Genomic DNA, 54,702 nt, shown 5'->3' with positions numbered 1-54,702 from the left:
GCGGCCACAGCGTCAGTCGCGACCAACTGCACCACGCCATCCTTGATAAACACCTTTTTGCCGGCCGGGATTACATCAGCCGCCAATTTAGGCAGTTGAAATACCCCTGAGACAAAGCCATCACCGGTGCGACCGCTGGCGATATCCGTGATCGCCACAGCGACCAGGTCCCCCACAATGACCGGGGATCCACTGGTGATATCCGTTGTGGCCGTGATAGCGATGGTGTTGCCGTCTTGCACGAAGTTCTTAGCCATTTGAAACTCTCCATACGGCCCCTCACAGGGACCGAATTTCAGGTATAAAAAAAGCCCGTCAGGGCCGTCATGTTTGCGCTGCTGGCTTATTTGCCGGAGGAGTAAGTCATGCCGCGGTGATCGATCGGGGCAACACCCGCATCAATGCGAACCTTGGTCGCGATACCGTCAGTATTGAAACCCTCTTGCTGATCGATATATGGCAAGTCAACGCCGTTGAGATATGCGACCTCGATAGTGTCGCTGCCCTTGGCTGATGCCAGATACCAGGCGGCCGGATCAGCGTCGTCAAGACGCGCTTCACCAATCACCGAAGCAAAATTTCGGATCGGGTTGATAATGCCGGCATTGATATCAGCCCCTTTCACGCTGGCCGACTTGATTGTCTGGCTAGCAATCGTTTCCAGAGCGGTTGGTACCAGCAGGAAGGCCGGGCGAATGTTCAACGAGCGGCCGGTGGTCGGTTCTTTCTGCGTACGCATCAGCTGACGGGCTTTATCCAGGTTACCGACGTCAATGGCGCCGGTGGTCATGTTTTTGTGGTCAGCGCTAAACAGCTTTTTACCGTCCGACATGACTTTGTTATCCACCAATACGGCGTAAACCAGATCGCCGATCGTCGCTTTTGCCGCGCGGCCCATCTTCATCGGCACATCCGTCAGTTGGTTGAGATCGTCGTTGATAATGGCCTGGCGGGTGATAGAGAAAATTTCCCCATAAGTGGCCAGTGCAATTTTTTCACCGCGATCGCCGGTGGTAACGTACTTGTACTCGGCCCCCTCACGTACCTGCCGCAGTGACGGGAACCCACCCAGGCCGACGCGGGTCGCGGTTTTAAAGTCTGAAAGTTGGCCTTTTTTGGTCCACTGTTCAAACGTTTCGGCAGCTTCTTCCCACCCCTGCAGAATCGACTTATTCGCCACATCCAGCAGAATGTTGCCAAAATCTGAGGTGCTGTGTGTCAGCGCCAAACCGACCATTTGAACCGGGTTTAACGTCGAAACGCTAATCCCGCGCTCGGTCAGCGACATACGCGCCAACTCGCGCAGCGTCATACCGTTATAGGCATTACTATTGTCACGCTCTTCATAGCCGGCGCGGGCCATCAACATCTGGCGGACACCATCGCCAACAATGTTCCCGTTACTGATATGCGCTTGGACGCCGATCGCGATTTTGTCTGACGGGGTTGTCCCTTTACCCAGCATTTCAAGCAATTTGTCTTTTGCCGCGGAGACTGTGCAATCAATATCAGCGATGCAGCTAGCCTGCAGCTCCTGATGCTTGCCGCCAAACATGGCAAACAGGTTATTGATATCGGTCACACGGGCCTTTTGTTCAGCCACCACCTGCGCACGGATCGCAGCAGCATCCACGCTATTTTCAGGTGCGGACGGTGCTGGTTGTGGCATAGGCTGCGGAGCTGGAATCGTGCTGTTACGCGGCGGGGTGATCAGGTTACGGATAGAATTTGGCATTTTTTCAAAATCCTCAATGCGTTTGGAATGAATACAGGCCATGGCCTGCAGAGAGGGAGTGACCTGATCAGCAAAACCTAGAGCGAGGCATTCTTTGCCATCCATCCAGGTTTCATCGTCAAGCATGGCGGCGACTTCATCTGCCGACTTTCCTGTTTTAGCGACATAGGCCGGGATCAACACGTTCTCGACTTTATCCAGCAAGTCGGCGTAATTTCTCATGTCGTTAGCATCGCCGCCGGCGAAGCCCCAGGGTTTGTGGATCATCATCATGGTGTTTTCCGGCATGATGACGGGGTTGCCGACCATCGCGATCACTGACGCCATGGAAGCCGCCAGGCCGTCAATATGTACAGTGATCGCGGCACCATGATTTTTCAGAGCATTAAAAATGGCGATGCCGTCAAAAACATCGCCACCCGGGGAGTTGATATGCAGGTTAATTTGGGTAATGTCGCCCAGTGCCTGCAAATCTTTAACAAACTGCTTGGCCGTGATCCCCCAGTAGCCGATCTCGTCATAGATGTAGATATCGGCGGAGCTGTTGGCCTTGGCCTGCATGCGAAACCAGGAGTTATTTTTTCCGGCGTTCGCTTTCGGACGATGACTCGCCCTGTTTCGTTGCTTCGGCACTGGTGCCTCCTTTGTCGTTGGCGGGATCGGTATCAAACACCAGCCCCAGCTTGTTGTTTTCGTCTATTTCTGCTTTTCGCCGGCGCTTAACTTCAGATGGATTTGCACCGCGAGAACGGATCCAGTCGCTTTCTGTTGCTGCGCCACCGCGCACCTGCACTTTCCAGCCATTGGCCTCTTTCAGCGGGTCAATCCACGGCATCACCGGACCGCTATACACGGCGTTAAACAGTGATTTCATGTCGAGATCGGCCGGTGTTTTTATCACGCCAGAGGTGATTGCCATCTGTAGCCAGTTTCGGTAATTCGGCCGAGATATCGCGGCAACGAATGAGTCCTGCAGAATGTTGTAACCTTCGAATGACTCCACCAGCTCTTGCCGTTGGGAGGAATAGGTGCCGTTATAATCCCGCGCAATGCTGGAGTAGCTGCCGCGACTACCGGCAGATACGGCCCGCAGCTGCCCATTACGGAAGTTTTCAAGGTTGGGATTGGGGCGATCCGACTTGATCATGCCGATTTCTTCACCCGGCTGAAGCCCATCAAAGAGCATGCCTGGGACGATATCCATTTCTCGATCATCATCAGGTGTGTTATCCCCATCGTACGACTGGCCATCGCCTTTTTTCACGTACATACCAAGCGCGGCGGCAATACGTGCCGCGGTCAATTCGGCATCTTCGTAATCCTTCAGCGCACTGAGACGAACAAGGATCCCGGAGAGCAAACTGTTACCCCTGATCTGATGCAGGCGACGCACAAATTTCAGGTGCAGCATGTTTTCGGCGCTGATCTCCTTGGGATCGCCTAATGCTACCCCTGATGTGGTCAGAGATTTATGGACCTGGTACTTGGTTGGTCGGCCCCAGGCATTCAGGATAATCCCCTGGCATAGCCCTTTCCCGCTGTCATTACTGTCCAAAGGCACAAAATCAGGCTCCAGGGCTTCAAGCCAAAATGGCACGCCGGCCTGCGGGGTCAAGCCCGGGACTTTTCCCTGAACCATCTGACAAAACACTTCGCCGTCCCGCAGCCAGGTGCGTGCCAACAACCGCTCCATTACCGGGCGGGTATATTGCCCGGTGACCTCGGGCGCAATAGACCACTCCGCCCATGCGGCTCGAATTTCCTTGGCCAGATCATCTGCCACCGCCCCCGTTAGCAATAATGGCTGGGGCTCAACGATGATGCCGCGCGCACCGACAATACGTTCCTCCATCTTGTCCAGTAAGCCGATCACCAGATCGTGGTTGTTATCCAGCCATCGGGCCTGTTCACGCAAGGAGCGCCCACCAAACTGCGTCAACTGATTGGCGTTGCGGTTTTCCTTGCGCGCCTTATGGGTTCGCGTCGGCATTACCGCCTCATAGGCAGCAATCTTATAGCGGGCTTGCAGCCGACCGGCTTTCCATGCCGGTGAGAGAATGCCGATCACATCATCGATAAAACTCATGGAAACCTCGCCACTTTGTACATCGGCCGCCCGCGACGCGCCGCGATCATATCGCTGAGCCTTCGCTCCCAGCTCGCCCGCCCCTTACGGATTTCAGATAGGCTTTCCATCGTCATCGATTGGCCGTTAAACGTGATCGACTTCCCCTCCAGAACCGCCTTTTCCGCAGCCACGTAGCTCTGGATCATGTTTTCGATATCGGCCTGATTCATAGCCACCCTCCTGAAGAATTAATGGGTGCCCACGCCGAAGTTTTACCTTCAGCGTCGGCGGGGTCTTTTTGTTCGGTTTCACGTATTGTTTTTTGGCGGGATACTGGTTTTGTTGCAGGTAACGGGGAGGCTGAATATTCAAATGGTTCTGCCCATGGTGGTGGCTTCTCCCATTTAATCTTCTCGTAACCTCGCAAGATCACCAGTGCCTGGGCGTAGACCATCAAGTCGAATGCTTCGTTGGCGCCGCGGCCCGGCTTTTTCCACTTTCCATCTGGACCGCGCTCTTCATACGTCAGTTCGTCATAAAACCATTCACCGATCCAGTCGGGGAAATGCACATAGTTAGCCCCCGGCGTACCACGAAGCAGCGCGTTATTAATCCGATCTTTCAACGCGTTGGTTTGCAGAAGGTAAAGCGGTACATCCCCACGCGCTTGCGCGCGCCGGTTTGAACGTTCTGTATTATCGGGGAATGTTTTACTGATCAACTTGCTGCGGGCTTGGCTGTCGCCCTTGAAGAGATAAACGCGCTTCTGCACTCCATCCCGGCGGCACTTGCGCCAGAATTCGTACGCATTGCCCGTTACACCGTCCTCACCGCCGGAGTCAACGGCCATGGCCAGTACAGGCATTTTTACGCTGGGGTCTTTATCCAGTGGCCAGCATTTATCCAGCACATCCGTGCGCAATAAGTCCCAGTCTTCAAGGTAAGCGGCCGGATCAACAGGCAAGCTTTCGCCGTTCTTATCGAACCGCATCGATTGCCTGATGTTGTAGCGATCCACCAGCCAGCGCTCGCCATGTGCGCCGTATCCCATGACCTGCACGACAAACCGACGATTTTTCCCGCCCTGAACATCCACCGTAGCCACCAGGAAGCGAACCCCTTCGGGAACCGCGCGCTTCGTGACAGCCTCCGCCCGCGCCATCAGTGCATCCGATTTTCGCTGTTCGGTTGCCGACTGCGGCAGATAAGGCAAGCCCCAGTCGGTGTTGATGATAGCTTTCAGCGTTTCTTCGCTGCCATTGGCTTCAAAGTCCTGCTCAGCCGTCAACAGCTTGTAAACCAGCTGTGCCCAAGTTTGGTACGCCGCCGCCGGCCCTTCCATCCAGAACGAAGCGATGCGTGATCGCCGTGGCTCACCATAACGTTCACGGTTTGCCCTGATTTTCTCCCCATCTTTCAGCCACACGCCGAGGCCGTTCAGTTCACGCTTTTGGTTTGCGGTGATCCGCCCGGCACAGTGAGGGCATTCCATATAGGCTGCCTCGCTGGCCACGACCGGATCGGTATGTTCGCGGAACCCCGTCATGTTCGCTTTAACAGGCTGGAAGAATTCACCACAATGTGGGCATGGCCAATACCAGCGGCGGCGATCGCCACGATTAAACAGCGACAAGATACCGGTTGTCGGCGGCGCTTCATGCAGCGAACTCGGCCGCCACTTACCATTGGTGATCTCTCGACCAGGGGAACTTTCCACCAGAGTCATGCCTGATGACATAAACGTGGTGGTTCGCTTCGATGCCAGTGAGAAGCCATCCCCTTCTCCATCAATATCATCCGGCCAGCGGTCATAGTCCGTCAGGGCTACAAACCGATAATCCGAGGATGACATGATGTTGACCGATGGCCACCCGATCTTCAGATAGTTGCCTGCACGAAATGTTTTATCGTGGACGTTGTTGTCGTTGGTTCGGGGGCTAAGACGCTGTGCGACTTCCTTGCTGACACGAAACGTCCTGTCGAGGCGCTTTTTGGAGTGCTCACGGGCTTTTTCTTCGGTCATCTGAATGAGCAGAAAATCAGCCGGATCGCAGACGATGGTATAAACGATCCAACCGTCAATAAGTCCTAACGTTTTCCCTGTCCGCGCGGGGCCGACAAAGACCACAGCATCATACTCGCGCGATGCCAGGCAGTTCATCGGCTCAATAATATACGGGGTGAGCGTCGCATCCCATGGAAGTGAAATTCCGGCGCCCATTGGAACCTTCATATATTTAGCAACAGCCTGCGCCACCGGCATGCGCCGCGGCGGTTTTAGTAATGTGGCCACTTCACGACGCAGGGCGCTGGCCGATGCGTAACAGTTAGCTATCATCGTTTCCCCCCTCCACTGTCACAACTTCCGCAGCCAACATTTCCCGCATTTCGTCTATTGCAGCCTGAGCTTCAGCTATCTGATCCGGGCGCCAGCCCCGGTCACGCTCCAGCTTATCTGGCCAGGTATCCAGCACCTGCGAAATGGCCTTAACCAATAACGCCATTTCCCGGTGTGCCTCTGATGCCGGGAGCAGCTGTTTAAGCGACTCCTCAAGCTTGATTCGTTCATTTTCCGACTGGTACCAGTCCTTGCGGTCTTTCGGCCCCATCTTGTTCGGATTCTGAAGATCTTCAATATCGGCGGGCTCGGGCGCGCCAAACAACACTGGCCCCACGTCTTTAAGGGCATAAACGGGGTTGCCTTTCACCGTGCCGGCGATCGGCGTATTAGCCTCAAGCAGCCGCTTTCGCACCGTGCCGCGGTTCAGCCCAAAAGCTTCAGCAATCTTCGCTACGCTCCAGTTGTAGGCGTCCCCCAGATTGCTGATGTTGGACATTGACACCTCACGTTGTCAGGTGAAGTCACGATTTATTTCGTTAACTCAAAGGGTTGCAAGCTGGTCAGATGACAGTGTTATTATGATTTTGTCACCTAAAATACGTTTTTATCTCTATATATCAATTAGTTGTTTCACCTGCTGCTGACAGCATGAAAATTCAAAAACTAGCCGTTTTCCGCGAGGTCGCCGCCCCGTGGCTGGGGTGCCCCCTCGGGAGTACCTTTTGAAATATAGGCAGATTGGATGTGGTGCATTATCGATGGTTCTCACAAGAGCCATCTGTATTGCTGCCTATGAGGAAGGCTCAGGCATCGATGCAACTGGGGTTAACTCGTCCTCTTTGAACCAGATCTCCGCCGTTGAACCGTTATCCGAAGGCCAGCTCATCAGGTACATGTTCGGCTCGGTGGTGTACTCGGCTCGCCCCAGAATAGTGCACGTCTCGCCAGTGGTCGTTATGGCTGTCTGCCCTAATTCATATTTGAACATCAGCTCTCCTTTTTGGGCGGTGGTGATACAAGTTGATGATTAGCACATAAAAAAACCCGCCGTAGCGGGTCGAGGTTAAATGTCCTTTGATTTTTTCTGTTCCGTCAACCTCTAGGTCCGAGCCGTAATGAAGGAGCTTGCTTACCTTTCATAAATTACGCTTTAGAAATTATCGTTAACATCACATACCTTCATAGCTAATAACTTGATATAAACGACATAATCAATGATAGCGAGCATAAAAAAACAATACAGGACGACTTTACATTAATAAACATAATTCCTTTGTTAATATTACATATTGCAATTACACAAAGCATACCAACAACTTGGTAAAAGAACTGCATAAAAATTCCGAAATGACTTAAAAAGTAATCTGTTTTGTTGGTTAAGATGCAAAAAAACACAAACCTAAATATCACATACGCCATTGCTATGTATATATTTTTATACACCACCCCAACAAATAGAAACAAACCAGAAATTAAGTAAAAAATCAACTCATACTTATTAAGGTAATGATGCGGAAAGAAAAACAAATAAAAAAATGAAACAAAGTCAATCAACACCTGAGCAACCATAACATACAGGCATATATTAAATAACAATTCGGATTTTAACTTAACTGTTTTATTCACACTTAACATAATATAATCCAGTATCAATTAAGTTCATCAATAAATATAACAAGGCCAATAGAAATACCTCACTAAACCTAATAATAACATAATGACTTAAATGACAACTATACACATCTTAACTTCCATCTCTCGACGCATATACATACAAAAAACATGGTTTATCTTAATGTGTAATGATTATTTTCTTAAAAACCAAATAACCTTGCAATTTTTGCACCTACAATCCCTTCCTCCAATCCTTGAGCGTTGCCACCTGTCCAGCGCAGATTGATAAAGCTGTTTGTAATGCCAGCGCGTAGCTCAGTGCATCGCCCCAGGTGGTGCCCTGTAGCTGCGGTTTCTCACATGGGATGAATACGGACTCAGGGGGTAACAGCACCACCTGATACGGAGCCGGATTTTGTGTCCGGGAGCAGGAGCTTAAGAGCAGCGTTAGGCATAGCGCGATTAGCGCATTCATCGTTTTTAAGCGCATCGCGTAATTTCCTTTGATTGATGTCAGCCTGATGGCGTAATTGCTGCTCTCTGCGTTGCTGTTCTGCCATCAATGCGCGATTACGGGCGTCATCCGCGCGCAATGTGGTAATCACCCCGGTTTGCTGCGCCAGAGTCTTTTTCTGTTCATCCACCAGCTGCTGTGCCGCCTTGTATTTGCCATGGTAGTGGTTGGCACTCCAGATAAGGCCGCCAGCGAGACAGGCAACAAAGATGCTGGTCAATATCCAGTAGCGGTTCATTTATCCAATCCCCAACAAGAAAGCTCAGATTCTTGATCTCGCCGTAGCACTTGACCGAAGCAGTTATTTGCACGGGTCCGGCAATCGCGGCCGCCGTCGTAGATCCAACGTCGGATTTCCCGGCATGCACCGAAGCGGTCACCAGCGTTCAGTTTTTTGTAGAACGTAGATGTGAAGCATTTGCCGGGGCCAATATTCCACGGGCAAAATGATGCAATTCCGACCTTCTGCGGTTCGGTCAGCGGCACCTTGACGTTGCGGTCTACCCAGTCGAGCGCCTTTTTCTGCTCAATCGCATCAATCCGTTTGCACTGTTCAGCAGTCAACCGCATCCCTTTAGTGACCTTTTTACCTTCGACAGCGGTCACGCCACCACAGATCGTCCAGATACCTACACCATCTTGATAGGCCACCAGCCGTTGCCCTTCCTTTTCGGCCTGGAACTGAGCCATCATTACCGGCGCTGTTGCTCCGGCAGCGATTAATGCCAGCATAGCAGCGCTGAGTTTTGATTTAGTACCCATCATTCACTCATCGCTCTGTATGCGGCCTTGGCTCGCTCTTTGTCGTATCCAACAGCTGTCAATTTGTTAACGAGCTTGCGCTTGTAATACCAATTAACGCCTGCTGTGAATATAGCGACCAGAATACCTACTAACACCGCCCAGTCCTGTAGTGTCATGGCGCCCGCAGCTGTCAAAATTGATGCAACCCAATACGATAATTGGGAGCTGTACTTATCCATTCTCATACCTCCCCCTTCCGGGGTTTTGTCCCGGTACCGGGTGATCGAAATGGCTTAGCCTCCCGCCGTAGTCACTCAGAGACAGGATGTATGGTAGTGGTTGACTGTTTGGGCAAGGAGGCTAATACGAAAAAGCCCCAGCTGTAGGCCGGGACTTTGTTGGGATTGTGCTGGACGATGGTTCATCACAGAGCACTTTCCGTGATGTACTTTTACTTTAAAAGTAACTTCATATCGAAGGACGCACTCATAAAATCCGGGGGGATTTGATAATTAATATCAAAACAAGTACGCCCTTCGGTATGTTTTTTATCTTTCTTATCACCACGCTATTCAACCACGTATTGCATACCTAAGTCACCCCATGACATTGACCAAAAAAACAACAAAACTTCGAATTTTACTCGGATTTTTCTTAGGTGGGAGAATATTCTAACATTCCTCATCGATCATATTGCCCAACCTCAGCGGATACGCTACTGTCGCCATTCAATGAGAGAAAAAGCCTCGAATCGTTAATATAGAACGGACTCATGTAGCATCATTCATCCCGCCTTGAGCGGGATTTTTTTATGAAGTTTATCCCAAATAAAGCCCTCTCCCCCCTCAATGACTTGCCCATCCTTAAGAATAGTCCTAAGTTGAAATTGTCACTGAGGGTTCGTGTCCCTTAGAAGATCCCCTTTAACATCCTTGGAGGCGCGATGAGTATCACTAGCCTCACAGATGAAGAGGCGCAGCAACTCGAAAGCATTAAGAGTGCTATAGGGCACTGTGTTATCACGTTGCTCAGCAAGCAAAAGGCTATTAACACAGCAAATATCCTATCTCAGATAGTAAACGAGATGGAAAAAGCAACAGATGAAACCGAGTTTAGGCGTTTTCGGGCTTCATTGGAGATTGTCGGTACCAGTTCATTTTTTCAGCAGGGGAAGTCAGTATGAAGCATGAGTTAGCAACAAGTATTGCGTTAGGTACCGTCGTTTTGTACGTGCTCCTTATTGGTTCGCCTTTGACTATCCACTCCCTCCTCCCATAGAAAAGTAGCCCCCTTTGGGGCTTTTTTTACTACTGCGATAAAATTCATCCACCAGCCGTAAACGAGTCGGCGATACGGGGTGTGCCAGGTGTGTGTCGGATGTTGGCTGGGGCTGAAAACGAAAAAACCCCGCCGGAGCGAGGTTCTTTAAGCTGATAAGCTACGTGACTGCGTAACCACTCTTATCACAATAGACAGTACAATTCGTAACGAAAAGCAGAATTTTACGCTACGGCTGAAATTTTTACTCTGTGTGTCCAGGCATCCATTTCCAATGTTGCTCCCGTCATAGCCAAACATCCTTCAATGAAGCTTTCAGCCATCATGAGCTTTTGCCTCACACTACCCTCGGAAACCTTCCAGCGGCGTGCTATTGCCGACTTGGACACACCATATCGGTAATGCAACATAATCACTCCCAGTTCTTTTTCGTCTCGTACCTTTTTCAATCTTCCTACAGCCCCATCTACAATCAGTCCATCGTTATCGCAGCAAGAGGGCTTGCCTCTGCTCGTGTCGGGTAGAAGCCCCTTAAACCCCGCTGCGATGGGAGAGTAGTCCACGCCGCTATTGTCCTTTGCCCACTGTCCCCAACGCTCTAAAATTAACTGGATATCTCTCATGCTTTAATCTCCAAGCGTCTGGCCCGCATGCCAGCTCGCCTACTTTCCACACGTTATTTAATTGAACCGACCGACAGCGACCAGTCCATAAACTTGAACCACAAATCAACTTGGCTTCCGTATTCCTCTTCAAATCGTGACATGTCACGATGCAAATCATCGTGATGCTTTCTGCACAGCGGGATAGTTAGCAGGTCATGAGCCTTGGTCGCCATACCGCCCTGCCCATGCCCTATGATGTGATGGGGATCGTCAGCTGTTCCACCGCATGCCGCGCACGGCTGCGACTTAACCCACTTCAGATATGATTTACTTTCCCAACGCTCACGCTTGGGCAATTTAAAAAATGACTTTGGCGGCGCTGGGTCGATAACCAACGTCTTTGCCGCTTTCCTCACCTTTTCCGCAACAACCTGGTGCGCCGCTGGCGTGTGCGTTATCTCCGCCTCTTTCCGGCCGCCAGTGTGGATCGTCGCTGGTGGCAGCCGAAGAGACGCTGAGCAAACGTCATCAGGCAGAACGTCGGCAACGCCATGCATCACGGACCACCAGCACAGCTCAGGCAAGGTCACTTGATGCCCACCGTCAAACATGAAGTACGAGCGCACTGTTTCGAGAATGTATGCCGCCCTGTTGGCGTCAGCCACAATCTGCATTTTCTCGATAGCTTGCCCGCGCAGCCGGTTGTCGCATCCCTCACATAGCCTGATTGCGCTGTTGTCATAGCGTAGCGTCGTCATGTGTCGGGTATGATCACCATCGACCTGACACCCGCGCTTAAGCGATACCCAGTATTCCAATGAACTGATACCACCAGCGGCGTTGAGCACACGCTTATTCTGATAGAACGGTGTAAACCGTGGATCATTCGCCAGTTCTTGCCCCAGCGCCGGTAGTACACCAGATGGCAACGCTGCAAACTCGCTCGGCTCACGACAAACTAGCAGCCGTCCAGTCAGGTGAGGCAGCAGTTCTTTGCCAGGGCGCAGGATGATCTGGCCTAGCTCCGGAACAGTGAATGATTTGAGCAATGCCCTCATGCCCCCACCTCACGGATCATCAGTTCAACCTTGCCACCCTTGGTGACTGGCCCCCACTCTGCAGCCAACTTTTTTATCTGGCTGTCATCGAGCCAAACTCCCGCCCGGGTCATCGCATCAAACAACGCCTTGAAGTAGTTATCCAGATCTCTACGAGCCCGCGTCGGTGGATAAAACACCACTGAAACGGCTAGATCTCCAGTTAACGATCGCGGCCTGCGGTTTAGCTGATCCAGAATGCTCGCCAGCGCCTCGCTGTTGAATTTTCTCCCCCTATCGCTAACCAAGTGCCGGCCTTTGAGAGATCCCTTGTTAGGCGCTCTCCAGTAGCCGTTAACGCTTGGCGGGAATGGCAATGTTAATTTCATGACGCCACCTCGGCTTTTCCCGGTACCAATACCACCGACTGATCGCACTGATTACCCCAGCTATCCCAACCTTCTGACTGCTGACGGGCGAATAGCTCGATACGTGGCACATCACCAAGCAATTGCACCAACTTATCGCGGAACGCTTCAGGCTTGGCGCTATGTTCCATACGTGGTGCCGTGACGTGCTGGCAGATCGATGCATCCAGGCGCGGCGGTAGCTTACCCTTAACCGCAAACAGGCAATCTTCGCTGTTGGCGCGGGTCATCCAACCCATGCCCAGCGCGTTGTTACCCTTGTGCTTGTTCGTCTTGTGCCAGGTGAAGCCCTTCATAGTCATCAAACGGAAACCCCACGCTTCCATGACTTTCAGCGCTTCGACCGGTTGCGTCGGTACCCACCACATTGCCAGCAAGCAAGAATCAGCGGCTAAATCCCACACTGGTAAACGGCAGATGTCGGCAACAGTCATCGTTGGATATTTAAAACCGGCTCCGCGCTTTCCGTCTGCGCATTTGTCTTTGTACGTCCACGGCGGATCTGCATAAATCAGTGAATACGTCATGCAGCCTGCTCCTCTACAGCCACCAGCCGATAAAAATAAACCCATTTCCCTGACTCGCTTTTCTCCATACGACGTTCTTTTACGAGTCCTTGATATGGCTTGCTGAACTCTCGCAGCCTGGCACTAATAGCCGCCTGCGTGTCGTAAATGCCGTACATTTGCAGCACCAGCAATTCAAGGTCGCGCAGGGTATGCCACTTAGCACCGGCAGCAGCATTCCGGACACGGCACATCTGACTTTCTGGGTTATCCTTGAGTACGCCCGCAAGAGTTAGCCGGCGAATACCGCTGTTGATTCGCTCGCTCTCGAATACATCCACCGGGATCGATAACTTTTTCATAGCCAGCCCTCTTTCTTGCGACGCTCGTACTCTGCCAGCAGCAACTGTGCCGGGGTTGGCCCCGTTGGCGTTTTTGGTGCGGCGATTTGTGCTGCCGGCGTCGGTACCGGTTCACCTTTCGCTAAACGCTTAGCCCAGCCGTTCAGCTGGTTCTGAATAGCGCGCCGGGTTTCGGCCTCGGTGTGGTTGTAGCGATGCATCGCCCGGCGGACGTCAATCACGATCCAGTACATCGCCGGATGCGACCACGGGAATTCCTCGGCAGACGGGTACTGCGAGCGCGTAGCGGCATACTTGTCGAACTCGGTCACCGCTTCATCCAGCGACGGCAGACCTGCGAATTCAGCAGCGCCGGCTTTGCACCAGCCGATAAACTTGCCGCAGCTCGGCCAAAAGTCACTCTCCTGCTGGCGAGCCATGCGCATGCCTGCACGCAGCTGGTCGGCGGTTGTTATTCCGTTTTCAGCGAAAGCCAAGATCCATTGCCGCTTTGCTGCCGCGATATCCTCCGGAGTGCTCAGCGCGGTGTTACGTGCCGCCGGGAAGATCTGCATCAGGTTTTTGAAGAGCAGATCTACAAGCTTCTCAGCGTTGTTGTTCACTACGCGCTGTGCCGGTTCACTTGGCATCATCCGCGCCAATGTGCCGGCGTCGCGGCTCTGGACTGCTTGCATGAGTTTGTTCATAGCGTTTCACTCCAAGCTTCTGCGGTGTTCCACTCTTCCGACGCCGCTGCCACGGCTGGCGCCAGCTTGATTACCAGGTCATCCCAACGCTCACGAAGTTTTGACGGGCTGAGCACGTTCCGGCACCAGAACTTGTCTCGGTTTGCGCGGCCAAACAGCTGGCAGATTTGTTTATGGCTCTTGCCGTCTTGAGCGCACATCAGGCGAACCTCGTTTGACCACACCACCCAATTAGGCTCCTTAGGACGGCTTACCTCGCCGTCGTATTCAGCGGCCTGCTCGTACATGCCGATAATCCGCCCCCAAATCCATTCAGCGCATTTAAGATCGTCCTCGCTACCCCACTGCCGTTTTTTGGCATCCCACACAACAGCCTCTGGGTGAGCAGCGAGAAACTTCTCCTCAGGCGACAAAGTCTTTTCGTCAGGTTGCGAAGCGTCCTGACAAGAAGGTTTTTTGTCTTTAGGTTCTAATGACTGGTTCTGGGGGCAGGAGGTGGCACAGGGGGTGCCAGCAGGTGACACAGGGGCTGTGCTTTCTGATGCCCCACCTGTGTTTTTTGACGGCACAGGGGGTGTGTTTTTTGACGCCCTAGGGGCTATGCTTTTTGATGGCACAGGGGTGCCAAGCGTTATCCGGTAAATATTGGACGTATTGCCCTTACCATTATTTGATCCAAGACGGTTCTCTTTGGAGAGTAACCCCATGTTTATCAATGCAGTGATGTGCGCCTTCACAGCGCTTCTGCTGCACTCGCAGTGGTCAGCAATGTGTTGATATGACGGCCAGCATTCGCCTTCGTCATTAGCGTTATCTGCCATCTTAATCAGCACCAGCTTACGCAGGGGATTGCCAACCTTAATGCTCATTGCTTGAGCCATCAGGTTCATACTCATGCCTGCACCTTCTTGAACTTTGTGCCGAAATCACGGCGCGGGTATGCGCAGTCATGCGGGTAGCCAGGACGACGGAAAATGACACGATGATTTACTGTATCGATGCCAGTAACTCGAACTACTACGCCGTGACTGTCACGGCATGCCATTTCAAATGGCACGATGATCTCGTTATCCATGATGGCCACCCGCAAGAAACCGGCCGTTACCCACAACCCATGCCGCATAGCTGTGGTTGATAGCAAACCAACGGCCCTGTACATTGAGCTCATACGAAAACGCTGCCGGCGAACGCCCACCAGCTACAGCACGGCAACGAAGTTGCGGGATACCCGCTAAATTGCGTACACTGTTCATGCGTTAATTACTCCACACGTTTAATTGATGCACTCGACGCCCGGGACCGCATATCCTGGGCGTCACCCTCTCCAAACATCATCACCGTCACGGCGTATATCTCCGCCACCAGCGATTGGATCCGGTAACCCTTAGCTTTCAGTTTTTTGCTCTCGTGGTTGTCGAGTACCCCATCAGCTGTGAACTCGTTATGTGCCTTGGCGAACAGGCCTAGCGCTGACATCAGTTCGTTGAACTTGATCAGCAACTCTTCGTTGTCCACCTGTTCAATTTCCGGAAGCTTCACGAACACTCCACCAGCACGCTTGCACATGGCCTCGGTGATGTCGCTTCGTCCTGAGATCGACTCCATTTCAGCAGCCATGCCCAGCGGAACCACCTGCCCCGATACCTGGCGGACACGGTTACGCAGTGCGTTTTCTGTTCCTGCTACCGGATCCAACTCTTTGGCCATCGCCGTGTATTTGCCAGGGAACAACGTGATCAGCTTGTGAATCGCTTCGCTGATGTCGTCCTGTGTAGGAAAGTCTTTGTTGTCCACAAGGTTTCTCCGCTTCTGTGGTTTTGGTTAACCGGCGATATGGTTAGTATTTGCTTGCTCAGACCTAATGGAGTCAGTGGTTTTGTTACTTGGGAACGGCCGGTTCTCTTCCGCTTTAACCGTCCCGTCGTCGTAAACCAATACAGTTATGGTTCGGTTTGATTTCAGAGCCTTACTGACAGCGCTCTGATACATGCCAAGATCAGTTGCTGTTTTGGTCTGCCCATGCTCTGAAACGTAATCTGAAAGTGGGATACGCTTCATCGTGCTCTCCTTTGATAATGGATTCATAAAGTATCACCGCTAGTGATTGCACTGTCAACTCCGCAGGTGTTAGGTTGATATTCCTTGCGGTGATAAATTTGGGATATGAAAAAGAAACCGCTATCTGAAGAACAGCTTGAAGATGCACGCCGGTTGAAGGCTATCTTTGAGGCAAAGAAAAAGGCTCTGGGCTATTCACAAGAGTCCCTTGGTCATGCCCTGGGGATGGGACAATCTGCAGTGAACGCATTTTTTAAGGGTGTAAATCCATTAAATGTGAGTAATGCAGCTGCTTTTGCTAAAGCTTTACAGGTGAACGTTCAGGATTTCAGCCCATCCCTTGCAATTGAGATCTCTGAACTAGCCCAGGCTATTGGGCCGAACGAATTGGAATATGCGGGGAACGTCCGTGATGGATTGGTCCCTGTTGTTGGTGAAGCTGTTCTTGGAGTAGATGGCTCAGTGGACATGATAGAGTTCCGGGCTGGATGGCTCCGTATATATAGCGCAGATAGAGATGCGTATGGATTGAAGGTGAAAGGCGACAGTATGTGGCCGCGCATCCAATCTGGTGAGTATGTTGTGATCGAACCAAATACCTTAATTCACCCTGGTGATGAAGTGTTTGTACGAACAAAAGATGGGCATAACATGATTAAAATCATGAACAAAACGAGGGATGGTGACTATCAGTTTACAAGTGTGAACAGCGAACACCGCCCGATTACGCTGTCTGCAACAGAAGTAGAAAAAATGCATTTTGTCTCAGCGATTGTGAAAGCAACACGATATATTGATAACGACGACCTCCCTCGACACACCCCCACAGCTTAAATCCCTATGCCCAAGGTTCACTTGGGCAAATTTAAAATCATTTATAAATCAATAAAATCACCGTTCGTGATAAAATATTATCACCTGCGGAGTTGACATTAAAATCACTTGCGGTGATAGTTAACCCATCAGCAGCGAACAGGCAGGATGCCCACGAAGTAGCCGCCCGAGGCACACGAAGATCGGGATGATTCGCTTACCAGGGTCACAGCAGAGGGTTAAACGGTGTCAAAGACAATCTTCGGGAAGGTGATTTCAGGAGCGACCAATAAGGCAGAGTGCTACGGACGATTCCATATAGGTCGCCCGGTATCAAGTACCGACATCAACTGCTCAAACCGCTACAACTTGAGCGCCCTGTCAACCAATGACATTAAATATGGATGTTACCAAGTCGTCGCGTTCGGTTGAATTTACCAAGCGCCCTACGGGGCGCACAACGGTAAGAGCATTGCACCGGATATATGGCCAGCACCTGTGTAACTTCCCCTGGCGGCAAGGTAGTTAGGTCGCAAAGGCAACGTTACGGGCAACGCGGCGTAAGGTGGTCAAATGCAGTGCTCTTCCCGTTGTGGTATCCGGTGATGGGCGGGCTACCTCCCCGCTCTTGGGTTCAACTCCCAACACCACACATCATTGCGCCGCGCCGGCGGCACCGTAGCGAAAGCGAGCGCGGATATCCGGCTGTAATGCTGTGTGTAGTCTTTGCGGCTGTTCCATGGGTTGGTGTCAGCCGCACTTTTTCACACATGAGGTGGCGTACTGTTTCGGGTTCCCCTTATCCCTTTACACAGTATAAAGCCCCGGCGCGGTGCGCCACCTGATGTGTGAGTAATTAACCGGGAGCCAGCGCTATGCGGGTGTCTGGCCTCCATTTTTAAAACCCGATTTTCTATCTGCGAAAAGTTGCCAATTCTGGCAGGGCTTCGCTTTGCCGAAAATCAGTGTGGGGTAATTAACGATGATCAACACTATCACGATCGACACGGAAACAATGGACGTTCAAGCGTCAGCGGTGATCTTATCTATCGGTGGTTTTGCATTTGATATCGAAGATGTCGATGACGTGCAGGACTCAATCATGGAGGTGGTTCGGAATCCTGAGCTGGCCGACTATTCCAAGGCTGCATTTTATGGGTTGGTTGATACCTTTGGTCAGTTAATGCAGGGCCGAACTGTCAGCGCCGAAACGCAACAGTGGTGGCTGAAACAAAATGAAGATGCCCATGAGGCACTTGCCGGCCATCGCGAACCTTTGAGCCAAACTCTGGTTAACCTTACTGCATGGATACAGCAGCACCCTGGCGCCCGTGTATTCTTTCGCGGTACCGATTTTGACGGTTCGATACTCGAAAATGCCTATCGTATCTGTGGCCTAACCTGCCCATGGCATTTTGCCGGTAAGCGCGATGTTCGTACATACATCGATGCGATGGTCAAAGGCACCAAGGGTTATCTGCCTAAAACCCATCAACCATGTTTTGCTACTGTTAAACACCATTCTCTGCATGATGCCATGAATGATGCAGAACAGATGGCCATTGCCTACCGTCTGAATAGCCAACAGGTAGGTGCCTAATGCTGCAGATGCTGACGTTAGAAGAATGGGCTGCGGAGCGATACCGCAGCAAACCGCCCTCTCTTAATACCTTGCGGCGTTGCGCAAAAGAGGGCCACTTCGCCCCTCCCGCTCGTAAAGAAGGCAAGTTATGGCGTGTGCGAGAAGATGCTGAGCTAGTTGGCTCACTCACTACTCCGGTCATTAAGCACAATGACAATCCGAAGCTCCAAAGGATATTGAACGATGGCAGCTAGACCACGTAAGAACAATGTTGATATTCCTAATCTGTATCCGCTATTTAGCCGTAAGGCCAATAAGGTCTACTGGCGATACCGGCATCCGGTTACAGGGAAGTACCATGCTCTTGGTGACAATGAGCAGGAAGCTCGTGAGATTGCGATCGAAGCCAATAGCCGACTAGCGGAGCAACGTAGCCGGCAGATCTTGGCACTTAGCGATCGTGTGGCGCAAATTAAGGGTAAAGATATAACTGTCAGTACCTGGCTCGACCGATATTGGAAAATACAGGAGGAACGACTGAGTACCGGTGATATCAAGCCAAACACGTTTAAACAAAAACGTAAGCCTGTGGAGCTTCTACGCCAAAAATTTGCAATGAAAGCCTTGCCCGCGGTTGATGCCAGAGATATCGCTTCGTTGTTGGATGAGTACACAGATGCCGGACAGCCACGTATGGGCCAGGTTGTTCGCTCAGTGCTGATCGATGTATTTAAAGAGGCTCAGCATGTTGGTGAGGTTCCGCCTGGCTACAATCCCGCACTCGCAACAAAGCAACCGCGCAGGAAGGTTACCAGGCAGCGTTTGAATTTAGAGGAATGGCAGAAGATCTTCGACATTGCTGATAAACAACATCGATACATGGGCAATGCGATGCTATTGGCCGTAGTTACAGGACAGCGACTGGGTGATATTTCAGCAATGAAATTCAGCGATATCTGGGATGATCACTTACATGTTTTGCAGGAGAAAACGGGTGCAAAGTTAGCATTACCTCTTTCTCTTCGATGCGATGCTTTAAACACGTCCCTACGTGAGGTTATTTCGCGCTGCCGAGATTACGCCATCAGTCAGTATCTTGTACATTACTTCCGTTCGACATCAATGGCCCAACGTGGAGCCAAAGTGCCAGGAAATACGCTCACAACCAACTTTAGCAAAGCCAGAGATAAAACTGATATTGATTGGGGGGACGGAACACCAGCAACGTTTCATGAACAACGCTCGCTTGCTGAAAGGCTATATAAGTCCCAAGGAGTAAACACACAGATACTTTTAGGACACAAAACGCAGTCTCAGACTGACCATTATCACGATGACAGAGGAAAGGAGTGGATAAAAGTCAGTTGCTAGTCTGATGGGATATCCTCAATAATTTGTTTGCGTTAGTTATTTTAGATTCTACTTAATTTGATATCCTTTACGCTCTAGGCTCGATCTGACCGTCAGCTTAGTGCCAAGAGCGGACGCTGAACCTGTGAAGATTATCTGTCGCTATGGCCTTATAAACTTATCTTCCGTTTTAGCCCTACTGGGAAAGACCAGCCCAGTTTTACACCAAGTGTGCATAGTGCGATCAGTATCATTCCTGTCATCTGAATGACCCCAGGTTGATGGCCATAAAACACCCAGTCTACAATGATAGCAACCAGTGGGTAGATAAAAGTCAGCACTCCAATTACCGGGGTGGTTAACTTTGGATAAGCCGAGTACATCAGGACGTAGGCGACACCGGTGTGCAGTATACCTATGCCAATTAACCACCCCCACGACTCAGGAGGAACTGAACGAAACGAATCGGTAAAAGGGGCTAGCAGAATAATTCCAACTATCGTCTGGCATAATGTGGTAATTTCGGGCCGTTGCTGTCCCAGTCCTTTCCCCACTACTGTTGATATCGCGTACAGCAAGGCGGCAACCAGAGTAAGCGCGACTCCCAGAACCCAGCGAATATTAATGACACTGAAGGGAGCGATAAGCCCACTAGCCAAAATGACACCTGTAAATGCTCCTGCTATCCATAGGACCTGGTTAAGTGAGATCTGCTCCCTAAGAAACACCGCGCTAATCAGTACAACAAAGAAAGGTTGTATGTGGTAGACAATAGTTGTTGTGGCTATTGAGGTAAGTGTGAATCCGGCAAAAAAAGCTATCCAGCTAAGCACCATACAGAGCCCTGCGAGTGAGGCATAAGTAAGACGTTTAAGGGAAAGAGACCTGTCCGGCAGGTAACCCCTGATGATGCACCATAAACCAAGAAAGAGAGTGCCAAAAACGCAGCGCCAGAACACTACCGATACTGGCGAAAGTCCGGACTCCACGGCAAAAGCACCAACCGTTCCTAACATCGCCATTCCGACAGCAAGTTTAACCGCAGGTAGCTGTTTGTCAGACATTTTTCTATCCCTTCCCAGGCTCTAAAACGAACAATGAAGCAACTATATTTTTTGTGGTTAAATTAAGCCAGTGAATAGATTTGATGGCTTCTATTTGTTATGTTAATAGCACTATGGCTAACCTTTTAGATATTGATTTGCTGCGTGCCTTTGTTGCTGTTGTCGAAACGGGCAGTTTTTCCCGTGCGGGCGAACGTATCGGGAGAAGCCAGTCTGCTGTGAGTATGCAGATCAAACGTCTTGAGCAGTCCATCGGTAAGCGCCTTTTACATCGAGGGACAAAGGCTGTTGCCCTCAACTCCGTTGGTGCTGATTTCTTGGTTCATGCCAGGCAAATTTTAAAACTGTCAGATGAGGCCTGGACAAGTGTGACACGCCCAGAAGAAACTGGCTGTGTTCGCCTGGGGGTACCTGATGACTATGCCGCTTTTTTATTACCTCCGGCGCTTGAACAATTCTCGGCGGAACATCCCCTGGTGACAGTAGAACTGATATGTGAGCCCTCTCTTTCCCTTACAAAAGCTATTGCGGATGGAAAAATTGACCTGGCCATTGTTACCCGGGTGGAGGAGCAACCGGTTGAAGTGATACGAAAAGAGCCTTTTGTCTGGGTTGCATCACCAACACATGTCGCCTGGAAAAGTGATCCTGTCCCGGTAGCACTATTTGCTCCCGGGAGTGCTGCACGTACCAATGTCATTCGTGCTCTATCTGAAAACGGCTATACATACCGGAATGCTTATTCGAGTGCCAGCTTGCTTGGTCTTGTAGCTGTTGTTCAGGCGGGGCTTGCAGTGGCCGGTCTGGCTAAGTGCAGTGTACCGCCATCCCTGTGCATTATTGGCGTCAATGAAGGTCTGCCTCCACTGAACGATCTGGAAGTGAGTATCTTACGGAAGTCAGGAGAAAGTGGTTCTGCAACAGATTGTCTGTACAACTTTCTCTATCGTTCCTTAACGGACTGCCGTTGATACAAGCTACGGTTGTTAAGTTCCCTGGTTTCGCTGAAATAACTGAAGAATATCCCCCTAAGTGTCAGCAGCAAGATAAGGCCCCGTAAAGCCCTCTCCCCGGGGGTAAAAGAGATTACCTGCTGACAGCTGGTTCAGGGAAATAATCACCTGTCCGTCAGTAGGTCTGGTTTGTGCCAAAAGCGGACATCAGAATGATTATATAGATATCAAAATCTATTGAAGTGGCCCTGATGGTGTCATTAACCTGGAATATGAAACATCCTTCTTATCTTTTAACGATGGATGAATTAATGCTCCTTCATCCACCATTGTTTTAAGATAAGGCACATACAATATAGAGTTCAGTACATTTGCATATCTCAGAAATTCTGGTTATCCAATGTTCTGGTAAACCTTACACTCCTGCCAGCACTGTCGGGTCACCAGTCCTCCAGACATTATCAACTGTGACCCGGCATATGAACCAGCCGTCTTGTTGCTTTAAAAGTTCAACGTCATAACGATTTTTCATCAGATAGTGGCGTGAGGGATCGGATTCAGGCAGGTGCTGTGCTTCCACAATCGCCTCCAGATATGCTTTATCTCCATCGATAGTTACACGTGGGTTCGTCACTGAATGAGTGGTGACAATCGGCTTAAGCGAATTCAGCAATGCATCAGCTATCGTTTCTTTACCCTCCAGGACAGGATATTCAAAACCCGCTTTAGCTCCCGCAGGGCGGAAGTCAGACACCGCATCTTCAGTAAAGACCCCTTTAATTAACTCCGGGTCTTTGAGATCAATTCCTGCCGCATATCGGTAAAGCGAATCGACGATAGCAAGATTGTTTGCAACATTTTCACTGAGTGATACTGACATAATTTGCTCCTTATGATTGGTAATTCAAATGGTATACTGTAGATACTTGGTGTCAATTAGGCACCTTTTTTCACCCAGGTATACGGAGGTAAACTGTATGTCAGCAGACAACAGGCAGGCGCACAGTCCGGAGTATTCCTCCGGTCATTCATGCGAGGACAAGGCTTCAGGTCGGTTATTACTGGATCAAATAACTGACAAGTGGTCTGTCTCAATCCTTTTTGCTCTGTGCAGCAAGCCATTGCGGTTTAACGAGATAAAGCGGTGCATGGATGGAATTACCCAGAAGTCACTGACTCAATGCTTACGCCGTCTTGAACGAAACGGCATAATTGCCCGTCGCGTCATTCCATCGTCTCAGATTGCAGTTGAATACAGCATTACCCCCCTGGGACGCACTCTGGAAGCGCCCTTTCAGGCGCTATTTAACTGGACCATTGAGTACAGTTCTGACGTGACACTTGCTCAGGCTGCGTTTGATGCCAGGACAACCGAATAAAATTCTGGCAGGCAATCTTCACATTTCGCTAATTGCGGGCATGGCAGAGGGAGATTTTTTTCAAATCAGCTGAGGGCGGTAATCCAAATTGTCTTGCGTATTCCCGACTAAACTGAGTGTGGCTTTGATAGCCCACCGATAGCGCGACATTCATAATATTTTCGCCCGATGTGGCGAGCTTAAGCCGGGCATGCATTAGGCGAATTTGTTTCTGGTATTGCACGGGACTTAGGGCAGTTATGGCTCGGAAGTGGCGGTGAAAAGCGGACACGCTAAGCGCTGCCATTTCAGCCAGATCCTCTACACGTATGGCTTGTGTGTAGTTTGTCTTAATCCAGCTGATCACCTTGTAAATCCTTGCAAGGTGGGTTTCAGGCGTTGCGATCTCCCTTAGCATCCATCCAAGAGGGCCCTGTAGTACACGAAAAAGAATTTCCCGTTCATACGCCGGAGCCAGAGCGGAAATTTCATCAGGCTTTCTGATAAGGGTAAGCATTCTAATCCATGCATCCAGTAATTCCCGGGTGACTGGCGCTACTGAAAATCCTGAATGATAGAGATAAGCGTCACCAGTGCTGGGAATCTTGTCCAGCAGATCGGCAATAATTTCAGGCTTGGGCGTCAGGCTGACAGCCAGATAAGGTGCATTGGTAACGTTATCAGGGAACACATTTCCTACTGCGGGTAAGTCTACTGACATGACAAAATAAGTAGCTGGATTGTAGTTTAATGTCCTTCCGCCGACAGTCATGCTTTTTGAACCTGTCAGGATCAGATTAATCATAGGCTCATAAACAGCAGAAAGTCTGTGCTCAGGAATTTCTCCCTGCACCATTGCTACCCGGGGAATTCCCGTCTCTGTCCGCTGATTTACGGCCCCGGATGCCAGTTCTCGTAGTTCGCGTAATTTATTTTCCATCAGCGATTGATAACACGTCCCCGTTACCGACAACAACATAAAAGCAGAATCGGGCAACAATCAAAGAGGATCGCATAAGCCAGCGATAATCCCGGTGCGTAACCTGTGTAGCGTATTCTTTCACTTACAGGAGCAATCATGAAACACGTTCTGATTACCGGGGGCAGCAGGGGAATTGGTGCCAGCACAGCGATCGAGTGTGCAAGGCGTGGATTTGGCGTCATTCTGACGTGGAACAACCAGGCTGAATCAGCGCAATCTGTTGTCAAGAGCATCCAAGCCTCCGGTGGTAAAGCCATTGCTATGAAGCTGAATGTTGGCGACGTCGGTAGTTTTGATGAGTTCCGAGCTACACTTGAGCGGGTGATGAAAGCACAATGGAATACAACAGGTCTTGATGGCCTCGTTAATAACGCCGGCTACGGACTCTTTAACCCCATTGAAGCCGTAACTGAGGAGCAATTTAATGGCTTGATGAATGTGCATCTCAAGGGGCCATTCTTTCTGACACAGAAGCTGCTGCCTCTTCTGCGCAGAGACTCATGCATTGTCAATATCACAAGCGCTACCACGCGTGTCGCCACCGCTGGTGTCGCCCCTTACGCAGCATTTAAGGGGGGGCTTGAAGTCCTGAGTCGCTATATGGCGAAGGAATTTGGCGAACGCGGGATTAGAGTGAATGCAATATCACCTGGCCCCATCCGCACTGAACTTGGCGGTGGGCTTAATGACGAATTTGAATCTCTGCTCGCTTCACAAACTGCGCTGGGGCGCGTTGGTGAGCCTCATGAAGTCGCTCGGGTGATTGCCTCTTTGCTGACGGACGATGGGGGCTGGATCAATGCGCAGTCAATCGAGGTTGCGGGTGGTTATAACGTCTGATAAAGGAAATTATTTTGCTTGATCATATTTTTATCTCAGTCAGTGACCCTGTACGTTCAATCGCATTTTATGAGCGCGTACTGCCTGTTCTTGGCATCGTAAACCGCCATGACTATGACGGTGCGCAGGGGCCTCACAGACACCCTAACCTCAAAGGATTCGGTGCAAATGGCCGGATATTTTTCTGGCTCAGGCAGGGGACTGTTTGCGCTGATGCTGTCCATGTAGGTTTCATCGCAGAATCGGAGTCCATGGTTAACGCGGCGCATGCTGAAGCTCTTGCTGCTGGTGCAACCGAAATTCACCCACCGGGAGCACAGAAGCATTATGACCCCCGTTATTACGCAGCCCAAGTCAGAGACCCAGACGGATATAGCATTGAGTTTGTCTATAAAAGCTGGCAACACAATCCATAAGCCGTACACGCTTACTATATGAACTCAGATGCTAAACCAGCATAACGGGTGCACTGTTACACAGGATGAATATGAAAACTATGATGATCTATGGCGCTACCGGGTATACAGGAAGCATGATTGTTCAACACGCATTAGATTCGGGCATACCGGTGACTATTGCAGGCCGCAGTGAAGATAAACTTGTCGCTATGGCCAGTGAGCTGAACTTACCATACAAAGTCTTCTCTCTTGAAAATCCGTCTGAAATAGATGAGGCGCTGGCAAATGTTACGGTATTGCTCAACTGCGCAGGGCCTTTTGCGTACACTGCTGATGCCCTGATAAACGCAGCGGTACGCAATAAGATTCACTATCTCGATATTGCCGCAGAACAGGACAGTTACAGGCTGGCTGAAGCCTATGATGAGGATGCGAGCGCTGCAGGCGTTATGCTGCTACCGGGATGTGGAGGATCGGTAGCAATGCTGGGGTGCCTCGCATTACATGCCGCAGAACGGGTAAAGTATCCTGTAAGCATTTCTCTGGCACTGAACGTGGCCGGATCAATGTCACGGGGCTCAGCTGTGAGCGCGATGGAGAATGTATCGCCTGAATGTCTCATAAGACTCAATGGACAGCTGGTGCCAAAGGATCCCGGCGAACTGAGATCTTTTGATTTTGGCTGTGGTGCACGAGAATGTTTTCCAGTAACCCTGCCGGACCTGGTCACTGTCTGGAAAACAACGGGCATCCCTGACATCTCTACATTTGTACACGTTAGTGGGATTGGGTTTCCACAAGGGGATTTATCTACATTACCCGAAGGCCCTTCAGCAAGAGAGCGTGAAAGCAGTCGTTACCAGGCTGTTGCCGAAATAGTAGACGCTGAAGGAAAGACAGTACAAATGCTGCTAGACACGGTTAATGGATATAGTTTTACTGCGATAGCCGCAGCGGAGGCAGCGCGAAGAGTGCTGGCGGGAGATGCAAAGCCTGGTTTCCAGACGCCTGCAGACTTATTTGGGAAACATTTCGCGGAAACCATCGCAGATACGCGTATCACTCAGCTGTAAGCCTTGTGTCCTAAATGATTTGAGAGGCCAATGAATGTTGGCCTGTTGAAAATGTCCTGTCTTCATATCCTAAACATTTTTGATGTATTTCTTATTCCTGAGCTTTAGCACTTCCAGGAACATTCATTGTTAAACGACAGCCTCATAAGATTTTCAGCGTCCGCTGATCGCTCAAAACTGCCCTTCAAACTTGACTTGTGAAGTTACTGGTTTTGTTTAAGCAAACAAGTAATTTGCGAACGGGACTAACCGATTCTTATGGTTTAGACTGAAATCATCCTTTAAATTGATACTCTCAAAAATGCCAAAATAGCCAAGTTTTGATAACTTATTTTGATAATGTTTTGATAACCGTTGCAGTTTGAATAATAAAAATCGGGAACCATCAGGTTCCCGTTATCATTTAACGCTTAAACACCATTACATGTGTTTAACGATAGCGTCGCCAAACTCTGAACATTTCAGCAGCTTAGCGCCTTCCATCAGGCGCTCGAAGTCATAGGTCACGGTCTTGGCAGCGATGGCGCCTTCCATGCCCTTAACAATCAGGTCAGCCGCTTCGAACCAGCCCAGGTGACGCAGCATCATTTCAGCAGACAGGATCACTGAACCTGGGTTCACTTTATCCTGACCGGCATATTTAGGCGCCGTGCCGTGGGTTGCTTCAAACAGTGCGCATTCGTCGCCAATGTTGGCGCCAGGGGCAATACCGATACCGCCAACCTGTGCCGCCAGAGCATCGGAAATGTAGTCACCGTTCAGGTTCATACAGGCGATCACGTCGTATTCTGCCGGACGCAGCAGGATTTGCTGCAGGAACGCATCGGCGATCACGTCTTTAACCACGATCTCTTTGCCGGTGTTCGGGTTCTTGATCTTCAGCCATGGGCCGCCGTCAATCAGTTCACCGCCAAACTCTTCGCGCGCCAGCTCGTAGCCCCAATCCTTGAAGGCACCTTCGGTGAACTTCATGATGTTGCCTTTGTGAACCAGCGTCACGGAATCACGGTCATTGACGATCGCGTATTCGATGGCCGCACGCACCAGACGTTTGGTGCCTTCTTCCGAGCACGGCTTGACGCCGATACCGCACTGCTCAGGGAAGCGGATCTTCTTCACGCCCATTTCGTCGCGCAGGAACTTGATGACTTTGTCTGCTTCGGCAGAGCCCGCTTTCCATTCGATACCGGCGTAGATGTCTTCGGCGTTTTCGCGGAAGATCACCATATCGGTCAGTTCCGGGTGTTTAACCGGGCTTGGCGTGCCCTGGTAGTAACGCACCGGACGCAGGCAGACATACAGGTCGAGCTGTTGGCGCAGCGCCACGTTCAGGGAACGAATACCGCCGCCGACTGGCGTGGTCAGTGGGCCCTTGATGGCAACGCGGTAATCACGGATCAGATCCAGGGTTTCATCCGGCAGCCACACGTCTTTCCCGTAAACGTGAGTGGATTTTTCACCGGTGTAGATTTCCATCCAGGAGATTTTACGCTCGCCGTGGTAGGCTTTTTTTACTGCAGCATCAACCACGTTAATCATGGCAGGGGTTACGTCAACGCCAATACCGTCGCCTTCGATGAACGGAATGATCGGGTTATGCGGAACAACCAGTTTACCCTGGGCATCGACCGTAATCTTTTTACCTTCTGCCGGAACAACTACTTTGCTTTCCATCAACCTCTCCTTCAAGCGCAATTTTTGTTAATGCTTTGTAAGATGCGTGTCAATACTACTCGAATATTCTACCCGCGCCAATCCGAAACGGATTCGGCTATAATGCGCCTATCATTTGCCAGCACAACCGTTATGACTAAATTCCCTGTTAAAAATCACCAAGTTAAACGATTCAGCCAGCCAAAGCCCGCCAAACGCCCCGCCATGCACGGGCCGCGCAGGGTGATATTATTCAACAAACCGTTCGACGTATTACCGCAGTTTACCGACGAAGCCGGCCGCGCCACGCTGAAGGAATTCATCCCTTTCAATGACGTCTACGCCGCCGGGAGACTGGATCGCGACAGCGAAGGCCTGCTGGTATTGACCAACGACGGCAAGCTGCAGGCGCAATTGACCCAGCCGGGCAAACGCACCGGCAAGGTGTATTACGTGCAGGTGGAAGGCGCGCCGCAAGACGACGATGTGGCACCGTTACGTGCCGGGGTGACGCTGAAAGACGGGCCGACCCTGCCTGCCGGCGTCGAGCTGGTGGACGAGCCGACCTGGCTGTGGCCACGCCATCCTCCGATCCGCGAGCGGAAGGCCATCCCCACCCGCTGGTTGAAAATAACCCTGTATGAAGGGCGAAACCGCCAGGTACGGCGCATGACCGCGCATATCGGCTTTCCGACTCTGCGTTTGATTCGCTACAGTATGGGAGAGCTTGCGCTGGGCGAACTCCAGCCCGGCGAATGGAAACTTATCGAGTCGCTGTAATCCTACAAGGAGTCGCCGCTATGGGAAAAACCCTTCCGCTGATGTTGTCTACGCTACTGTGCGTCGCCGGCGCGCAGGCTGCCAGTTTCGACTGTCGCCAGGCGACGGCAACCGATGAGCGCGCCATCTGCGCCAGCCGCTCGCTGAGCGATAAAGACGTAGAAATGGCCACCAAATACCAGTTTTTGCGCGGCCTGTTTGCCATGGGCATGCGTGGCAATATGCAGGACGACCAAACCCGTTGGCTGGCGCAGCGCAATCGCTGCGGCAATGACGTCAACTGTCTGAGTAACAGCTACGCCACGCGCATCGCCGAACTGGATGCCATTTATCAGCATATCGATAAACCGCTGTAAGGAGCCGTCATGTTCAAACCGCACGTCACCGTCGCCTGCGTGGTTCATGCCGCCGGCAAGTTTCTGATCGTTGAAGAAACGGTAAACAACAAGGCATTGTGGAACCAGCCGGCTGGCCACCTGGAAGCCGATGAAACGCTGATCCAGGCGGCTGAACGCGAACTGTGGGAGGAAACCGGCATCCGCGCTGCACCGCAGTCATTCCTTAAACTGCATCAATGGATCGCCCCGGACCGTACGCCGTTTCTGCGTTTTTGCTTTGCCATTGAACTGGCGCAAACGCTGCCAACCGAACCGCACGATGCCGACATCGACCGTTGCCATTGGCTGAGCGCCGAGCAGATTTTAACCGCGCCCAACCTGCGTTCGCCGCTGGTAGCGGAAAGCCTGCGCTGTTACCTGCAACCGGAACGCTACCCGCTGTCGCTGGTCGGCAGTTTTAACTGGCCGTTCTAGCGCACAATATGTGCCGTGCGCGCCGGGCAGCATCGTGGTAAAATCCTGCGCTTGTTTTTTACCAGCACGGTTCGTGTTCAAGTTCGTGAGATCCCCATGTCAGACAACAGCCAGAAAAAAGTAATCGTCGGTATGTCCGGCGGCGTCGACTCTTCCGTTACTGCCTATCTGTTACAGCAACAGGGCTATCAGGTCGCTGGGCTGTTTATGAAGAACTGGGAAGAGGACGATGACGAAGAATACTGCTCCGCCGCGACAGACCTGGCCGACGCGCAAGCGGTGTGCGACAAGCTCGGCATTGAGCTGCACACGGTAAACTTTGCGGCTGAATACTGGGACAATGTATTCGAACTGTTCCTGGAAGAGTACAAGGCCGGTCGCACGCCAAACCCGGATATCCTGTGCAATAAGGAAATCAAGTTCAAAGCGTTCCTGGAGTTTGCCGCCGAAGATCTGGGGGCCGATTTTATCGCCACCGGTCACTATGTGCGCCGCCAGGACGTTGACGGCAAAAGCCGCCTGCTGCGCGGCGTCGACGGCAATAAAGATCAGAGCTACTTCCTGTATACCCTTAGCCACGAGCAGGTCGCGCAAAGCCTGTTCCCGGTGGGCGAGCTGGAAAAACCGCAAGTGCGGCGTATTGCCGAACAGCTGGAACTGGTCACCGCCAAGAAAAAAGACTCCACCGGCATCTGCTTTATCGGCGAGCGTAAATTCCGCGACTTCCTCGGCCGCTATCTGCCGGCGCAACCAGGCCCGATCGTCACCGTCGACGGTCAAACCATCGGTGAACATCAGGGTTTGATGTATCACACCCTCGGTCAGCGCAAGGGGTTGGGCATTGGTGGCATGAAAGACAGCAGCGAAGATCCGTGGTACGTCGTGGATAAAGACGTTGCCAATAATCAGTTGGTCGTCGCCCAGGGCCACGACCACCCTCGTCTGATGTCGGTGGGACTGATTGCCCAACAACTGCACTGGGTCGATCGCCAGCCGTTAACCGCACCGCTGCGTTGCACGGTAAAAACCCGCTATCGTCAGCAGGATCTGGCATGCACCGTAACGCCGATCGACGCCGAGCGTATCGAGGTACGTTTCGACGAGCCGGTCGCCGCGGTCACCCCGGGCCAGTCTGCGGTGTTTTACCAGGGTGAAATCTGCCTGGGCGGCGGCATCATCGAACAGCGCCTGCCGCTGCCTCAAGCGTAATTATCCCGTCAACGGGTGCCGAATGGCACCTGTTTTGCCTACTATTCAACCACCCTTTCGCCCCCGGACGTCGATGCATCGCAGCCTGCGTTTTGGCACTGGGTTTAACCGACGTTTTGTGGCATGATCCGTGACATTCGTTGTCATCGTTGTGACTGCTGCGGCCAGCCATTGTGGCCCCGAGCCCGCGACGTCGTTTCCCGATACACAAAACCCTTTAGCCGTAAGCCATGTACCGTTAACAGCGTTTACAGGAGTATTCGTGGCGAAGAATTATTATGACATTACGCTGGCGATGGCCGGGATCAGCCAGGCCGCGCGTCTGGTGCAACAGTTGGCGCATGAAGGCCAGTGTGACCGCGACGCGTTGCATACCTCGCTGAACAGTCTGTTGCAAATGAATCCGTCCTCAACCCTGGCAGTATTCGGCGGTGAAGAGTGTAACCTGAAGGTTGGCCTTGAAACGCTGATGGGCGTGCTGAATGCCAATAATAAAGGCCCTGGCGCGGAACTGACGCGCTACACCATCAGCCTGATGGTGCTTGAGCGCAAACTCAACGCCAATAAGCAGGCCATGAACACGCTGGGCGAACGTCTCGATCAATTGGAACGCCAACTGGCGCATTTTGATTTGGAATCCGAAACCATTGTCAGCGCCCTGGCCGGCATTTATGTCGACGTGGTCAGCCCGCTGGGGCCGCGCATCCAGGTCACGGGTTCACCGGCCATTTTGCAAAATACCCAGGTGCAGGCCAAGGTTCGCGCCACGCTGCTGGCCGGCATTCGCGCCGCGGTACTGTGGCAGCAGGTTGGCGGCAGCCGTCTGCAATTAATGTTTTCTCGTAATCGTCTGTTCAAACAGGCGCAAAATATCGTTGCTCATTGTTAATCGATCCCAGGAGTTGCTACCGATGGAATTATCCTCACTGACCGCCGTTTCACCCGTTGACGGACGCTACGGTGATAAAGTCAGCGCACTGCGCACTATTTTCAGCGAATTCGGCTTGCTGAAATTCCGCGTACAGGTTGAAGTACGTTGGCTGCAAAAACTGGCAGCCTGCGCAGAAATCAAGGAAGTTCCCGCTTTTGACGCCGACGCAAACGCTTACCTCGACCAGATCGTCGCCGAATTCAGCGAAGAAGACGCGCAGCGCATCAAGACTATCGAACGCACCACCAATCACGATGTGAAGGCGGTAGAGTATTTCCTGAAGGAAAAGGTAGCGGCAGTGCCTGCGCTGCACGCAGTCTCCGAATTCATTCACTTCGCCTGTACCTCGGAAGACATCAACAACCTGTCCCACGCGCTGATGCTCAACACCGCACGTCAGGACGTGGTGCTGCCGTTCTGGCGCAAGATCATCGACGCGATCAAAGGTCTGGCACAGGAATATCGCGACATTCCATTGCTGTCCCGTACCCACGGTCAGCCGGCTACGCCGTCCACCGTCGGTAAAGAACTGGCCAACGTCGCCTACCGCATGGACCGCCAGTTCCGTCAGTTGGAACAGGTCGAGATCCTCGGCAAAATCAACGGCGCGGTCGGCAACTACAATGCACACATCGTGGCCTATCCAGAAGTGGACTGGCACCGTTTCAGCGAAGAGTTCGTCACTTCGCTGGGCATTACCTGGAACCCATACACCACGCAGATTGAACCGCATGACTATATTGCCGAGCTGTTTGATTGCGTCGCGCGCTTCAACACCATTCTGATCGACTTCGACCGCGACATCTGGGGTTACATTGCTCTGAATCACTTCAAGCAAAAAACCATTGCCGGCGAAATCGGTTCCTCCACCATGCCGCACAAGGTTAACCCCATCGACTTCGAAAACTCCGAAGGCAACCTGGGTCTGGCTAATGCCGTGATGGGGCACCTGGCAAGCAAATTGCCGGTTTCGCGCTGGCAGCGTGACCTGACCGACTCCACCGTGCTGCGCAACCTGGGCGTCGGCCTGGGCTATGCGTTGATCGCCTATCAGGCGACCATGAAAGGCATCAGCAAACTGGAAGTAAACCAGGCACATCTGCTGGATGAACTGGATCACAACTGGGAAGTGCTGGCCGAGCCGATCCAGACCGTTATGCGCCGTTACGGCATTGAAAAACCTTATGAAAAACTGAAGGAATTGACGCGTGGCAAACGCGTTGATGCCGCCGGCATGCAGGCATTCATCGACGGCCTGGAACTGCCGGAAGAAGAAAAAACCCGTCTGAAGGCCATGACGCCGGCCAATTACATTGGTCGCGCCACCACCATGGTTGATGAACTGAAGTAAGCCGTTCGCAGACAGCCAAAAGCGACCTCAGCGGGTCGCTTTTTTTATGTTCGCCATCGCCTTGCTGCCGGCTAGCGGTGGTACAAGACGGATGCTGGCGAGTTAATCGAACAAGGCCTGCAACCGCGTTTTCTGCTGCCCGTCTGGGGTAAAATTATCCGCCGCCAGCCAGCGTGCAAACCCACGCTCGATGGTTGGCCAGCGGTCGCGCGTGATGGCAAACCAGTCGGTATCACGGTTGCGCCCTTTAATCACGATCGCACATTTAAACTGCCCTTCATAGACAAAACCAAAGCGCAGTGCCGCCCGTCGCGACGGCGCGTTAAGACTGTCGCATTTCCATTCGCAGCGTCGATAACCTAGCTGATTGAAGGCGTAGCGCAGCAGCAGGAAAATGGCTTCGCTGGCGCTGGGGCGCTGTTTCATCGCCGGTGACCAATTGACATGACCAATTTCCAGCACGCCGTTGGCGGGATCGATGCGCATCAATGCCACCGTACCCAGCGGTTCGCCGCTGACGGGATCGCATACCGTATAAGACACCAGTGACGGATCCGCTTGCAGCGCCTGCAAATGCTGCAGCATCGCTTGCAGGCTGTCCGGCCGCTCCGCCGGTAAATAGGTCCAGTCACGGTCATCCGCCGCCCGTTGATAAGCATCGAATAGTCCGCGGTAGTCACGCGGCGCATCCAGCGCCACCAATCGGCAAAAAGTCCCGTTTAGTGCCAGCGCGTCAGGCCTGTTCACGGCTTGCCAGTCGGTTAGCGCTTCGCCTATCGGCTGGCCATAATGATTGATTGCCATCCGTATCTCTTCCTCAGTCGTTAGCGGTTATAAACCACGAATGAACTGCGATTGCCCACTTTGTCGTACAGCGAGCGCGCCGGCGCGTTATATTCCTGGGTCATCCAGTAAACGCGGTCGCACTGACGCTGATCCGCTAATCGATAAGCCTGTTCGAACAGCTGTTCAGACACTTTTTGTCCACGCGCAGCGGGTGAAACATACAAATCTTCGATATAGCAATATCCCTGTGAACTCCAGGTCGACGGGTGGAAGATCAGATTCATCAACCCCAATAATCTGCCGTCCCGATCCTGCGCCACCAGGCCATAAACCGCCTCCTCGCGGGTCAGGCGGACAAATGTCTCTTCGCTGACGCTGTCGCTTACCTCTGCACGATAGAAATGCAGATAGCCTTGCCATAAAGCCAGCCACTGCGCCCGATCGTCATGGTGAACTCTGCGTATTTGTACTGCCCGATCTATTGAACTCATTGTCACTCCAGTTACACAACGTCTGTTGAATAAGCGCAGAGTACACCGGCGGCCAGGCGCAGAGTACCGACCAATCCATCACGGCGGGCAGACCAATTTTAGCGGTTCTTCGGCATAGGCAGGGCGGCAAATATCTGTGCCAGTCGTTTGATAAATTGCACGATTTCGCTCGGCGTATAGGCGGCAAAACCCAGCACCAATGCGCCCTGCCCGGGGGTGTCGGTATAAAAATCCGCCAGGCCGTACAGCCGGATCCCCTGTTCGGCACCGGCGGCCACCAGCCTGCGCTCGGTTGCCGCGTCGACCAGCGGGCAGACCAGCTGTAACCCCCCTTGCGGCAAATGCGGCCGTGTCCACGCCGCGAGGTATTGATTGACCGCGGCAAATAAAATGTCCAGGCGGGCTTTGTACAGCAGGCGCATGTTTCTTAAATGCTCGGTATAACCATCCGATCGTAAAAAGGCATACAGCGTCGCCTGCGACAGCGTCGCGGTACAGCCGTCCTGAAGTTGCTTGGCTGCCACCATCGGAATAATCAAGGAGGGCGGCACAATGATAAAACCCAGCCGTAAACCCGGAAACAGGGTCTTGCTGAAGGTGCCGATATACAGGGTACGCTGATGCTGATCCAGCCCCTGCAACGAAGCCGTCGGCATGCCGTGGTAGGTAAATTCGGAATCGTAGTCATCTTCGATGATCCAGGCATTTTCCTGGCGCGCCCATGCCAGCAAGCCTAATCGACGATCGATATCCAGCGAGTGCCCCAACGGGTAGTGGTGCGAAGGGGTAACATACACACCTCGACCACTCGGCCGGGTTGCCACCAGTTGGTCGACGTTGATCCCCCGCGGGTCCACCTCAATCGGGATAGCACGCAGACCGGCAGCGCACACCAGCTTTTTTGCTCCCTGATAGCCCGGTTCCTCAACGAACACCGCGTCACCGGCGTTGAACAACACCTGGGTACACAACGACAGCGCCTGCTGCGAACTGCTGACGATCACCACCTGTTCCGCGGTGGCTTTTACCCCCCGCTCCCGCCGCAGGTAGTCGACAATTTCGCTACGTAACGCCACTAGCCCTTGAGGATCGCCATAGCCCAAAAGCTGTTCGGTGTGATGTCGCACCGCCGACTTTTCCAACTGCAACCAGTTGTCGATCGGGAACTGCCGCAGATCCGGCGCCGACGGGGTCAGCGCGCCAACGAGGCCGGCATGTGGCGTATAGCCACTAACCAGCAACACGCGCCCGCTGGCGCTTAACGCCTGTTCAGTCAGGCTAGCCTGAGCGGTGGCGTCGGCGGCCAATAGCTCACGGCCAATCAGCGGGCTGTTGCGGTAGCTGACAAAACTGCCGCGCCCAACCGTTCGAGCCAGATACCCTTCGGCCTCTAACTGGGCGTAGGTCAGTTCGACCGTATCGCGCGATATGCCCAGTGCGCTGGCCAGTCGGCGGCTGGGGGGCAGCCGGCTCAGCGTTTTCAGTTCGCCTGCGGTTACCAATTGCCTGATAGCCAGGTGCAACGCCGCTTTCAAGGTCATTCGCTGCCGACGCAGGCGTGTGAGCAGCGGTTTAATCTTTGCCGTAGCGAGTTCGATCTCGTTGGCGGAGCCCAGCGTGGCATGCTCATTCTGCTTCATGTAATCGGTCTCAAAGCGCAGGTGAATACCGGCGCAGCATCAATCTGTTAGGAGCATTTTCCCGTCATGCGCATCAACTTACCAGTGCCGCCACCGTTTTGCGCGGATTCTCGCCAGATTTCACTCACGCTGGCTGTTGCGCCACGGGGTAAAATCACCTTAAATAAGACATATCGTATTGAGGCAACAGGATTTCGGCCGGTTATGAGCATGGAAACCAACCAGCGTCTGCTGGATAAACTACAGCAGGATCTGAGCAGCGCGGGTGCCATGCCGCTCTATCTGCGTTTTAACGCGTCAATACGCCAGGCGATCGAACAGGGTGTGCTGAGCGAAGGGGACTTCTTACCCAGCGAGCGTCATTTCACCGATCGGCTGGGCATTTCACGCATTACCGTGCGCAAGGCGCTGGCCTGTCTGGAGGAGGACGGCATTATTGGCCGTTCACGCGGTTATGGCACTTTTATTCGCCAAACCTCGCCACAGGCCAAGCTGGCCTATTCGCTGGCGGATGTAAAAGGCTTTTCACGCGAGGTCATGCTGCAAGGGCGACGGCCCGATACGGTGTGGATCAGCCGCGAACGCGTGGTTGCCGATAGCCAACTGGCGGCAAAGCTGGCGCTGGCAGAAAATACCGCCGTTTATAAACTCAAACGCATTCACTTTATCGACGGGAAACCGATGTCGCTGGCGGTGTCTTATGTGGTGGCGGAGGCTATCGCCAACGTTGAAGATATCGGCCTGTCGCTGTATGACTATTTCCGCCTCAACAACGTCGAAATGGGGTCGCTGCGCAGCCAGGTCAGCGCGGCAATGACCGATGAAGAAACCCAGCGCACCCTGCAATTGAAAGATCCCATGCCGCTGCTGATCATCAAGCAAACGCTGTTTGATCGGCAGAAGAAACCGATAGAATACAGCGAGAGCTTTTGCCGCAGCGACATGTACGAGTTTATCAGCGAGGATTAACCGGCTTCGCTGGCCAGCAGTTGCGCCAGCGTCGGCGCGCAATCTCCGCCAGGGCGTGAAACCACATAACCGGCAATGCTGTTGGCCAGCAGCATGGTTTGCTGCGGTGTCAGCCCCAATGCCAACCCGGCCAGCAAACCGGCAGTATGACTGTCGCCAGCGCCAATGCTGTCGGCCACCGTCACCGCCCTGGCCGCTACCCAGCCGCATTCGCCCGGCTCGGCGTAATAGTACCCGCCTTGGTCACCAAAACGCACCACCACCCATTGCCCGGTACGTTGCCACAGCTGCCGACAGAAGCCTTCAATATCCTCGCCCATCCCCAACAGTTGCGCTTCGCGCTGGTTTAGCGTCAACAGCACGCCGGGACGAATCAGACGTTGCAGCAAATCGTCCGGCATCACATCGATGCGCGGGCCAATATCCAGCACCACCCGCACCGTGGCAGGCAGTTGCTGCATCCACTGCAGCAGTACCGCGCCGCCCCCCGATCCCAACTGATAGCCGGAAAGGTATACCAGCCCACCTTGCGGCGCCGCGTCCTGCAGCCACGCCGTTTGCCAACGGTTTTCTATACCGTCGATGGAAATGAACGTACGCTCGCCGTCCGGCTCCACCAGTGCCATGCACCAACCGTTATCCTCGCCGCCCACCGCCAGATCGGAGTGCACCCCGCGCTGCGCCATTTCGCCACGCAGTCGATCGGCCCACATGCCCTCGCCCAGCGGCAGCAGATTACGGCTGACAATGCCCAGTTGCTTCAGCGCTACGGCAATGTTTAACGCGCAGCCGCCGAGATGGAACCCCTGCATCTGCGCGGCAACATCGCCACCCCGCTGCGGCAGCGCCTCGGCGCTGACCACCATGTCCATCACCGCTGCACCGATCAGCGTCACCGGCGATTGCTGATGCCAACCGCCCTGCGTCAGCGTTAACAGTAAATCGTGCCGTGCCCTGTTCATTGGCCCTCCTGCCGAGCTTGCCGCAGCCGCAGCAACGCCTGTGCATAAGCGGGAATATCCAGCGTATTGACCTGCTTCAATTGCGCCAACAGGCGTTGATCAAAGGCGTCAATGCCGTTCAGCGCACCGCAAATGGCGGTGGCCATCGCGCCAATGGTATCAGTGTCGCCACCCAGATTGGCGCAGAGAATCGCACACTGGTTGGGATCGGTATCCGCCAAGGCCACCATCGCCAGCGCCGCCGGCACCGACTCGATGGTACTGACGCCGGCGCCGACCAATTGATAAATGCGCTCGGACGCCTGCTCGGTGCCGGTCGAGCTATCAACCACCTGCAAGGCCAGTTCAACACGTGCCGCCAGCGAAGCGCTGAAGGTGGTGCTGTGGCGGCGCTGGGCATAATCCGCAACCCCCGGCAATGCCAGGCGAATCTCCGCCCAACTGACGCCCTCGACCGCTTTGGCTATCGCCCAGGCAATCACCACCGCACCAGCAACGGCAATGTCCGATTTATGCGTCGGACTGGAGGCCAACCATACCTGCTGGCAGAAATCGTCCAGCGGTGCAGAAGGCAACACGCAGCCAAGCGGTGAAATCCGCATCGCCGCGCCATTGGTGACGCCGTTGTTATCCAGTTCGCTAATCGGCGTGCCCTTTTTCTGCGCGCCTAATGCCAGTTTGGAACTGGGGCCGAGAATGTTTTTATTGAATGCGTCAAAATCGTCGACCCAGCGGATCACGTTGCGGGCAATCAGTTCCGGCACGACCTCGCCGTCAGCCTCGATCAGCGCGTCGGCCAGCGCCAACGCCATTGAGGTGTCGTCGGTATATTGCGCCGCACGGAAATAGCAGGCGGCGCTATTTTCCGCCGGACCATCAAGAAAACGGTCAATCCAGCCAAAATGCTGCTTTACCCGTTCACGCGGCCACAGCTCTGACGGCATGCCGAGCGCGTCGCCCAACATCTGTCCATAAAGCGCGCCTACGACGCGTTGTTGCGGGGTTAATGGCTTCATTGGTTGTTGCTCCTGAATCGTTGTCATCGCCGGGCATCAGGCCCGGCCGGTGGTTTAAGGCTGAGTCACATTGATCGGCGTGATGCTGTGGTTGCGCTCGCGGAAAAACAGCAGGAACAGCAGCATCACCGCCACCACCATCGCCGCTCCCACACCCCACACCGCAAACCAGTCAAAGGTCATGCCGTCACGCGGTTGTTGCAGCGCAAAGGTGGTCATCGCCTGCCCTCCTAGCCAGTTGCCGATAAAACTGCCCAGCCCCTGGCAGATCAGCGTGATCAACCCCTGCGCCGCGGTACGCATATGCGCCGGTGCCTTTTTATCCACATAGATGTAGCCGGTGACGAAATAGAAATCGTAGCTGACGCCGTGTAACAAGATGCCGAGGAACAGCATGCTGTATGCCCAAACGTCAGCGGTGCCGCCATAGATAAAGAACAGGTAGCGGATCGCGGCGGTAACGAACCCCAGCATCAGCACCTTTTTAATGCCGTAGCGTTTAAGCAGCAGCGGCAAGGCCAGCATGGCGAAAATTTCGGATACCTGTCCCAGCGTCATCCAGCCGGTGGCATCGGGCAATCCGACCTGGGTCAGATAGCCATTGGCAAACTGGTAATAAAACGCCAATGGCATGCAAAACAGAAACGAGCACAGCGCAAAGGTGGCGAACGAGCGATCTTTCAACAATCCCAGCGCATTCAGCCCCAGCAGCGCTTTGACATCCACCGGCCCGGTGCCGCGTGCCGGCGTATTCGGCAGCAGGAAACTGTACAACCCGAGGCAGATAGCGGCGATACCGGTAATGATCAGTGGCTGATTGGTGTCGGAGATATTGCCCATGCCCAGCAGCGGCGGCAGCAAAAAGCCGATCACCAGACCGGAGGCAATCCAGCCGAGGGTGCCCAGCACGCGAATGCGCGGAAACTCCTTCTCGGCATCGCCAATATTGGCGAAGGCGATACTGTTGGTTAGCGCCACGGTAGGCATATAGGTAATGGCATACACCACCAGCAACGGGAAGAAGCGAGAAAACTCGGTCTGCCAGGCGATGATGAACATCAGAATACCGCCGGCCAGGTGCAACCAACCCAGCACTTTCTGCGCAGCGAAATAGCGGTCGGCAATCACCCCGACCAGCACCGGCGAAAGGATCGCCGCAATCGCCGTGCTGCTGTAGGACCAGGCGATTTCACCTGGCGTAAAGCCCAATTTGTTGAGGTATTGCCATAGCGGGACGAACCATGCGCCCCAGATGAACCACTCGATAAACATCATGACAGACAGCTTCAGGTGAGGACGTTTCATTATTATATCCTTACTGGCTAACTGGCCTGGCCGCATGCAAGCGGGTCGGCGGTGAAATACCCTGGTGTTGGCATCAATAAGATACCTATACAATACCTTAATAATACCTTTGTTTTTTTGCAACGATCTTGCTCACATTTCATGCAGTCGACCGTTGTTTAAGTTTGGTTTATCTTCACGTCCGGGCTGTTTATCAAGCGTTTATCGGTTATTGCGGATAATCAGGCAGTAAAAGCATGCTTAAATGCGTGATACCTTTATAATTTAGGCGACGGAGCTTCACCCGCGCGTAAACAGGAGTCTGCTCTATGCGAGTATTGGTTGTTGAAGATAACGGTCTGCTGCGCCATCACCTTTCTGTACAAATGCGCGAAATGGGTCACCAGGTTGACGCCGCCGAAGATGCCAAAGAAGCGGATTACTTTCTGCAGGAACATGCGCCGGACATTGCGATTGTCGACCTCGGCCTGCCCGGCGAAGACGGCATGAGCCTGATCCGCCGCTGGCGCGCACATCAGGTGAAACTGCCGATCCTGGTACTCACCGCCCGTGAAAGCTGGCAGGACAAGGTCGCAGTGCTGGAAGCCGGCGCCGACGACTACGTCACCAAACCCTTTCATCTGGAAGAAGTCATCGCCCGCATGCAGGCGCTGATGCGCCGCAACAGCGGCCTGGCGTCGCAGGTGATCGTGCTGCCGCCGTTCCAGATCGATCTGTCGCGGCGTGAGCTGAGCGTCAACGATCGGCCGATCAAGCTGACCGCGTTCGAATACACCATCATCGAAACGCTGATCCGCAACGCCGGCAAAGTGGTCAGCAAAGATTCACTGATGCTGCAACTGTATCCAGACGCCGAGCTGCGCGAAAGCCATACCATCGACGTACTGATGGGGCGTCTGCGCAAAAAATTACAGGCTGAATATCCGCAGGAAGTCATCACTACGGTGCGCGGTCAGGGTTATCGTTTCGATACCAAGTGAGCATAATGTTCAACAAGGATAAAAAACCGTTCTCGCTACGCGCGCGTTTCCTGATGGCAACCGCCGGAGTCATTCTGGCGCTGTCGCTGTCCTATGGCCTGGTGGCGGTGGTCGGCTATATCGTCAGTTTCGACAAGACCGCTTTCCGCCTGCTGCGCGGCGAGAGCAATTTATTCTTCAGCCTGGCGCAGTGGAAAGATCAAAAGCTGACCATCGCCATACCGCCGGATATCGACATCAATTCGCCGACGCTGGTGTTCATCTATGATGAACAGGGCAAACTGCTGTGGAGCCAGCGCCAGGTGCCGGAACTGGAAAAACTGATCCAGCGCGACTGGCTGAAGGAAGCGGGGTTTTATGAAATTGACACCGATACGCACGTCAGTAGCGAAGTGCTCGGCGATAACCCCAAAGCCCAGGATCAGCTGAAACGTTATGACGATACCGATCAGAACGCGCTGACGCACTCGGTAGCGGTCAATAAATACGCGGCAACCGCACGGCTGCCCGCACTGACCATCGTGGTGGTGGATTCCATCCCACAGGAACTGCAACGCTCTGACGTGGTATGGGAATGGTTCAGCTACGTACTATTGGCCAACCTGCTGCTGGTGGTGCCGTTGCTGTGGCTGGCAGCCTATTGGAGCCTGCGGCCGATTAAAGCGCTGATCAATCAGGTCAGCGAACTGGAAAACGGTGCGCGCGAACAGTTGGATGAAAACCCACCCAGCGAACTGCGCGGTCTGGTACGCAACCTGAACATTCTGGTGCGTAACGAGCGCCAGCGCTATACCAAGTACCGCACCACCCTGTCCGATCTTACCCATAGCCTGAAAACGCCGTTGGCGGTCTTGCAGACCACGTTGCGTTCACTGCGCTCCGGCAAGCAAACCACCATCGAAGAAGCCGAACCCATCATGCTGGAGCAAATCAGCCGTATTTCACAACAGATCGGCTACTATCTGCACCGCGCCAGCATCAACTCGGGTCAGACGGTGCTGACGCGCGAAATCCATTCGGTACCCGCACTGCTCGACGGCCTGACGGTGGCGCTGAACAAGGTTTATCAACGTAAAGGCGTGGCGATCACGCTGGATATCTCGCCGGAAATCACCTTTGTCGGCGAGAAAAACGACTTTATGGAAGTGATGGGCAACATACTGGAAAATGCCTGCAAATACTGCCTCGAATTTGTCGAGATCACTTCACTCCACTCTGACAAAAATCTCACCCTCGTTATCGACGACGACGGCCCTGGCATTCCGGAAAGCAAACGCAGTCTGATATTCCAACGTGGTCAGCGCGTTGATACCCTGCGTCCCGGCCAGGGCCTTGGGCTGTCCGTGGCGGCGGAAATCATTGAACAATACGACGGCAGTATTACCATCAGCGACAGTCCACTCGGCGGCGCGCGCATGATGGTCACCTTCGCTCGCCAGCACGATTCCCACCACAACGAGTGAATTCTGTTGCTCAGGCCCCGATCCAACGGGCCTGACTTCCGTTATAATCCCTGTCACGCTCACTCCTCTATCCTGGAATAGACTATGGATTATCAATTAGATTTGGACTGGAACGACTTTTTGCAACGTTATTGGCAAAAGCGTCCGGTAATTCTGAAGCGCGGCTTCAAAAACTTTATCGATCCGATCTCCCCGGATGAGCTGGCTGGGCTGGCAATGGAAAACGAAGTGGATAGCCGTTTGGTCAGCCATCAGGACGGACGCTGGCAGGTGGCACACGGGCCATTCGAAAGTTATGACCATCTGGGCGAAAACAACTGGTCGCTGCTGGTACAGGCGGTCGACCACTGGCACGAGCCTTCCAGCGCCTTGATGCGCCCGTTCCGTCAACTGCCCGACTGGCGTATGGACGACCTGATGATCTCCTTCTCGGTACCCGGCGGCGGCGTGGGACCACACCTCGATCAATACGACGTGTTTATCATTCAGGGCACCGGCCGTCGCCGCTGGCGCGTGGGTGAAAAAGTGCCCATGAAACAGCACTGTCCCCACCCCGACCTGCTCCAGGTGGCGCCGTTTGACGCGATCATCGACGAAGAAATGGAACCGGGTGATATTCTGTACATTCCACCGGGTTTCCCGCATGAAGGCTACGCGCTGGAGAACGCACTGAACTATTCCGTCGGCTTCCGCGCCCCCAACGGTCGCGAACTGGTGAGCGGCTTTGCCGATTACGTACTGGCGCGTGAACTGGGCAGCCAGCGCTACGGCGATCCAGACATCACGCTGCGCGATCAACCGGCAACGGTGCTGCCGCAGGAAGTGGATGCGCTGCGCAAGATGATGCTGGATCTGGTGCAACAACCTGAACATTTCGAAAAGTGGTTTGGTGAATTCATTTCGCAATCGCGCCATGAGCTGGACGTTGCGCCGCCGGAGCCGCCGTATCAGGCCGGCGATATCTACGAGCTACTGCAACAGGGCGAAGCGCTGCAACGCCTGGGCGGGCTGCGCGTACTGCGCGTTGGCGATCGCTGTTTCGTCAACGGGGAACTGATTGACACCGAACAGCAGCAGGCCGCTGACGCACTGTGCCAACACTTCAGCGTCGATGCCGCCATGCTCGGTGAGGCGATCGACGATCCGTCATTCCTGGCGTTGCTGACCACGCTGGTTAACAGCGGCTACTGGTACTTCAACGATTAACCGGATGCCCCTCTCTAGATGCAGAGGGGCATTTCTCCACACCGTCAGTGTGGCTCCTCGCTCGCCATCCCCCGATAATGCTCCAATTCATCCGACGGCATGCCGGCCTGATGGGCGGCGGCGCAAATCTGCTGCCAGGTGTTGCCGTCAATCGGGATACCGTCAGCCAGCCGTGCTGTACGGTTAGCCTGCTCCCATTCCCCCGGCACCTGAATCGGTACGTCGCTGCTTTCCGGCGAGGCTTTCACCCAGTCGATAAAGGCTTGCGCTTCGGCCTGCATCTGTGGTGCGGCAAAAGCATCCGGATTGAGGATCAGCGTCGTCATGCAGTTGGTAATCGCATCGTTACCCGCAGCCTTCAACGTCTCGTCATGGGTCGTGCGCCCACCGGATAGCGCGCCACCGAGGATTTCGCACATCGTTGCCAGCGCATAGCCCTTATGGGCGCCAAAGGCCAGCAGCGAACCGAACGGCGCTTCATGCATCACCTTCGGCTCGCTGGTCGGTCGCCCTTGATTATCGATCAGATAGCCAGGCGCCACCGTCAGGCCCTTGTTGTACGCCACCCGGGTTTTGCCGAAGGCGATACCACTGGTGGCAAAATCCAGCAGCAACGGCGTTTTGCCCGGACGCGGGAAAATGACACAAAACGGGTTGGTGCCAAACCGCCGATCGCTGCCACCGAAGGGCGCTACCATCGGGTCACCGACCACATTGACAAAATGGATGGAAATAAAGCCGGCTGCCGCGCACTGTTCCGCCCAATGGCCAATGCGGCCAACGTGATGCGCATTGTGCAGTGCCACCGCCGCCAGCCCCAGTTGCCGCGCGCGTTCGATACCCTGCTCCATCGCTTCGCTGGCCACCACCTGGCCAAACCCCTTACCGCCGTCCAGCGTCAACACGGCGCCAGCGTCTTTCACTGGCCTGGCATGCGCGTTCAGTTGCAGCTGGCCTTGCCCGAGCGACGCCATGTAGCTCGGTATCATGCCGACGCCGTGCGAGTCATGGCCGGCGAGATTGGCCTGCACCAGATGTTCGGCCACCAGTTCGGCCTCACGTGCGCTGCTGCCGGCGTGACGCCAGATAGCCTGCACAAACTGCCCTAATCGCTCGCTGTTGATACGGTATTCAGTGCTCATTGCCAAGTCCTTGCGCCTAAAAATGGTAACCACAACCCTAGGCACAAAAGCAGAATGCGGCAAGTGGGTGCTTTATTTTCCCTTGGCGCGCTCCGCGGTCAGCGCCGCAATGCGCATAATCACCGCCACCGCCTGCTCCATGCCTTCCAAGGTAATAAACTCATGCTTGCCGTGAAAATTATAGCCGCCGGTAAACAGGTTCGGACACGGTAGGCCTTTAAAGGAAAGCTGCGCACCGTCGGTGCCACCGCGGATAGGTTTCATCACCGGTTCAATACCGCAATCGCGCATCGCCTGCTGCGCCAGCGCGATCACATGCGGATGGCTGGCCACCTGTTCGCGCATATTGTAGTAACTGTCCTCAATGGTGAGGTCGATGCTGCAGTCGCGCGGCAGTTCCTTGCCCAGTTGCTGGACAATGGCGATCATGCGACGCTTGCGCGCTTCAAAGCCCTCGCGCTCAAAATCGCGCAGTATGTAATGCATTTCGGCACGTTCGACATGCCCCTTGATGCTGCTGAGATGATAAAAACCCTGATAGCCGTCGGTGGTTTCCGGCATTTCGTCAGTGGGCAAAGCCTGATGCAACCGGGTCGCCAACGATAGCGCATTCACCATCACGCCTTTGGCGCTGCCAGGATGGACATTGTTGCCGACAATTTTCACCGTCACCGACGCCGCATTGAAGTTTTCACATTCCAGTTCGCCCACACCGCCACCGTCAACGGTGTACGCCCATTCGGCGTCAAATGCCCCTACGTCAAAGTAATGCGCCCCCTTGCCCACTTCTTCGTCCGGTGTGAAGGCGACGCGAATATCACCGTGCGGGATCTGGCTGTGCTTAAGCCGCACCATGGCGGTGATGATTTCTGCAATGCCGGCTTTGTCATCGGCGCCGAGCAGCGTTTTGCCGTCGGTGGTGATCAGCGTCTGCCCCAGCATTTGATGCAGCACCGGGAACATCACCGGTGACAGCACTTCATCGCCAATGCCAAGGGCAATATCGCCGCCACGGTAGTTTTCCACGATCTGCGGATTAACGTGTTTGCCGCTAAAGTCCGGTGAAGTATCCAGATGGGAAATGAAGCCGATGGCCGGTACCGGCCAGGCCACGTTGCCCGGCAGCGTGCCGGTCACACAGCCCTGTTCGCTGAGCGATACCTGTTCAAACCCCAGTCCGATCATATCGCGCTGCAAGGCACGCGCCAGCTTCAATTGGCCGTCAGTGCTTGGCACATGTTTGACGTTCGCTTTAGACTGCGTGTCGAAAGTGACGTAGTGAAAAAAACGATCTAGTAGTTTGTCCATGCTTCCACCCTCAGAATGTCGCGTTTCATTATGCGCAACCGCCGCTGGCCGAATATTGAGACAGGTCAGTTTAACCCGCGTTAACTAAAATCATTAATTACCGTGATGTTTGCTCGTCAAAGAAACGGCCCCAAGAGGCGGATTCGGCTCGCTAATCGGCTTGGCGACGCTGCCCCCACGGCAAGCCGGTGCGATATCGACAGGCAATCAGCGCATAAAATTGCAGCATTGTGTCGCTATAATGGTGAAAATCAGCGCGTTGGCTTTCATTTCGCTCGCTCAGCGTCTATCATGCGCGCTCTAAAAATTTCAAGCGGCGTCGCTGGTTTTGAGCTTAATTGTTAATAGGGGATAACCCCGCAGCTCTCGCAGTCTTTTCCAGCGGCGGTTCTATCTGCATCACCCCACGGGATAGAGTGACACCATAAATGACTGAGAAATCTTCTCTGACACCACTCGTTGAACTGAAAGCGCTAAGCAAAGGTTTCGACGGCAAGGCAATCATCGCCGATCTCGCACTCACCATTAACCACGGCGAATTCCTGACCATTCTTGGCCCGTCCGGCTGCGGCAAGACCACGGTGCTACGGCTGATTGCCGGTCTGGAAGACGCCGACAGCGGCCAGATCGTGCTCGATGGGCAGGACATCACCGACATTCCCGCCGAGCATCGCCACGTCAATACCGTGTTTCAGAGCTACGCACTGTTCCCGCATATGACGGTATTTGAAAACGTGGCGTTCGGCCTGCGCATGCAAAAAACCCCGGCGGCGGACATCGCCCCTCGGGTGGAGGAAGCGCTGCGCATGGTTCAGCTCGACACCTTTGCCCAGCGCCGCCCGAGCCAGCTTTCTGGCGGTCAGCAACAGCGTGTCGCCATCGCCCGCGCGGTGGTCAACAAACCCAAGGTGCTGTTGCTGGACGAGTCGCTCTCTGCGCTGGACTACAAGTTGCGCAAGCAGATGCAGAACGAACTGAAAGCGTTGCAGCGCAAACTCGGCATTACCTTCGTGTTCGTCACTCACGATCAGGAAGAAGCGCTGACGATGTCAGATCGCATCGTGGTGATGCGTGACGGCCGCATTGAACAGGACGGCACGCCGCGCGAGATCTACGAAGAGCCGCGTAACCTGTTCGTCGCCAGCTTTATCGGCGAGATCAACATTTTTGCTGCCACCGTGCTGCAACGCATCGACCACCAGCGGGTGCGAGCCAACGTGGAAGGACGCGAATGCGACATTTACGTCAGTCAGCCGGTTAGCGCAGGCCAGCAACTCAAAGTGCTGCTGAGGCCGGAAGACCTGCGGGTAGAGGAAATCAACGGTGCTGAACAGGTCGATGGCCTGATTGGCCATGTGCGTGAACGAAACTACAAGGGCATGACGCTGGAATCGGTCGTCGAGCTGGAAAACGGCAAGATGGTGATGGTCAGCGAATTCTTTAACGAGGACGATCCGGACGTCGACCATTCACTGAACCAGAAAATGGCGGTGACCTGGGTTGAAAGCTGGGAGGTGGTACTGGCCGATGAAAACCTCGCGTAAGCTGTTCCAGAATGTGGTGATCGTCGGCGTGGTCGCCTGGCTGCTGCTGTTCGTGTTTATGCCGAACCTGATGATCATCGCGACCAGTTTCCTGACGCGCGACGACGCCAACCTGGTGCAGATGGTGTTTACGCTGGACAACTACACCCGGCTGTTCGATCCGCTGTACGCCGAGGTGCTGTTGCACTCGCTGAACATGGCGGCGATCGCCACCCTGTGCTGTCTGATAGTCGGCTATCCCTTCGCCTTTATCCTGGCGCGCCTGCCACAAAAGGTGCGGCCGCTGCTGCTGTTTCTGCTGATCGTACCCTTTTGGACCAACTCACTGATCCGCATTTATGGCCTGAAGCTGTTTCTCAGCACCCGCGGCTATTTAAACGATTTTCTGTTATGGCTGGGGCTGATCGACAAACCGTTTCGCATTATGTATACCTCTGAAGCGGTGATCCTCGGACTGATCTACATTCTGCTGCCATTTATGGTGATGCCACTGTATTCCAGCATCGAAAAACTGGATAAATCCTGCCTGGAAGCGGCACGCGATCTTGGCGCCAGCAAGCTGCAAACCTTTATTCGCATCATCATTCCGTTAACCATGCCGGGCATCATCGCCGGCTGCCTGCTGGTACTGCTGCCAGCGATGGGGCTGTTCTTCGTGGCGGATCTGATGGGCGGAGCCAAAAACCTGCTCATTGGCAACGTCATCAAGAGCCAGTTCCTGAATATTCGCGACTGGCCATTCGGCGCAGCCACCAGCATCTGTCTGACGCTGGTGATGGGCCTGATGCTGCTGGTGTATTATCGTGCTGCCAAGCTGTTGAACAAGAAGGTGGAACTGGAATGATCGGACGCCTGCTTCGCGGTGGTTTCATGACCATCATTTATGCCTATCTGTACATCCCGATTGTGATCCTGATCGTCAACTCGTTCAACGCATCGCGCTTCGGTATCAACTGGCAGGGGTTTACCACCGACTGGTACAGCACGCTGTTGAACAACGACAGCCTGTTGCAGGCGGCCGGCCATTCCCTGACCATGGCGGTGCTGTCGGCCACCTTTGCCACGCTGATCGGTTCACTGACCGCCGTGGCGCTGTATCGCTACCGTTTTCGTGGCAAACCGTTCGTTAACGGCATGCTGTTTGTGGTGATGATGTCGCCGGACATCGTGATGGCCATTTCGCTGCTGGTGCTGTTTATGCTACTGGGGATTTCGCTCGGCTTCTGGTCGCTGCTGTTCTCGCACATCACCTTCTGTTTGCCGTTCGTGGTCGTGACGGTCTATTCACGCCTGAAAGGCTTTGACGTCAAAATGCTGGAAGCAGCGCGCGATCTCGGTGCCGGCGAAGTGACCATCCTGCGCAAGATCATTTTGCCGTTGGCGATGCCGGCGGTGGCCGCCGGTTGGCTGTTGAGCTTCACCCTGTCGATGGATGACGTCGTGGTTTCATCGTTCGTGACCGGGCCGAGCTATGAGATTTTGCCATTGAAGATTTATTCGATGGTAAAAGTCGGCGTGTCGCCGGAAGTGAATGCGCTGGCCACTATTCTGCTGATGCTGTCGCTGTTATTGGTACTCGCCAGTCAGCTGATTCTGCGCGATCGCGGCGTCAAATCGGCGTAACCGCGTCATCGGCCAGGGAACGGCCCTTACCTACTCACTATCCGGCTGCTGATTTGCCTAAGCACTACGTCAGGCATCGCCGCCCCCCTATTACCGCCGGTAAAAACCGCCCTTCAGTGTGAACACCTTCACATTTGGCACCGGTTGTCAGCCATTGACCACCGGTACCTATTTCCCCGCAACCATTGCCCTGTGCGCATAATCATTTTATAACCGATCGCAGGCAGGGTTCGCCTGATTAACCACTATTATTTCACCCGTGCACGGAGAGTCATCAGCAACGTCGTCCTACAATAATAAGGGTACTGCCATGAAAGGGTTTAGCGATAATATCTTAAGTAAGCTACAGCTTTTCTCCAAGGCCATGATGGGGCCAATATTTTTTCTGCCGGTAATTGGCTTAATTCTGGCATTAAGTTCTATTCTCACCAACGCCAATCTGATTAATGAAGGTAGTCTGTTATCACAAAGTGGGAAATTGATTGGGGATACTTTTTGGCCGCTATTTGGTAATTTGGGGTTAATTTTTTGCATAGGTATTACTTATGGTTTGGCGAAGGATAAAAAAAGTGAAGCCGCGCTAGTGGCGGTTATGTGCTTTATTATGTTTCTTGGCGCCAACCATGCTTATCTTGAACTCAGTGGCCGGGTGGCAGAAAAGATCAATGGTGAATATTACGGTACCGGACAAACCGAACTGTTGGGCTTCACCGTGGTTGATATGGGGATTTTCCTCGGCCTGATCCTCGGTGTGACTATTGCCTGGGTGCATAACCGCCTGTGTAATATTGAACTGAACGGCGTATTTTCAGTCTATGGCGGTGCCAAACTGGTGCTGATTGCCATGACTCCCATTATCATCGCGCTGGCGATAGGCTTTAGCTACCTGTGGCCTGCTATCTCGCACGGTCTGACCGAGCTGACCGGGTTTATGAAGGGGGCCGGGTCTCTTGGCGTGTTTGTGTACGGCTTCTTTGAGAAATTCCTGATCCCAACCGGGCTGCATCACTTTATCTGGTCGCCCTTCCAACTGACCAGCATTGGCGGCACCATCGTGCAGGACGGTCATACCGTAGCCGGCTCTCAAGCCATTTTCCTTGCCTACATGCGCGAACCGGGCCTCTCCCCGTTGATGGACGAAGCGTTGCGCTTTTCACAGCAGGGTATGGTCACCATTTTCGGATTATCCGGTGCCGCGCTGGCATTTTATCACACGGCAAAGCCGGCAAAGAAACAGCTGGCGAAAGCTATTTTGATCCCGGCCATCACCACATCAATACTGGTTGGCATCACCGAGCCGATTGAGTTCACTTTCCTGTTTGTTTCACCGCTGTTATGGGTCATCCATGCGCTGTTGACCGCACTTTCACAGGTGGCCTGCAATCTGTTTCAGGTTCGTCCATGGGGGCCAAGCGGTCTGATTGAATTTTTGGTGTATAACCTGCCACTCCCCGTATCGCTTACACGTTGGCCATTATTTATTGTCATCGGTCTGGTGCAGTTTGCGGTGTATTACCTGGTCTTTAAAACGCTGGTGCTGAAGCTGAATTTAAAAACGCCAGGGCGTGAAGATGACGACAATGTCAAATTGTATTCCAAGCAGGAGTATTTTGAGGATAAAAAACAGGCAGGTGAAATGAGCGGTATGATTATCGACGCCCTGGGTGGTAAGGAAAACATTGTTTCCGTTGATAACTGCTTTACCCGTCTGCGAGTGGAAATAAAGGATATGCGATTAATCGACGAGGCAATGTTAAAACTGACCGGTGCCAAAGGAATAGTCAGAAACCGCAGTGAAGTTCAGGTGATTTATGGCCTCACCGTTGGAAAAGTAAAAAATCAGCTAGAGAAACAGTTGGCCCTTTCATAATTTTTAATTGGGAGATAAACCATGAAATTAACCGTATTGGGCGGCGGCGGCGTACGTTCACCGTTCCTGGCCAAGTCGATTGCTTATAATGCCCACCGCATTGGCGTCAGCGAAGTCGTATTCCTGGATAACGACAGTGAAAAGCTGGCTGTTTATGGCGCCATCGCCCAGGGGGTGTTCGAACGCATTCGCGGCGATATCCGCTTTCGTCTTACCGACGATGCTCAAGAGGCATTACGCGACGCCAATTACATCATTACCACACTGCGCATAGGCGGTGAGGCTGGCCGCATTGACGACGAACGCATCGCTCTCAATCATCAGGTTCTGGGACAGGAAACCACCGGTGCTGGCGGTTTCGCCATGGCGATGCGCTCGATCCCGGCCATTGTCGACTATTGCCGCCTGATCGAAAAAATTTCCGCCCCTGACGCCGTATTGTTCAACTTTACCAACCCTTCCGGCATGGTGACCGAGGCGATTATCAAATCCGGCTTCACCCGGCGGGTATATGGCATTTGCGATGCGCCGAGCGAGTTTATTCGCGAACTGGCCGAACTGCTGGAGTGCACTGAAAACGCGCTGAGCGTCGATTGTTATGGCCTCAACCACCTTTCCTGGTTCCGCAACGTGCAAGTGAATGGCAAAGACGTCATGCCGCAACTCTTGTCCGACCCGCGCCTGTATCGCGACACCTGCATGAAATATTTTTCGCCGGCGTTGGTGGCTCTTTCGGATAATCAGTTGCTCAACGAGTACCTCTATTACTACTATTATCGCGAGCAGGCGATTACCGCCATTTTAGCTGCCGGGGAAACCCGTGGTGAACAAATTGCCACCATCAATCAGCGCATGATGGCGGACCTGTCCGCAATCGATATTCCCAACCAGTTGGAACACGCATTCACAGTCTATTTTGCCCATTATCTGGCGCGTGAAAACTCATACATGCAGCGCGAATCCAGTCAGGGGAAGGTGAAAGAACGGGAAATGCTGACATTGCAGCAGTTTATCGAACAACCCGATACCGGCGGCTATGCCGGCGTGGCCATTGATATTTTAGAAGCGGTCAACAGCGGCCAGAACAAACGGGTGGTCGTCTCGATGCAGAATAACGACACGCTTGATTTTCTGCATCCAGAAGATGTCATCGAGATCAGTTGCGAGCTCAACAGCGAGGGGATTCGCCCGATCAAGATGCGCGATATACCCGATACACAAAAAAACCTGATCGCCCGCGTTAAAGAATATGAACGACTGGCGGTAACAGCGATCCTGAACGGGGATCGCATGCTGGCAATCAAAGCCCTGATGGTCCATCCGCTGGTTAACTCTTTTTCATTGGCAACAACGCTGGTGGACGAGTATTTGCAGGCGCATAGTCAATATACTGGCCACTGGCGTTAACCTGCGGATTGACGGTCGTTCATTCTGAACGCCGTTCAAACCAGGCTTTCACCAGGTTTTCAAACCCCAGCAGGCAATGGCCAAAAAACGGGTTGGGATAATAGATGTCGTGATCGTACTTTTGCCGATCTTCAAAGATGAAGGTCATATCAGCCCGCTGCGCCAGCGGGCTGTCACCATCACCGCAAAAAGCCGCCAATTGGATGTGATTGCGCTTCACCGCATCGCCCCAGCTCAACGCCGAACCGCTGTTGCCAGATTTGGAAATCACGATCACCATGTCAAAACGAAAGCGCATCTTTTGATCGAGGATATCAAAGTCGGGCCACAGTGATAAATAGCTATCGATACCCAAGGTCATGAATTTATTGTACATATATTGTGCAACCAGCTGAGAAAAACCGCTGCCATGGATAAGGATCTTGCCGTGATCCAGCAGTTCGAGAAAACGCGTCTGCTGTTGCACACTGCTGGCGATGCCACTTTCCAGCGAAGACTGCCCGGCTGGCGGCACCACCAGATTAAATTTGATAAAGTACACCAATTCCAGATAGCCGCGAAAACCGAGCTTCTTTGCCAAACGCACCACGGTAGAAGGCGAACTGTAACAGCGTGCCGATACGGCGCGTATACCATCGTCGATACATAATTCAGGAAATTGATAGATATATTCGAGCACCATAAGATCCGTTTTGCTCAACTCCGCCTGACTGAATATCTGTTTGAAATTCATTATGTCTCCCAATAATCATCAGTGCCGTGATTTATATTACCTCGTGCGGCTATCCAACGCGGCATACAAAAAGCGCTGATTTGCCAACGGGATAAGCACCTTTACCCTACTGGATGCGCCCCCTATAATGGCCGTTCTCTGGGGTATAGCGTACTGAAGGATCGGCAAGCCTATACTGTGTTATGCGACAACTGCCAAAGGAAACGCTGCATGAAAAAGTGGTCACATCTGCTCGCCGCCGGGATGATGGCACTGAGCATCGGCTCTACAGCCGCCGCTGACGAGGGTAAAACCCTCTACTTCTATAACTGGACTGAATATGTGCCGCCGGGCCTGCTGGAACAGTTCACCAAAGAAACCGGTATCAAGGTGATTTACTCCACCTATGAATCCAACGAAAGCATGTATGCCAAACTGAAGACCTACAAGGACGGCGCATACGATCTGGTGGTGCCGTCCACCTATTTCATCGCCAAGATGAGCAAGGAAGGCATGCTGCAGAAGATCGACAAAAGCAAGCTGAGCCACTTCAACGATCTCGATCCCAATCTGCTGAACAAATCGTTTGACCCGAACAACGACTATTCGATCCCCTATATCTGGGGCGCCACCGCCATTGGCGTCAACAGCGAAGAGATCGATCCGCACAGCGTAACCTCCTGGGCCGATCTGTGGAAACCGCAGTACGCCAGCAGCCTGCTGCTGACCGACGATGCGCGTGAAGTGTTCCAGATGGCGTTGCGCAAGCTGGGGTATTCGGGCAACACCACCAATCCGCAAGAAATCGAAGCGGCATATCACGAACTGCAAAAACTGATGCCGAACGTACTGGCGTTCAATTCGGACAATCCGGGTAATCCGTTTATGGAAGGCGAAGTCAATCTGGGCATGATATGGAACGGTTCGGCCTTTGTGGCGCGTCAGGCCGGGACGCCACTTGACATCGTATGGCCGAAAGAAGGCGGTATTTTCTGGATGGACAGCCTGGCGATCCCGGCCAATGCCAAGAACGTCGATGGTGCGCATAAGCTGATCGACTTCCTGCTACGGCCAGAAATCGCGGTACAGGTGGCCAAAACCATCGGCTACCCCACCCCAAACCTGGCGGCGAAAAAACTGCTGCCCAAGGAGA

Annotated in this window: 60 protein-coding genes (2 of these 60 running past the window's edge); 26 read left to right on the top strand and 34 right to left on the bottom strand. The window is 53.3% G+C overall.

Annotation, left to right across the window (positions count from 1 at the left end; translation table 11 throughout):
• The 11 genes from ACCC84_RS03205 to ACCC84_RS03160 all read right to left on the bottom strand — a co-directional run.
• Positions 1-257: the 5' portion of a DUF2190 family protein gene (locus ACCC84_RS03205; protein WP_371901540.1), read on the bottom strand. 64 nt of this gene lie to the left of the window's left edge; only the first 257 of its 321 coding nucleotides appear in the window; its start codon is at positions 255-257; its stop codon lies beyond the left edge, outside the window.
• Positions 258-343: 86 nt separating this feature from the next.
• Positions 344-2,368: a ClpP-like prohead protease/major capsid protein fusion protein gene (locus tag ACCC84_RS03200; RefSeq protein WP_371901539.1), complete on the bottom strand. Its 2,025-nt coding sequence runs from the start codon at positions 2,366-2,368 to the stop codon at positions 344-346.
• Positions 2,310-3,821 (bottom strand): phage portal protein, encoded by a 1,512-nt coding sequence (locus ACCC84_RS03195; protein ID WP_371901538.1) that lies wholly within the window; start codon positions 3,819-3,821, stop codon positions 2,310-2,312. The genes ACCC84_RS03200 and ACCC84_RS03195 overlap by 59 nt, the downstream gene beginning before the upstream one ends.
• The gene (locus ACCC84_RS03190) at positions 3,818-4,033 is read right to left on the bottom strand and encodes a DUF6148 family protein (protein WP_371901537.1); all 216 of its coding nucleotides are present in this window, start codon (positions 4,031-4,033) and stop codon (positions 3,818-3,820) included. Before ACCC84_RS03190 ends, ACCC84_RS03195 begins: the two co-directional genes overlap by 4 nt.
• Complete coding sequence (locus ACCC84_RS03185; RefSeq protein ID WP_371901536.1) at positions 4,030-6,141, bottom strand: phage terminase large subunit family protein; 2,112 nt, start codon at positions 6,139-6,141, stop codon at positions 4,030-4,032. The genes ACCC84_RS03190 and ACCC84_RS03185 overlap by 4 nt, the downstream gene beginning before the upstream one ends.
• Complete coding sequence (locus tag ACCC84_RS03180) at positions 6,131-6,640, bottom strand: DUF1441 family protein (RefSeq protein ID WP_089196894.1); 510 nt, start codon at positions 6,638-6,640, stop codon at positions 6,131-6,133. The genes ACCC84_RS03185 and ACCC84_RS03180 overlap by 11 nt, the downstream gene beginning before the upstream one ends.
• A gap of 294 nt (positions 6,641-6,934) precedes the next feature.
• Entirely contained in the window at positions 6,935-7,132 is a 198-nt protein-coding gene (locus ACCC84_RS03175) for a hypothetical protein (RefSeq protein WP_371901535.1), read from the bottom strand.
• 858 nt (positions 7,133-7,990) lie between these two features.
• A complete protein-coding gene (lysC, locus tag ACCC84_RS23750) occupies positions 7,991-8,233 on the bottom strand; it encodes an Rz1-like lysis system protein LysC (protein WP_430299031.1) in 243 nt (80 codons plus the stop codon).
• Positions 8,136-8,510: a DUF2570 family protein gene (locus ACCC84_RS03170; RefSeq protein ID WP_371901534.1), complete on the bottom strand. Its 375-nt coding sequence runs from the start codon at positions 8,508-8,510 to the stop codon at positions 8,136-8,138. Before ACCC84_RS03170 ends, lysC begins: the two co-directional genes overlap by 98 nt.
• Positions 8,507-9,037: a lysozyme gene (locus tag ACCC84_RS03165; protein ID WP_371901533.1), complete on the bottom strand. Its 531-nt coding sequence runs from the start codon at positions 9,035-9,037 to the stop codon at positions 8,507-8,509. The genes ACCC84_RS03170 and ACCC84_RS03165 overlap by 4 nt, the downstream gene beginning before the upstream one ends.
• Entirely contained in the window at positions 9,034-9,255 is a 222-nt protein-coding gene (locus ACCC84_RS03160) for an HP1 family phage holin (RefSeq protein ID WP_371901532.1), read from the bottom strand. The genes ACCC84_RS03165 and ACCC84_RS03160 overlap by 4 nt, the downstream gene beginning before the upstream one ends.
• A gap of 704 nt (positions 9,256-9,959) precedes the next feature.
• Between ACCC84_RS03160 and ACCC84_RS03155 the strand changes: the two genes are divergently transcribed.
• Complete coding sequence (locus ACCC84_RS03155; RefSeq protein ID WP_371901531.1) at positions 9,960-10,199, top strand: hypothetical protein; 240 nt, start codon at positions 9,960-9,962, stop codon at positions 10,197-10,199.
• Positions 10,200-10,518: 319 nt separating this feature from the next.
• Here ACCC84_RS03155 and ACCC84_RS03150 read toward each other — a convergent pair whose 3' ends face one another.
• From ACCC84_RS03150 to ACCC84_RS03105, 10 genes are all read right to left on the bottom strand, one after another.
• A complete protein-coding gene (locus ACCC84_RS03150) occupies positions 10,519-10,917 on the bottom strand; it encodes an antiterminator Q family protein (protein ID WP_371901530.1) in 399 nt (132 codons plus the stop codon).
• 53 nt (positions 10,918-10,970) lie between these two features.
• Positions 10,971-11,957, bottom strand: a complete 987-nt coding sequence (locus ACCC84_RS03145) for a DUF968 domain-containing protein (protein WP_371901529.1) — start codon at positions 11,955-11,957, stop codon at positions 10,971-10,973.
• Positions 11,954-12,325: a RusA family crossover junction endodeoxyribonuclease gene (locus ACCC84_RS03140; RefSeq protein WP_371901528.1), complete on the bottom strand. Its 372-nt coding sequence runs from the start codon at positions 12,323-12,325 to the stop codon at positions 11,954-11,956. Before ACCC84_RS03140 ends, ACCC84_RS03145 begins: the two co-directional genes overlap by 4 nt.
• Positions 12,322-12,891 (bottom strand): MT-A70 family methyltransferase, encoded by a 570-nt coding sequence (locus tag ACCC84_RS03135; protein ID WP_004954234.1) that lies wholly within the window; start codon positions 12,889-12,891, stop codon positions 12,322-12,324. Before ACCC84_RS03135 ends, ACCC84_RS03140 begins: the two co-directional genes overlap by 4 nt.
• A complete protein-coding gene (locus tag ACCC84_RS03130) occupies positions 12,888-13,232 on the bottom strand; it encodes a hypothetical protein (RefSeq protein WP_004954237.1) in 345 nt (114 codons plus the stop codon). The genes ACCC84_RS03135 and ACCC84_RS03130 overlap by 4 nt, the downstream gene beginning before the upstream one ends.
• On the bottom strand, positions 13,229-13,918 hold the full coding sequence (locus ACCC84_RS03125; protein ID WP_004954240.1) for a replication protein P: 690 nt from the start codon (positions 13,916-13,918) through the stop codon (positions 13,229-13,231). Before ACCC84_RS03125 ends, ACCC84_RS03130 begins: the two co-directional genes overlap by 4 nt.
• A complete protein-coding gene (locus ACCC84_RS03120) occupies positions 13,915-14,814 on the bottom strand; it encodes a helix-turn-helix domain-containing protein (RefSeq protein ID WP_004954241.1) in 900 nt (299 codons plus the stop codon). Before ACCC84_RS03120 ends, ACCC84_RS03125 begins: the two co-directional genes overlap by 4 nt.
• Complete coding sequence (locus ACCC84_RS03115) at positions 14,811-14,993, bottom strand: DUF4222 domain-containing protein (protein ID WP_071586621.1); 183 nt, start codon at positions 14,991-14,993, stop codon at positions 14,811-14,813. Before ACCC84_RS03115 ends, ACCC84_RS03120 begins: the two co-directional genes overlap by 4 nt.
• Before the next feature lie 185 nt (positions 14,994-15,178).
• Complete coding sequence (locus tag ACCC84_RS03110) at positions 15,179-15,712, bottom strand: YmfL family putative regulatory protein (protein ID WP_371901527.1); 534 nt, start codon at positions 15,710-15,712, stop codon at positions 15,179-15,181.
• A gap of 27 nt (positions 15,713-15,739) precedes the next feature.
• Positions 15,740-15,976, bottom strand: a complete 237-nt coding sequence (locus ACCC84_RS03105) for a Cro/CI family transcriptional regulator (protein ID WP_371901526.1) — start codon at positions 15,974-15,976, stop codon at positions 15,740-15,742.
• A gap of 105 nt (positions 15,977-16,081) precedes the next feature.
• Here ACCC84_RS03105 and ACCC84_RS03100 point away from each other — a divergent pair, with 105 nt between their 5' ends.
• The 4 genes from ACCC84_RS03100 (at position 16,082) to ACCC84_RS03085 (ending at position 19,742) form a co-directional block, all read left to right on the top strand.
• Positions 16,082-16,810: a LexA family transcriptional regulator gene (locus tag ACCC84_RS03100; RefSeq protein ID WP_371901525.1), complete on the top strand. Its 729-nt coding sequence runs from the start codon at positions 16,082-16,084 to the stop codon at positions 16,808-16,810.
• Positions 16,811-17,771: 961 nt separating this feature from the next.
• The gene (locus tag ACCC84_RS03095; RefSeq protein ID WP_371901524.1) at positions 17,772-18,389 is read left to right on the top strand and encodes a 3'-5' exonuclease; all 618 of its coding nucleotides are present in this window, start codon (positions 17,772-17,774) and stop codon (positions 18,387-18,389) included.
• Positions 18,389-18,625 (top strand): excisionase, encoded by a 237-nt coding sequence (locus ACCC84_RS03090; protein ID WP_371901523.1) that lies wholly within the window; start codon positions 18,389-18,391, stop codon positions 18,623-18,625. The genes ACCC84_RS03095 and ACCC84_RS03090 overlap by 1 nt, the downstream gene beginning before the upstream one ends.
• Positions 18,615-19,742 carry a site-specific integrase gene (locus tag ACCC84_RS03085; protein WP_371901522.1) on the top strand — a complete coding sequence of 376 codons (1,128 nt, stop codon included), beginning with the start codon at positions 18,615-18,617 and terminating at the stop codon, positions 19,740-19,742. The genes ACCC84_RS03090 and ACCC84_RS03085 overlap by 11 nt, the downstream gene beginning before the upstream one ends.
• Before the next feature lie 149 nt (positions 19,743-19,891).
• Here the strand turns inward: ACCC84_RS03085 and ACCC84_RS03080 are convergent, their stop codons facing one another.
• Positions 19,892-20,785 carry a DMT family transporter gene (locus tag ACCC84_RS03080; protein WP_371901521.1) on the bottom strand — a complete coding sequence of 298 codons (894 nt, stop codon included), beginning with the start codon at positions 20,783-20,785 and terminating at the stop codon, positions 19,892-19,894.
• Positions 20,786-20,868: 83 nt separating this feature from the next.
• On the opposite strand from ACCC84_RS03080, the gene ACCC84_RS03075 reads away from it, so the two are divergent.
• Positions 20,869-21,756 (top strand): LysR substrate-binding domain-containing protein, encoded by an 888-nt coding sequence (locus ACCC84_RS03075; RefSeq protein ID WP_371901659.1) that lies wholly within the window; start codon positions 20,869-20,871, stop codon positions 21,754-21,756.
• A gap of 397 nt (positions 21,757-22,153) precedes the next feature.
• Here ACCC84_RS03075 and ACCC84_RS03070 read toward each other — a convergent pair whose 3' ends face one another.
• Positions 22,154-22,618, bottom strand: a complete 465-nt coding sequence (locus ACCC84_RS03070; RefSeq protein WP_371901520.1) for a nuclear transport factor 2 family protein — start codon at positions 22,616-22,618, stop codon at positions 22,154-22,156.
• 97 nt (positions 22,619-22,715) lie between these two features.
• Here ACCC84_RS03070 and ACCC84_RS03065 point away from each other — a divergent pair, with 97 nt between their 5' ends.
• On the top strand, positions 22,716-23,117 hold the full coding sequence (locus tag ACCC84_RS03065; RefSeq protein ID WP_258167297.1) for a winged helix-turn-helix transcriptional regulator: 402 nt from the start codon (positions 22,716-22,718) through the stop codon (positions 23,115-23,117).
• Between the two features lie 28 nt (positions 23,118-23,145).
• Here the strand turns inward: ACCC84_RS03065 and ACCC84_RS03060 are convergent, their stop codons facing one another.
• Entirely contained in the window at positions 23,146-24,036 is an 891-nt protein-coding gene (locus tag ACCC84_RS03060) for an AraC family transcriptional regulator (protein WP_371901519.1), read from the bottom strand.
• A gap of 138 nt (positions 24,037-24,174) precedes the next feature.
• Between ACCC84_RS03060 and ACCC84_RS03055 the strand changes: the two genes are divergently transcribed.
• The 3 genes from ACCC84_RS03055 (at position 24,175) to ACCC84_RS03045 (ending at position 26,389) form a co-directional block, all read left to right on the top strand.
• Complete coding sequence (locus tag ACCC84_RS03055) at positions 24,175-24,918, top strand: SDR family NAD(P)-dependent oxidoreductase (RefSeq protein WP_371901518.1); 744 nt, start codon at positions 24,175-24,177, stop codon at positions 24,916-24,918.
• A gap of 14 nt (positions 24,919-24,932) precedes the next feature.
• The gene (locus ACCC84_RS03050; protein WP_371901517.1) at positions 24,933-25,334 is read left to right on the top strand and encodes a VOC family protein; all 402 of its coding nucleotides are present in this window, start codon (positions 24,933-24,935) and stop codon (positions 25,332-25,334) included.
• Between the two features lie 71 nt (positions 25,335-25,405).
• Positions 25,406-26,389 (top strand): saccharopine dehydrogenase family protein, encoded by a 984-nt coding sequence (locus ACCC84_RS03045; protein WP_371901516.1) that lies wholly within the window; start codon positions 25,406-25,408, stop codon positions 26,387-26,389.
• 420 nt (positions 26,390-26,809) lie between these two features.
• Here the strand turns inward: ACCC84_RS03045 and icd are convergent, their stop codons facing one another.
• Complete coding sequence (icd, locus tag ACCC84_RS03040) at positions 26,810-28,063, bottom strand: NADP-dependent isocitrate dehydrogenase (RefSeq protein ID WP_198772682.1); 1,254 nt, start codon at positions 28,061-28,063, stop codon at positions 26,810-26,812.
• A gap of 132 nt (positions 28,064-28,195) precedes the next feature.
• Between icd and rluE the strand changes: the two genes are divergently transcribed.
• From rluE to purB, 6 genes are all read left to right on the top strand, one after another.
• Positions 28,196-28,822, top strand: coding sequence for a 23S rRNA pseudouridine(2457) synthase RluE (gene rluE / locus ACCC84_RS03035; protein ID WP_004964131.1), 627 nt, complete (start codon positions 28,196-28,198; stop codon positions 28,820-28,822).
• A gap of 20 nt (positions 28,823-28,842) precedes the next feature.
• Positions 28,843-29,178 (top strand): lysozyme inhibitor LprI family protein, encoded by a 336-nt coding sequence (locus ACCC84_RS03030; RefSeq protein ID WP_004964134.1) that lies wholly within the window; start codon positions 28,843-28,845, stop codon positions 29,176-29,178.
• Between the two features lie 9 nt (positions 29,179-29,187).
• Positions 29,188-29,634 carry an NUDIX hydrolase gene (locus ACCC84_RS03025; RefSeq protein ID WP_004964137.1) on the top strand — a complete coding sequence of 149 codons (447 nt, stop codon included), beginning with the start codon at positions 29,188-29,190 and terminating at the stop codon, positions 29,632-29,634.
• A 96-nt stretch (positions 29,635-29,730) separates the two neighbouring features.
• Positions 29,731-30,843: a tRNA 2-thiouridine(34) synthase MnmA gene (gene mnmA, locus ACCC84_RS03020; protein WP_198772683.1), complete on the top strand. Its 1,113-nt coding sequence runs from the start codon at positions 29,731-29,733 to the stop codon at positions 30,841-30,843.
• 262 nt (positions 30,844-31,105) lie between these two features.
• On the top strand, positions 31,106-31,732 hold the full coding sequence (gene hflD, locus ACCC84_RS03015; protein ID WP_004964144.1) for a high frequency lysogenization protein HflD: 627 nt from the start codon (positions 31,106-31,108) through the stop codon (positions 31,730-31,732).
• A 22-nt stretch (positions 31,733-31,754) separates the two neighbouring features.
• On the top strand, positions 31,755-33,125 hold the full coding sequence (gene purB / locus ACCC84_RS03010) for an adenylosuccinate lyase (RefSeq protein ID WP_004964146.1): 1,371 nt from the start codon (positions 31,755-31,757) through the stop codon (positions 33,123-33,125).
• A gap of 102 nt (positions 33,126-33,227) precedes the next feature.
• Here purB and ACCC84_RS03005 read toward each other — a convergent pair whose 3' ends face one another.
• From ACCC84_RS03005 to pdxR, 3 genes are all read right to left on the bottom strand, one after another.
• A complete protein-coding gene (locus ACCC84_RS03005; RefSeq protein ID WP_004964150.1) occupies positions 33,228-33,929 on the bottom strand; it encodes a GNAT family N-acetyltransferase in 702 nt (233 codons plus the stop codon).
• A 20-nt stretch (positions 33,930-33,949) separates the two neighbouring features.
• The gene (locus tag ACCC84_RS03000) at positions 33,950-34,402 is read right to left on the bottom strand and encodes a GNAT family N-acetyltransferase (RefSeq protein WP_371901515.1); all 453 of its coding nucleotides are present in this window, start codon (positions 34,400-34,402) and stop codon (positions 33,950-33,952) included.
• Between the two features lie 98 nt (positions 34,403-34,500).
• Positions 34,501-36,042 carry a MocR-like pyridoxine biosynthesis transcription factor PdxR gene (gene pdxR / locus ACCC84_RS02995; protein WP_004964155.1) on the bottom strand — a complete coding sequence of 514 codons (1,542 nt, stop codon included), beginning with the start codon at positions 36,040-36,042 and terminating at the stop codon, positions 34,501-34,503.
• 204 nt (positions 36,043-36,246) lie between these two features.
• On the opposite strand from pdxR, the gene ACCC84_RS02990 reads away from it, so the two are divergent.
• Positions 36,247-37,011, top strand: coding sequence for a GntR family transcriptional regulator (locus ACCC84_RS02990; RefSeq protein WP_004964159.1), 765 nt, complete (start codon positions 36,247-36,249; stop codon positions 37,009-37,011).
• On the opposite strand, the gene ACCC84_RS02985 is transcribed toward ACCC84_RS02990, so the two are convergent.
• The 3 genes from ACCC84_RS02985 to ACCC84_RS02975 are packed head-to-tail and all read right to left on the bottom strand — an operon-like array spanning position 37,008 to position 40,294.
• Entirely contained in the window at positions 37,008-37,973 is a 966-nt protein-coding gene (locus ACCC84_RS02985; protein WP_198772684.1) for a PfkB family carbohydrate kinase, read from the bottom strand. The two genes, ACCC84_RS02990 and ACCC84_RS02985, sit on opposite strands and share 4 nt — an antisense overlap.
• Positions 37,970-38,989 carry an ADP-ribosylglycohydrolase family protein gene (locus ACCC84_RS02980; protein ID WP_039992195.1) on the bottom strand — a complete coding sequence of 340 codons (1,020 nt, stop codon included), beginning with the start codon at positions 38,987-38,989 and terminating at the stop codon, positions 37,970-37,972. The genes ACCC84_RS02985 and ACCC84_RS02980 overlap by 4 nt, the downstream gene beginning before the upstream one ends.
• Positions 38,990-39,043: 54 nt before the next feature.
• Complete coding sequence (locus tag ACCC84_RS02975) at positions 39,044-40,294, bottom strand: nucleoside permease (protein WP_039992197.1); 1,251 nt, start codon at positions 40,292-40,294, stop codon at positions 39,044-39,046.
• A gap of 308 nt (positions 40,295-40,602) precedes the next feature.
• Between ACCC84_RS02975 and phoP the strand changes: the two genes are divergently transcribed.
• From phoP to ACCC84_RS02960, 3 genes are all read left to right on the top strand, one after another.
• A complete protein-coding gene (gene phoP / locus ACCC84_RS02970; protein ID WP_039992198.1) occupies positions 40,603-41,274 on the top strand; it encodes a two-component system response regulator PhoP in 672 nt (223 codons plus the stop codon).
• Between the two features lie 5 nt (positions 41,275-41,279).
• A complete protein-coding gene (phoQ, locus tag ACCC84_RS02965; RefSeq protein WP_004964174.1) occupies positions 41,280-42,737 on the top strand; it encodes a two-component system sensor histidine kinase PhoQ in 1,458 nt (485 codons plus the stop codon).
• Between the two features lie 84 nt (positions 42,738-42,821).
• Complete coding sequence (locus ACCC84_RS02960) at positions 42,822-43,943, top strand: ribosomal protein uL16 3-hydroxylase (protein WP_004964176.1); 1,122 nt, start codon at positions 42,822-42,824, stop codon at positions 43,941-43,943.
• Between the two features lie 44 nt (positions 43,944-43,987).
• Here the strand turns inward: ACCC84_RS02960 and ACCC84_RS02955 are convergent, their stop codons facing one another.
• Both ACCC84_RS02955 and pepT read right to left on the bottom strand, forming a co-directional pair.
• Positions 43,988-45,085: a malate/lactate/ureidoglycolate dehydrogenase gene (locus ACCC84_RS02955; protein ID WP_371901514.1), complete on the bottom strand. Its 1,098-nt coding sequence runs from the start codon at positions 45,083-45,085 to the stop codon at positions 43,988-43,990.
• Between the two features lie 72 nt (positions 45,086-45,157).
• Complete coding sequence (gene pepT / locus ACCC84_RS02950) at positions 45,158-46,393, bottom strand: peptidase T (RefSeq protein WP_198772686.1); 1,236 nt, start codon at positions 46,391-46,393, stop codon at positions 45,158-45,160.
• A gap of 428 nt (positions 46,394-46,821) precedes the next feature.
• Here pepT and potA point away from each other — a divergent pair, with 428 nt between their 5' ends.
• The 5 genes from potA (at position 46,822) to ACCC84_RS02925 (ending at position 52,837) form a co-directional block, all read left to right on the top strand.
• Positions 46,822-47,937, top strand: coding sequence for a spermidine/putrescine ABC transporter ATP-binding protein PotA (gene potA, locus ACCC84_RS02945; RefSeq protein WP_004964185.1), 1,116 nt, complete (start codon positions 46,822-46,824; stop codon positions 47,935-47,937).
• A complete protein-coding gene (gene potB, locus ACCC84_RS02940) occupies positions 47,921-48,781 on the top strand; it encodes a spermidine/putrescine ABC transporter permease PotB (RefSeq protein WP_004964187.1) in 861 nt (286 codons plus the stop codon). The genes potA and potB overlap by 17 nt, the downstream gene beginning before the upstream one ends.
• Positions 48,778-49,560 (top strand): spermidine/putrescine ABC transporter permease PotC, encoded by a 783-nt coding sequence (gene potC / locus ACCC84_RS02935; protein ID WP_004964190.1) that lies wholly within the window; start codon positions 48,778-48,780, stop codon positions 49,558-49,560. The genes potB and potC overlap by 4 nt, the downstream gene beginning before the upstream one ends.
• A gap of 310 nt (positions 49,561-49,870) precedes the next feature.
• The gene (locus tag ACCC84_RS02930) at positions 49,871-51,430 is read left to right on the top strand and encodes a PTS transporter subunit EIIC (protein WP_004964193.1); all 1,560 of its coding nucleotides are present in this window, start codon (positions 49,871-49,873) and stop codon (positions 51,428-51,430) included.
• Positions 51,431-51,451: 21 nt separating this feature from the next.
• Positions 51,452-52,837 carry a family 4 glycosyl hydrolase gene (locus tag ACCC84_RS02925; protein ID WP_004964197.1) on the top strand — a complete coding sequence of 462 codons (1,386 nt, stop codon included), beginning with the start codon at positions 51,452-51,454 and terminating at the stop codon, positions 52,835-52,837.
• Positions 52,838-52,856: 19 nt separating this feature from the next.
• Here the strand turns inward: ACCC84_RS02925 and ACCC84_RS02920 are convergent, their stop codons facing one another.
• Positions 52,857-53,570, bottom strand: a complete 714-nt coding sequence (locus tag ACCC84_RS02920; RefSeq protein ID WP_004964198.1) for a MurR/RpiR family transcriptional regulator — start codon at positions 53,568-53,570, stop codon at positions 52,857-52,859.
• 210 nt (positions 53,571-53,780) lie between these two features.
• On the opposite strand from ACCC84_RS02920, the gene potD reads away from it, so the two are divergent.
• On the top strand, positions 53,781-54,702 hold the 5' portion of the coding sequence (gene potD / locus ACCC84_RS02915) for a spermidine/putrescine ABC transporter substrate-binding protein PotD (protein ID WP_198772687.1). It continues 125 nt past the right edge of the window; 922 of the gene's 1,047 nt are visible here — the first part of the coding sequence; its start codon is at positions 53,781-53,783; its stop codon lies off the right edge, out of view.

The organism is Serratia odorifera (genome assembly GCF_041448735.1).
Lineage (GTDB): Bacteria > Pseudomonadota > Gammaproteobacteria > Enterobacterales > Enterobacteriaceae > Serratia_F > Serratia_F odorifera.
This window is presented reverse-complemented; position numbering and strand designations above follow the sequence as displayed.

Excerpts from the sequence above, each read along its gene's own strand:
- ACCC84_RS03195 (WP_371901538.1), bottom strand. The coding sequence starts at position 3,821 with ATGAGTTTTATCGATGATGTGATCGGCATTCTCTCACCGGCATGGAAA.
- ACCC84_RS03190 (WP_371901537.1), bottom strand. The coding sequence starts at position 4,033 with ATGAATCAGGCCGATATCGAAAACATGATCCAGAGCTACGTGGCTGCG.
- ACCC84_RS03185 (WP_371901536.1), bottom strand. The coding sequence starts at position 6,141 with ATGATAGCTAACTGTTACGCATCGGCCAGCGCCCTGCGTCGTGAAGTG.
- ACCC84_RS03180 (WP_089196894.1), bottom strand. The coding sequence starts at position 6,640 with ATGTCCAACATCAGCAATCTGGGGGACGCCTACAACTGGAGCGTAGCG.
- ACCC84_RS03175 (WP_371901535.1), bottom strand. The coding sequence starts at position 7,132 with ATGTTCAAATATGAATTAGGGCAGACAGCCATAACGACCACTGGCGAG.
- lysC (WP_430299031.1), bottom strand. The coding sequence starts at position 8,233 with ATGAATGCGCTAATCGCGCTATGCCTAACGCTGCTCTTAAGCTCCTGC.
- ACCC84_RS03170 (WP_371901534.1), bottom strand. The coding sequence starts at position 8,510 with ATGAACCGCTACTGGATATTGACCAGCATCTTTGTTGCCTGTCTCGCT.
- ACCC84_RS03165 (WP_371901533.1), bottom strand. The coding sequence starts at position 9,037 with ATGATGGGTACTAAATCAAAACTCAGCGCTGCTATGCTGGCATTAATC.
- ACCC84_RS03160 (WP_371901532.1), bottom strand. The coding sequence starts at position 9,255 with ATGGATAAGTACAGCTCCCAATTATCGTATTGGGTTGCATCAATTTTG.
- ACCC84_RS03155 (WP_371901531.1), top strand. The coding sequence starts at position 9,960 with ATGAGTATCACTAGCCTCACAGATGAAGAGGCGCAGCAACTCGAAAGC.
- ACCC84_RS03150 (WP_371901530.1), bottom strand. The coding sequence starts at position 10,917 with ATGAGAGATATCCAGTTAATTTTAGAGCGTTGGGGACAGTGGGCAAAG.
- ACCC84_RS03145 (WP_371901529.1), bottom strand. The coding sequence starts at position 11,957 with ATGAGGGCATTGCTCAAATCATTCACTGTTCCGGAGCTAGGCCAGATC.
- ACCC84_RS03140 (WP_371901528.1), bottom strand. The coding sequence starts at position 12,325 with ATGAAATTAACATTGCCATTCCCGCCAAGCGTTAACGGCTACTGGAGA.
- ACCC84_RS03135 (WP_004954234.1), bottom strand. The coding sequence starts at position 12,891 with ATGACGTATTCACTGATTTATGCAGATCCGCCGTGGACGTACAAAGAC.
- ACCC84_RS03130 (WP_004954237.1), bottom strand. The coding sequence starts at position 13,232 with ATGAAAAAGTTATCGATCCCGGTGGATGTATTCGAGAGCGAGCGAATC.
- ACCC84_RS03125 (WP_004954240.1), bottom strand. The coding sequence starts at position 13,918 with ATGAACAAACTCATGCAAGCAGTCCAGAGCCGCGACGCCGGCACATTG.
- ACCC84_RS03120 (WP_004954241.1), bottom strand. The coding sequence starts at position 14,814 with ATGAGTATGAACCTGATGGCTCAAGCAATGAGCATTAAGGTTGGCAAT.
- ACCC84_RS03115 (WP_071586621.1), bottom strand. The coding sequence starts at position 14,993 with ATGGATAACGAGATCATCGTGCCATTTGAAATGGCATGCCGTGACAGT.
- ACCC84_RS03105 (WP_371901526.1), bottom strand. The coding sequence starts at position 15,976 with ATGAAGCGTATCCCACTTTCAGATTACGTTTCAGAGCATGGGCAGACC.
- ACCC84_RS03100 (WP_371901525.1), top strand. The coding sequence starts at position 16,082 with ATGAAAAAGAAACCGCTATCTGAAGAACAGCTTGAAGATGCACGCCGG.
- ACCC84_RS03095 (WP_371901524.1), top strand. The coding sequence starts at position 17,772 with ATGATCAACACTATCACGATCGACACGGAAACAATGGACGTTCAAGCG.
- ACCC84_RS03090 (WP_371901523.1), top strand. The coding sequence starts at position 18,389 with ATGCTGCAGATGCTGACGTTAGAAGAATGGGCTGCGGAGCGATACCGC.
- ACCC84_RS03085 (WP_371901522.1), top strand. The coding sequence starts at position 18,615 with ATGGCAGCTAGACCACGTAAGAACAATGTTGATATTCCTAATCTGTAT.
- ACCC84_RS03080 (WP_371901521.1), bottom strand. The coding sequence starts at position 20,785 with ATGTCTGACAAACAGCTACCTGCGGTTAAACTTGCTGTCGGAATGGCG.
- ACCC84_RS03075 (WP_371901659.1), top strand. The coding sequence starts at position 20,869 with ATGGCTTCTATTTGTTATGTTAATAGCACTATGGCTAACCTTTTAGAT.
- ACCC84_RS03070 (WP_371901520.1), bottom strand. The coding sequence starts at position 22,618 with ATGTCAGTATCACTCAGTGAAAATGTTGCAAACAATCTTGCTATCGTC.
- ACCC84_RS03065 (WP_258167297.1), top strand. The coding sequence starts at position 22,716 with ATGTCAGCAGACAACAGGCAGGCGCACAGTCCGGAGTATTCCTCCGGT.
- ACCC84_RS03060 (WP_371901519.1), bottom strand. The coding sequence starts at position 24,036 with ATGGAAAATAAATTACGCGAACTACGAGAACTGGCATCCGGGGCCGTA.
- ACCC84_RS03055 (WP_371901518.1), top strand. The coding sequence starts at position 24,175 with ATGAAACACGTTCTGATTACCGGGGGCAGCAGGGGAATTGGTGCCAGC.
- ACCC84_RS03045 (WP_371901516.1), top strand. The coding sequence starts at position 25,406 with ATGAAAACTATGATGATCTATGGCGCTACCGGGTATACAGGAAGCATG.
- icd (WP_198772682.1), bottom strand. The coding sequence starts at position 28,063 with ATGGAAAGCAAAGTAGTTGTTCCGGCAGAAGGTAAAAAGATTACGGTC.
- rluE (WP_004964131.1), top strand. The coding sequence starts at position 28,196 with ATGACTAAATTCCCTGTTAAAAATCACCAAGTTAAACGATTCAGCCAG.
- ACCC84_RS03030 (WP_004964134.1), top strand. The coding sequence starts at position 28,843 with ATGGGAAAAACCCTTCCGCTGATGTTGTCTACGCTACTGTGCGTCGCC.
- ACCC84_RS03025 (WP_004964137.1), top strand. The coding sequence starts at position 29,188 with ATGTTCAAACCGCACGTCACCGTCGCCTGCGTGGTTCATGCCGCCGGC.
- mnmA (WP_198772683.1), top strand. The coding sequence starts at position 29,731 with ATGTCAGACAACAGCCAGAAAAAAGTAATCGTCGGTATGTCCGGCGGC.
- purB (WP_004964146.1), top strand. The coding sequence starts at position 31,755 with ATGGAATTATCCTCACTGACCGCCGTTTCACCCGTTGACGGACGCTAC.
- ACCC84_RS03005 (WP_004964150.1), bottom strand. The coding sequence starts at position 33,929 with ATGGCAATCAATCATTATGGCCAGCCGATAGGCGAAGCGCTAACCGAC.
- ACCC84_RS03000 (WP_371901515.1), bottom strand. The coding sequence starts at position 34,402 with ATGAGTTCAATAGATCGGGCAGTACAAATACGCAGAGTTCACCATGAC.
- pdxR (WP_004964155.1), bottom strand. The coding sequence starts at position 36,042 with ATGAAGCAGAATGAGCATGCCACGCTGGGCTCCGCCAACGAGATCGAA.
- ACCC84_RS02990 (WP_004964159.1), top strand. The coding sequence starts at position 36,247 with ATGAGCATGGAAACCAACCAGCGTCTGCTGGATAAACTACAGCAGGAT.
- ACCC84_RS02985 (WP_198772684.1), bottom strand. The coding sequence starts at position 37,973 with ATGAACAGGGCACGGCACGATTTACTGTTAACGCTGACGCAGGGCGGT.
- ACCC84_RS02980 (WP_039992195.1), bottom strand. The coding sequence starts at position 38,989 with ATGAAGCCATTAACCCCGCAACAACGCGTCGTAGGCGCGCTTTATGGA.
- ACCC84_RS02975 (WP_039992197.1), bottom strand. The coding sequence starts at position 40,294 with ATGAAACGTCCTCACCTGAAGCTGTCTGTCATGATGTTTATCGAGTGG.
- phoP (WP_039992198.1), top strand. The coding sequence starts at position 40,603 with ATGCGAGTATTGGTTGTTGAAGATAACGGTCTGCTGCGCCATCACCTT.
- phoQ (WP_004964174.1), top strand. The coding sequence starts at position 41,280 with ATGTTCAACAAGGATAAAAAACCGTTCTCGCTACGCGCGCGTTTCCTG.
- ACCC84_RS02960 (WP_004964176.1), top strand. The coding sequence starts at position 42,822 with ATGGATTATCAATTAGATTTGGACTGGAACGACTTTTTGCAACGTTAT.
- ACCC84_RS02955 (WP_371901514.1), bottom strand. The coding sequence starts at position 45,085 with ATGAGCACTGAATACCGTATCAACAGCGAGCGATTAGGGCAGTTTGTG.
- pepT (WP_198772686.1), bottom strand. The coding sequence starts at position 46,393 with ATGGACAAACTACTAGATCGTTTTTTTCACTACGTCACTTTCGACACG.
- potA (WP_004964185.1), top strand. The coding sequence starts at position 46,822 with ATGACTGAGAAATCTTCTCTGACACCACTCGTTGAACTGAAAGCGCTA.
- potB (WP_004964187.1), top strand. The coding sequence starts at position 47,921 with ATGAAAACCTCGCGTAAGCTGTTCCAGAATGTGGTGATCGTCGGCGTG.
- potC (WP_004964190.1), top strand. The coding sequence starts at position 48,778 with ATGATCGGACGCCTGCTTCGCGGTGGTTTCATGACCATCATTTATGCC.
- ACCC84_RS02930 (WP_004964193.1), top strand. The coding sequence starts at position 49,871 with ATGAAAGGGTTTAGCGATAATATCTTAAGTAAGCTACAGCTTTTCTCC.
- ACCC84_RS02925 (WP_004964197.1), top strand. The coding sequence starts at position 51,452 with ATGAAATTAACCGTATTGGGCGGCGGCGGCGTACGTTCACCGTTCCTG.
- ACCC84_RS02920 (WP_004964198.1), bottom strand. The coding sequence starts at position 53,570 with ATGAATTTCAAACAGATATTCAGTCAGGCGGAGTTGAGCAAAACGGAT.